Source organism: Pigmentiphaga sp. YJ18 (assembly GCF_038066655.1).
In the GTDB taxonomy this organism is placed as follows: domain Bacteria; phylum Pseudomonadota; class Gammaproteobacteria; order Burkholderiales; family Burkholderiaceae_B; genus Pigmentiphaga.
This window is the reverse complement of record NZ_JBBUKU010000003.1, coordinates 54309-110437: the sequence shown is the minus strand read 5'-3', so window position 1 is coordinate 110437 and position 56129 is coordinate 54309. Positions and strand designations below refer to the sequence as shown.

Annotated in this window: 52 protein-coding genes and 1 pseudogene (2 of these 53 cut by a window edge); 33 read left to right on the top strand and 20 right to left on the bottom strand. The window is 67.8% G+C overall.

The genetic code is table 11. The features are described 5' to 3' along the window. The 3 genes in view from htpG to WKR98_RS20320 are tightly spaced (each overlapping or abutting the next) and all read left to right on the top strand, a layout consistent with a single transcriptional unit that may run on beyond the window. Window positions 1-1683, top strand: partial view of a molecular chaperone HtpG gene (gene htpG / locus WKR98_RS20330; protein WP_341434536.1) — the 3' portion only. 222 nt of this gene lie to the left of the window's left edge; only the last 1683 of its 1905 coding nucleotides appear in the window; the start codon falls outside the window, past its left edge; its stop codon occupies window positions 1681-1683. After that, a complete protein-coding gene (locus tag WKR98_RS20325) occupies window positions 1680-2495 on the top strand; it encodes a spermidine synthase (RefSeq protein ID WP_341434535.1) in 816 nt (271 codons plus the stop codon). The genes htpG and WKR98_RS20325 overlap by 4 nt, the downstream gene beginning before the upstream one ends. Then, window positions 2492-3001: a DNA-deoxyinosine glycosylase gene (locus WKR98_RS20320; RefSeq protein WP_341434534.1), complete on the top strand. Its 510-nt coding sequence runs from the start codon at window positions 2492-2494 to the stop codon at window positions 2999-3001. The genes WKR98_RS20325 and WKR98_RS20320 overlap by 4 nt, the downstream gene beginning before the upstream one ends. Window positions 3002-3041: 40 nt before the next feature. On the opposite strand, the pseudogene WKR98_RS20315 reads toward WKR98_RS20320, so the two are convergent. Continuing rightward, window positions 3042-3929, bottom strand: a pseudogene (locus WKR98_RS20315) (LysR family transcriptional regulator); the annotation flags it as partial. A 162-nt stretch (window positions 3930-4091) separates the two neighbouring features. Between WKR98_RS20315 and WKR98_RS20310 the strand changes: the two are divergent. From WKR98_RS20310 to WKR98_RS20285, 6 genes are read left to right on the top strand one after another with little or no spacing between them, the layout of a single operon-like run. Continuing rightward, window positions 4092-5201 (top strand): M24 family metallopeptidase, encoded by a 1110-nt coding sequence (locus WKR98_RS20310; RefSeq protein WP_341434533.1) that lies wholly within the window; start codon window positions 4092-4094, stop codon window positions 5199-5201. Window positions 5202-5227: 26 nt separating this feature from the next. Next, entirely contained in the window at window positions 5228-6301 is a 1074-nt protein-coding gene (locus WKR98_RS20305; RefSeq protein WP_124690601.1) for an aminopeptidase P family N-terminal domain-containing protein, read from the top strand. 60 nt (window positions 6302-6361) lie between these two features. Beyond that, window positions 6362-7330 carry a Bug family tripartite tricarboxylate transporter substrate binding protein gene (locus WKR98_RS20300; protein WP_124690600.1) on the top strand — a complete coding sequence of 323 codons (969 nt, stop codon included), beginning with the start codon at window positions 6362-6364 and terminating at the stop codon, window positions 7328-7330. Window positions 7331-7356: 26 nt separating this feature from the next. Next, window positions 7357-8406, top strand: a complete 1050-nt coding sequence (locus WKR98_RS20295) for a TauD/TfdA family dioxygenase (protein WP_161567886.1) — start codon at window positions 7357-7359, stop codon at window positions 8404-8406. 12 nt (window positions 8407-8418) lie between these two features. Further along, complete coding sequence (locus WKR98_RS20290) at window positions 8419-9783, top strand: CapA family protein (RefSeq protein ID WP_341434532.1); 1365 nt, start codon at window positions 8419-8421, stop codon at window positions 9781-9783. Continuing rightward, complete coding sequence (locus WKR98_RS20285; RefSeq protein ID WP_341434531.1) at window positions 9780-10742, top strand: D-2-hydroxyacid dehydrogenase family protein; 963 nt, start codon at window positions 9780-9782, stop codon at window positions 10740-10742. Before WKR98_RS20290 ends, WKR98_RS20285 begins: the two co-directional genes overlap by 4 nt. Here WKR98_RS20285 and WKR98_RS20280 read toward each other — a convergent pair. From WKR98_RS20280 to WKR98_RS20260, 5 genes are read right to left on the bottom strand one after another with little or no spacing between them, the layout of a single operon-like run. Beyond that, window positions 10703-11581, bottom strand: coding sequence for a citryl-CoA lyase (locus tag WKR98_RS20280; protein ID WP_341434530.1), 879 nt, complete (start codon window positions 11579-11581; stop codon window positions 10703-10705). The genes WKR98_RS20285 and WKR98_RS20280 overlap by 40 nt on opposite strands. After that, window positions 11578-12777 (bottom strand): CaiB/BaiF CoA transferase family protein, encoded by a 1200-nt coding sequence (locus WKR98_RS20275; RefSeq protein WP_341434529.1) that lies wholly within the window; start codon window positions 12775-12777, stop codon window positions 11578-11580. The genes WKR98_RS20280 and WKR98_RS20275 overlap by 4 nt, the downstream gene beginning before the upstream one ends. A gap of 7 nt (window positions 12778-12784) precedes the next feature. Continuing rightward, window positions 12785-13765, bottom strand: coding sequence for a Bug family tripartite tricarboxylate transporter substrate binding protein (locus tag WKR98_RS20270; RefSeq protein WP_341434528.1), 981 nt, complete (start codon window positions 13763-13765; stop codon window positions 12785-12787). 39 nt (window positions 13766-13804) lie between these two features. After that, window positions 13805-14497, bottom strand: coding sequence for an RraA family protein (locus tag WKR98_RS20265; RefSeq protein ID WP_341434527.1), 693 nt, complete (start codon window positions 14495-14497; stop codon window positions 13805-13807). Further along, on the bottom strand, window positions 14484-15485 hold the full coding sequence (locus tag WKR98_RS20260; protein WP_341434526.1) for a hydroxyacid dehydrogenase: 1002 nt from the start codon (window positions 15483-15485) through the stop codon (window positions 14484-14486). The genes WKR98_RS20265 and WKR98_RS20260 overlap by 14 nt, the downstream gene beginning before the upstream one ends. 108 nt (window positions 15486-15593) lie before the next feature. Between WKR98_RS20260 and WKR98_RS20255 the strand changes: the two genes are divergently transcribed. Continuing rightward, entirely contained in the window at window positions 15594-16484 is an 891-nt protein-coding gene (locus WKR98_RS20255) for a LysR family transcriptional regulator (protein ID WP_341434525.1), read from the top strand. 62 nt (window positions 16485-16546) lie between these two features. After that, window positions 16547-17164, top strand: a complete 618-nt coding sequence (locus WKR98_RS20250) for a GNAT family N-acetyltransferase (RefSeq protein WP_202865646.1) — start codon at window positions 16547-16549, stop codon at window positions 17162-17164. Window positions 17165-17171: 7 nt separating this feature from the next. On the opposite strand, the gene WKR98_RS20245 is transcribed toward WKR98_RS20250, so the two are convergent. The 6 genes from WKR98_RS20245 to hda all read right to left on the bottom strand — a co-directional run bounded on the left by WKR98_RS20245 (window position 17172) and on the right by hda (window position 23475). Beyond that, window positions 17172-17789 (bottom strand): LON peptidase substrate-binding domain-containing protein, encoded by a 618-nt coding sequence (locus WKR98_RS20245; protein WP_124690589.1) that lies wholly within the window; start codon window positions 17787-17789, stop codon window positions 17172-17174. Window positions 17790-17857: 68 nt separating this feature from the next. Then, a complete protein-coding gene (locus WKR98_RS20240) occupies window positions 17858-20008 on the bottom strand; it encodes a copper-transporting P-type ATPase (protein ID WP_124690588.1) in 2151 nt (716 codons plus the stop codon). A 170-nt stretch (window positions 20009-20178) separates the two neighbouring features. Next, a complete protein-coding gene (gene folK, locus WKR98_RS20235) occupies window positions 20179-20667 on the bottom strand; it encodes a 2-amino-4-hydroxy-6-hydroxymethyldihydropteridine diphosphokinase (protein WP_341434524.1) in 489 nt (162 codons plus the stop codon). Continuing rightward, complete coding sequence (gene pcnB, locus WKR98_RS20230; RefSeq protein WP_124690586.1) at window positions 20664-22067, bottom strand: polynucleotide adenylyltransferase PcnB; 1404 nt, start codon at window positions 22065-22067, stop codon at window positions 20664-20666. The genes folK and pcnB overlap by 4 nt, the downstream gene beginning before the upstream one ends. Next, window positions 22064-22756 carry an HAD family hydrolase gene (locus WKR98_RS20225; RefSeq protein ID WP_124690585.1) on the bottom strand — a complete coding sequence of 231 codons (693 nt, stop codon included), beginning with the start codon at window positions 22754-22756 and terminating at the stop codon, window positions 22064-22066. The genes pcnB and WKR98_RS20225 overlap by 4 nt, the downstream gene beginning before the upstream one ends. Continuing rightward, window positions 22753-23475, bottom strand: coding sequence for a DnaA regulatory inactivator Hda (gene hda / locus WKR98_RS20220; RefSeq protein ID WP_341434523.1), 723 nt, complete (start codon window positions 23473-23475; stop codon window positions 22753-22755). Before hda ends, WKR98_RS20225 begins: the two co-directional genes overlap by 4 nt. Before the next feature lie 247 nt (window positions 23476-23722). On the opposite strand from hda, the gene purM reads away from it, so the two are divergent. Then, complete coding sequence (gene purM, locus WKR98_RS20215) at window positions 23723-24772, top strand: phosphoribosylformylglycinamidine cyclo-ligase (protein WP_124690583.1); 1050 nt, start codon at window positions 23723-23725, stop codon at window positions 24770-24772. A gap of 227 nt (window positions 24773-24999) precedes the next feature. Here the strand turns inward: purM and hisC are convergent, their stop codons facing one another. The 3 genes from hisC to mutL all read right to left on the bottom strand — a co-directional run bounded on the left by hisC (window position 25000) and on the right by mutL (window position 29076). Beyond that, window positions 25000-26064 carry a histidinol-phosphate transaminase gene (hisC, locus tag WKR98_RS20210; RefSeq protein WP_124690582.1) on the bottom strand — a complete coding sequence of 355 codons (1065 nt, stop codon included), beginning with the start codon at window positions 26062-26064 and terminating at the stop codon, window positions 25000-25002. A 113-nt stretch (window positions 26065-26177) separates the two neighbouring features. Next, window positions 26178-27152, bottom strand: coding sequence for a tRNA (adenosine(37)-N6)-dimethylallyltransferase MiaA (gene miaA, locus WKR98_RS20205; RefSeq protein ID WP_124690581.1), 975 nt, complete (start codon window positions 27150-27152; stop codon window positions 26178-26180). Between the two features lie 13 nt (window positions 27153-27165). Beyond that, window positions 27166-29076, bottom strand: a complete 1911-nt coding sequence (gene mutL / locus WKR98_RS20200; RefSeq protein WP_124690580.1) for a DNA mismatch repair endonuclease MutL — start codon at window positions 29074-29076, stop codon at window positions 27166-27168. A gap of 124 nt (window positions 29077-29200) precedes the next feature. On the opposite strand from mutL, the gene WKR98_RS20195 reads away from it, so the two are divergent. Further along, complete coding sequence (locus WKR98_RS20195) at window positions 29201-29851, top strand: VTT domain-containing protein (protein ID WP_124690579.1); 651 nt, start codon at window positions 29201-29203, stop codon at window positions 29849-29851. Window positions 29852-30065: 214 nt separating this feature from the next. Here WKR98_RS20195 and WKR98_RS20190 read toward each other — a convergent pair whose 3' ends face one another. Together WKR98_RS20190 and tsaE are read right to left on the bottom strand one after the other, a co-directional pair. Then, complete coding sequence (locus tag WKR98_RS20190; protein WP_124690578.1) at window positions 30066-31499, bottom strand: N-acetylmuramoyl-L-alanine amidase; 1434 nt, start codon at window positions 31497-31499, stop codon at window positions 30066-30068. Then, a complete protein-coding gene (gene tsaE / locus WKR98_RS20185) occupies window positions 31463-31963 on the bottom strand; it encodes a tRNA (adenosine(37)-N6)-threonylcarbamoyltransferase complex ATPase subunit type 1 TsaE (RefSeq protein ID WP_238160123.1) in 501 nt (166 codons plus the stop codon). Before tsaE ends, WKR98_RS20190 begins: the two co-directional genes overlap by 37 nt. Window positions 31964-31985: 22 nt before the next feature. Here tsaE and queG point away from each other — a divergent pair, with 22 nt between their 5' ends. Continuing rightward, window positions 31986-33101 (top strand): tRNA epoxyqueuosine(34) reductase QueG, encoded by a 1116-nt coding sequence (queG, locus tag WKR98_RS20180; RefSeq protein WP_238160121.1) that lies wholly within the window; start codon window positions 31986-31988, stop codon window positions 33099-33101. Window positions 33102-33269: 168 nt separating this feature from the next. Beyond that, the gene (locus WKR98_RS20175) at window positions 33270-34256 is read left to right on the top strand and encodes a tripartite tricarboxylate transporter substrate binding protein BugE (RefSeq protein ID WP_341434522.1); all 987 of its coding nucleotides are present in this window, start codon (window positions 33270-33272) and stop codon (window positions 34254-34256) included. Between the two features lie 324 nt (window positions 34257-34580). Here WKR98_RS20175 and WKR98_RS20170 read toward each other — a convergent pair whose 3' ends face one another. Further along, on the bottom strand, window positions 34581-35060 hold the full coding sequence (locus tag WKR98_RS20170) for a DUF2214 family protein (protein ID WP_124690575.1): 480 nt from the start codon (window positions 35058-35060) through the stop codon (window positions 34581-34583). A gap of 92 nt (window positions 35061-35152) precedes the next feature. On the opposite strand from WKR98_RS20170, the gene WKR98_RS20165 reads away from it, so the two are divergent. The 4 genes from WKR98_RS20165 to plsY all read left to right on the top strand — a co-directional run bounded on the left by WKR98_RS20165 (window position 35153) and on the right by plsY (window position 38069). After that, a complete protein-coding gene (locus tag WKR98_RS20165) occupies window positions 35153-35869 on the top strand; it encodes a TetR/AcrR family transcriptional regulator (protein ID WP_341434521.1) in 717 nt (238 codons plus the stop codon). Further along, window positions 35866-36810, top strand: a complete 945-nt coding sequence (gene xerD / locus WKR98_RS20160; protein WP_341434520.1) for a site-specific tyrosine recombinase XerD — start codon at window positions 35866-35868, stop codon at window positions 36808-36810. Before WKR98_RS20165 ends, xerD begins: the two co-directional genes overlap by 4 nt. A gap of 14 nt (window positions 36811-36824) precedes the next feature. After that, entirely contained in the window at window positions 36825-37310 is a 486-nt protein-coding gene (gene ybaK, locus WKR98_RS20155) for a Cys-tRNA(Pro) deacylase (RefSeq protein WP_124690572.1), read from the top strand. Window positions 37311-37436: 126 nt separating this feature from the next. Beyond that, window positions 37437-38069: a glycerol-3-phosphate 1-O-acyltransferase PlsY gene (gene plsY, locus WKR98_RS20150; RefSeq protein ID WP_124690571.1), complete on the top strand. Its 633-nt coding sequence runs from the start codon at window positions 37437-37439 to the stop codon at window positions 38067-38069. 195 nt (window positions 38070-38264) lie between these two features. Here plsY and tsaD read toward each other — a convergent pair whose 3' ends face one another. Beyond that, window positions 38265-39293, bottom strand: a complete 1029-nt coding sequence (tsaD, locus tag WKR98_RS20145) for a tRNA (adenosine(37)-N6)-threonylcarbamoyltransferase complex transferase subunit TsaD (protein ID WP_341434519.1) — start codon at window positions 39291-39293, stop codon at window positions 38265-38267. A gap of 147 nt (window positions 39294-39440) precedes the next feature. Between tsaD and rpsU the strand changes: the two genes are divergently transcribed. The 13 genes from rpsU to WKR98_RS20080 all read left to right on the top strand — a co-directional run bounded on the left by rpsU (window position 39441) and on the right by WKR98_RS20080 (window position 54168). After that, window positions 39441-39653, top strand: a complete 213-nt coding sequence (gene rpsU, locus WKR98_RS20140; protein WP_087782307.1) for a 30S ribosomal protein S21 — start codon at window positions 39441-39443, stop codon at window positions 39651-39653. A gap of 167 nt (window positions 39654-39820) precedes the next feature. Next, a complete protein-coding gene (locus WKR98_RS20135) occupies window positions 39821-40282 on the top strand; it encodes a GatB/YqeY domain-containing protein (protein ID WP_124690569.1) in 462 nt (153 codons plus the stop codon). 37 nt (window positions 40283-40319) lie between these two features. Beyond that, window positions 40320-42335: a DNA primase gene (gene dnaG / locus WKR98_RS20130; protein WP_124690568.1), complete on the top strand. Its 2016-nt coding sequence runs from the start codon at window positions 40320-40322 to the stop codon at window positions 42333-42335. A gap of 191 nt (window positions 42336-42526) precedes the next feature. Then, complete coding sequence (rpoD, locus tag WKR98_RS20125) at window positions 42527-44890, top strand: RNA polymerase sigma factor RpoD (RefSeq protein WP_238160118.1); 2364 nt, start codon at window positions 42527-42529, stop codon at window positions 44888-44890. 169 nt (window positions 44891-45059) lie between these two features. Next, entirely contained in the window at window positions 45060-46637 is a 1578-nt protein-coding gene (locus tag WKR98_RS20120) for an ABC transporter substrate-binding protein (RefSeq protein ID WP_161567884.1), read from the top strand. Between the two features lie 35 nt (window positions 46638-46672). Next, window positions 46673-47212: a cupin domain-containing protein gene (locus WKR98_RS20115; RefSeq protein ID WP_202865554.1), complete on the top strand. Its 540-nt coding sequence runs from the start codon at window positions 46673-46675 to the stop codon at window positions 47210-47212. 7 nt (window positions 47213-47219) lie between these two features. After that, window positions 47220-48629, top strand: coding sequence for an amidase (locus WKR98_RS20110; RefSeq protein ID WP_124690566.1), 1410 nt, complete (start codon window positions 47220-47222; stop codon window positions 48627-48629). Further along, complete coding sequence (locus WKR98_RS20105; RefSeq protein WP_124690565.1) at window positions 48623-49564, top strand: ABC transporter permease; 942 nt, start codon at window positions 48623-48625, stop codon at window positions 49562-49564. The genes WKR98_RS20110 and WKR98_RS20105 overlap by 7 nt, the downstream gene beginning before the upstream one ends. Window positions 49565-49620: 56 nt before the next feature. Beyond that, window positions 49621-50484: an ABC transporter permease gene (locus WKR98_RS20100; RefSeq protein WP_445936148.1), complete on the top strand. Its 864-nt coding sequence runs from the start codon at window positions 49621-49623 to the stop codon at window positions 50482-50484. Continuing rightward, a complete protein-coding gene (locus WKR98_RS20095) occupies window positions 50477-51496 on the top strand; it encodes an ABC transporter ATP-binding protein (protein ID WP_341434517.1) in 1020 nt (339 codons plus the stop codon). Before WKR98_RS20100 ends, WKR98_RS20095 begins: the two co-directional genes overlap by 8 nt. Then, complete coding sequence (locus tag WKR98_RS20090) at window positions 51493-52488, top strand: ABC transporter ATP-binding protein (RefSeq protein ID WP_341434516.1); 996 nt, start codon at window positions 51493-51495, stop codon at window positions 52486-52488. The genes WKR98_RS20095 and WKR98_RS20090 overlap by 4 nt, the downstream gene beginning before the upstream one ends. 41 nt (window positions 52489-52529) lie before the next feature. Continuing rightward, window positions 52530-53438, top strand: a complete 909-nt coding sequence (locus WKR98_RS20085; protein ID WP_341434515.1) for an acetamidase/formamidase family protein — start codon at window positions 52530-52532, stop codon at window positions 53436-53438. 37 nt (window positions 53439-53475) lie between these two features. Next, entirely contained in the window at window positions 53476-54168 is a 693-nt protein-coding gene (locus tag WKR98_RS20080; RefSeq protein WP_161567883.1) for a TetR/AcrR family transcriptional regulator, read from the top strand. Here the strand turns inward: WKR98_RS20080 and WKR98_RS20075 are convergent. Further along, window positions 54158-55105, bottom strand: a complete 948-nt coding sequence (locus tag WKR98_RS20075) for a LysR family transcriptional regulator (RefSeq protein WP_341434514.1) — start codon at window positions 55103-55105, stop codon at window positions 54158-54160. The two genes, WKR98_RS20080 and WKR98_RS20075, sit on opposite strands and share 11 nt — an antisense overlap. A 168-nt stretch (window positions 55106-55273) precedes the next feature. Here WKR98_RS20075 and WKR98_RS20070 point away from each other — a divergent pair, with 168 nt between their 5' ends. Further along, window positions 55274-56129, top strand: the 5' portion of a protein-coding gene (locus WKR98_RS20070) for an acyl-CoA dehydrogenase (RefSeq protein WP_124690559.1). Its footprint extends 338 nt past the window's final position; the window shows 856 of its 1194 coding nt (coding positions 1-856); it begins with the start codon at window positions 55274-55276; its stop codon lies off the right edge, out of view.

The window sequence follows — 56129 nt, the reverse complement described above, 5'->3', positions numbered from 1 at the left end:
GCCGCGCGGACCATCACGATTTCCGACAACGGCATAGGCATGACGCGGGACGAGGCCATTGCCAATCTGGGCACCATCGCCCGCTCGGGCACGCGCGAGTTCTTCCAGCAACTGACCGGCGACAAACAGAAGGACGCGCAACTGATCGGCCAGTTCGGCGTGGGCTTCTATTCGTCGTTCATCGTCGCGCAGAAAGTCACCGTCATCAGCCGCCGCGCGGGCCTGCCGGCGGACCAGGCCATACGCTGGGAATCGGCCGGCGACGGCGAATTCACGATCTCGGCGGCCGAGAAGGCCGGGCGCGGCACGGACATCATCCTAACGCTGCGCGAGGACGAGGACGATTTCCTGTCGTCGTGGAAGCTGCGCGACATCCTGCGCCGTTATTCCGACCACATCTCCGTTCCCATCCTGATGAAGAAAGAGGAATGGGACGCCGAGAAATCCGAGCAGGTCGTCCGCGACGAGGAAGAAACCGTCAACCAGGCCAGCGCCCTGTGGACGCGCAGCAAGTCCGAGATCACCGACGAGCAGTACGCCGAGTTCTACAAGCACGTGGCGCACGACTTCGAGGAGCCGCTGGCCTGGAGCCACAACCGGGTCGAGGGCCGCAGCGAATACACGCAGCTGCTGTACGTGCCCCGGCGCGCGCCGTTCGACATGTGGGACCGCAACAAGAAGCACGGGGTCAAGCTGTACGTGAAGCGCGTCTTCATCATGGACGACGCCGAGCAACTGCTGCCCGGCTACCTGCGCTTCGTGCGCGGCGTGATCGATTCGGCCGACCTGCCGCTGAACGTGTCGCGCGAAATCCTGCAGGAAAGCCGCGACGTGCGCGCCATCCGCGAAGGCAGCGCCAAGCGCGTGCTGAGCCTGCTGGAAGACCTGGCCGAGAACCGCAAGGACGACTACGCGACGTTCTGGACCGAGTTCGGCCAGGTGCTCAAGGAAGGCGTGGGCGAGGACGCGGCCAACCTGGAGCGCATCCTGAAGCTGCTGCGCTTCGCCTCCACGCAGGAAGGAACGCCCGCGCAGACGGTGTCGCTGGCCGACTACGTGGCCCGCATGAAGGAAGGCCAGGACAAGATCTACTACGTCACGGCCGAGACCTTCACCGCGGCCAGCAGCAGCCCGCACCTGGAAATCTTCCGCAAGAAGGGCATCGAGGTCCTGCTGCTGACCGATCGCGTCGATGAATGGATGCTGTCCTTCGTCAACGAGTTCGACGGCAAGCCGCTGACCTCCATCGCCAAGGGCGGCCTGGACCTGGGCGCGCTGGCCGACGAGGAAGAGAAGAAGCAGCAGGACGAGGTCTCGGAAGAACTCAAGCCGGTGGTCGAGCGGCTGAAGGCCGCGCTGGGCGAGGCGGTCAAGGACGTGCGCGTGACCTTCCGCCTGGTCGACTCCCCCGCTTGCGTGGTGGTGGACCAGCAGGACATGAGCCAGCACCTGCAACGCCTGCTCAAGGCGGCCGGGCAGGCCGCGCCCGAGTCGCGCCCCATCCTGGAGATCAACCCGGGACATCCGCTGATCGCGCGCGTGCGGCAGGCCGGCGAGGCCGACTTCGGCGCATGGGCCCGGCTGTTGCTGGACCAGGCCCTGTTGGCCGAGGGCGCGGCGCTGGAGGATCCGGCCGCGTTCGTGCGCAGCATGAACAACCTGCTGCTGAGCCAGGCCTCTTGAGCCGCGGGGCGCAACGGTCCGGGCCGGACCGGCGGCGGACCGCCGGTCCCAGCGAGCTCGACGAACCGACGTTCTCGGAAGAGCAGGGCGTTCGCTACCTGCATTTCGGCAGTCCCTGGATCCAGGGCGCGATGCGGATACGCAGCCCCTTCGCGCTGGAGCTGGAGTACACGCGCCAGATGATGGCGTGGCTGCTGTTCCTCGATCCGCCCGAGGCCGGCGGCGAGCAGGCCATCGGCACGCTGGGGCTGGGCGCGGGGTCGCTGACGCGCTTCTGTCTGAAGCATACCGACAGCCTGGTGCATGCGGTGGAATGGAATCCCAGCGTGACCGCCGCCTGCCGCGCCTATTTCCGCCTGCCCGCCGACAACGAGCGTTTCAGGGTGACCCATGACGACGCGGGCGCGTGGGTGGAGGACATCGCCAACCGCGGCAGTTGCCGCGCCTTGATGGTGGACTTGTACGACCATGCCGCGCGCGGCCCGGTACGCGATTCCGTCGAGTTCTACCGCGGCTGCCGGCGGGTGGTCAGCGCCAACGCCAGCCAGGCCGGCATCGTGACCGTCAATCTGTTCGGCGCGCACGACAGCTACGAGCACAATCACGGCAACCTGGACGAGGCGTTCGAGGGGCGCGTGGCGGTCCTGCCGGAAATCGAGGAAGGCAACCGGGTGGCGATCGCCCTGGCCGGCCCGGCTTTGCGCATCGACGCGCAGGCGCTGCTGGCCCGCGCCGACGAGGTCGAGAACCGCTACGGCCTGCCAGCGCGCAAATGGGCGCGTTCGCTGGTGCCGGAGCTGGAGCGGTTGTGAGCGCCGCGGCGCAGCCCCAGCTCAGCGGTTTTCCGCCGGTCCTGGCGCCCGACGCCAGGGTGCTGCTGCTGGGCAGTTTCCCGGGCGTGGCTTCGCTGAACATGGGGCAGTATTACGCCCATCCGCGCAACCAGTTCTGGCGCCTGCTGGGCGCCTGCCTGGAGGTCGAGGCACTGCACCTGATGCCCTACGAGGAACGCCTGCGCGTCGCCATCCGGCATCGCGTGGGCATCTGGGATGTCGTCGCCAGTTGCAGGCGCCAGGGCAGCCTGGATGCCGCCGTGACCCAGGCCGAGGTCAATCCGCTTGCCGCCTACCTGAAGGAACACGCGCCGCGGCTCGAGTGCATAGGCTTCAACGGCGGCCTGTCGTGGAAGCTGGGCCATCACCTGGCCGATTACGGCTACCGCGTGTTCCGGCTGCCTTCTTCGTCGCCGGCGGCCGCGATGTATGGCTTCGAGCAGAAGCTGGCGCAATGGCGGCCCCTGTTCGCATGTCGGTCGTGATCTCCTGCTGCAACAGGTCGTCCGTCAGGTGGCGGATCTCCTGGATCAGGGCCTTGCTGGCGGTCGACAGCATGGTGTCGCGCCGGTAGGCGACGCCTATCATGTGCGTGCTCAGCAGCTTCTTGCCCACCGCCGGCTGGAGCGGCAGTTCCACGATGTTGCCGGTGTGTTTCTCCAGGCGCGCGGAGTCGTAGCGGGCCAGGCCGATGCAATCGCTGGCCACCAGCGTCGAGCGGAAAAAATAGAAGGAATCGGTGCGGATCACGTTGTTGGCGAAGGGCGTGCCCTGCGCGCGCATCATCTGCCTGAGCGTGACTTCCAGCTGCGAGCATTCCGACAGCACCAGCCAGGGGTAGTCGGCCAGGTGGGTGCCGGTGCCGTCGAAGGTTTCCAGCACCGGATGGCTGGCGCGCACGAACAGCGCGGTGCGATCGGGAAAGAGCGGCTCGGACACCAGTTCGTCGGCGTATTCGTCGTCCTCGATGCCGACGATGACGAAATCCAGGTCGCCGCGCAGCAGCGGGCCCAGCATGCTGCTGCGATGGCCGAACCGATAGTTCACCGTGAGCCGCCGGGCGCGCTGCGTCAGGTTCAAAGTGGCCTTGGGCAGGATCTGGTTCTGCAGCAGGCCGGGCACCACGCCCACGTTGACCTCGCCCATCGATACGTCGCGCAGCGCGCGCGCTTCGCTTTCCAGCTTGCGGAACTCGGCGTCGACCAGCCTGGCGCGGGTATAGATGGTTTCGCCGAAGGACGTCAGGCTCACGCCGCGCGCGTTGCGGGTGAACAGCTCCACCCCCAGGGCTTCTTCCAGGTCCTGCAGGTCCTTGGTCAGCGACGGCTGCGAGACGTTCAGGTGCGAGGCCGCCTTGTTGATGCTGCCGAGTTCGGCGATGGCCAGGAAGCGTTTGAGCGTGCGCAGGTTCATGGCGCCAGCATATCAATATTTACGATAGCTGGTGGAGAAAATTGTATTTGTTGTCTATAGCTAGCCTACGTATTCTGTCGTCCATGACGAGAGCCCGCCGCGTGCGGGCGCCAGAACACGAAAGGCCGGGCCGCCGCCGCCCGGCCGGTGGGAGAGACAGCAATGAGCGCGCAACTCAGGGAAGAGCGGGGCATCCGCTTGCGGACTGCCATGGACCAGGCAGGCCTGGACCTGCTGGTGGTGACGGGTAATGCCTGGCGCAGCGATTATTTGCGCTACGCGCTGGACGTGACGCCCATGGAAGGCCAGGCCGTGGCCTTCGTTACCGCCAGCGACGCCTGGCTGATGGTCGAGACCCCGGCCGAGGCCGAGCGTATCGCGGCCGAGCAACCCGGCCTGAAGGTGGAGTGGCGCACCGACCTGCTGGCCCGCGCACGGCAGGCGCTGGATGCCGCCCGGCCCGAGCGCACCGGCCTCGCGCCCGCGCATTCGACCCCGGCCCTGCTGGCGCGCGGCGCCGCGGGCGCGGGCATGCAGGCGGCCACCGCCATGCTCGACGGCCTGATGGTGCGCAAGACCGCCGCCGAGGCCGACCGCGTCGAGCAGGCGGTGCGCCTGGCCGACGAAGGCTACGAGGTCTTTCGCGCGGCCGCCCGGGTGGGCAAGCGCGAATTCGAGCTGGTGGGCGAACTCGAGGCCTGGCTGCGGACCCAGGGCTGTCCGGAGAATTTCATGATCATGGGATCGGGCGGCAAGGAAGTCCGCACCATGCGTCCGCCGGGCGAGCGCCGGCTGGCCGCGGGCGACCTGGTCACGACCGAACTCACGCCCTGCCTGGACGGGTACTACGCGCAGATCTGCCGCACCCTGGTGCTGGGCACGCCCACGCGCGAACAGCTCGATTCCTACCAGGTGTACCTGGACGCGCTGGAGGCGGGCATCGCCGCGGTGAAGCCGGGCAATACCCACGGCGACGTGGCGCGCGCGCAGAACGACATCTTCCGCCGCCATGGCCTGGGCGAATACGTGACCTCCAAGTACACCCGCGTGCGCGGCCACGGCATGGGGCTCTACGTCGACGGCCCGCACGTGCTGGAAGACGTCGACCTGGTGCTGGAGCCCGACATGACCCTGGTCGTCCATCCCAACACCTACCATCCGGTGGCCGGCTACATCGTGCTGGGCGACACCGTGCGCGTGACCGCCGACGGCTGCAAGGTGCTGACCCGCACGCCGCGCGAGCTGCGCAGCGCCCCGGCCGGCCTGGCCTGATTCGATATTCACGGAAGGATTCGTTTATGCGTCGCGGACTCATGAGCTGGTCGCGGGAAGAATTGCCGGCCTCGGTGCTGGACGAGCGCGTTGCGCGCCTGCGGGCGGGGATGAAGCGGGAGGGCCTGGCGGCCGTGCTGGCCTACACCTCGTTCGCCGAACCGGCCGCCGTGCACTGGCTGACCCATTTCACGCCGTACTGGAGCGAGGCCATGCTGCTGGTGCTGCCGGACGAGGCGCCGGTCCTGCTGGCGTCGCTCACGCCGCGCGTGCACGGCTGGATACGCGAAGTCTCGCACCTGGGCGAGGTCGTATCCGCGCCCCGGCTCGCCCAGGGCGTGCTCGACATGCTGGCCGGCAAGGGCGTGCAGCCCGGCGCGCGCCTGGGCGTGGTCGGCCTGGACGCCCTGCCGGCGGCGGTGGCCCTGCCGCTGATGAAGGCCTGGGGAGCCGAAGCCATCGTCGATGCCGCGCCCATGTTCGCCGCGGTGCGCCAGCCCTGCGGCAAGGAAGAACTGGCGCTGGCCGATCGTGCGCTGGCCATCGCCCGGGGGGCCGTGGCCGAGGTGCCGGACGATGTCCGGAACACTTCCACGCTGGCGGCCGCCATCGAGGCCAGCGCACGCGCCGCCGGCGCCGAGGAAGTGCTCTATCGCGTTGCGCCCGACCTGTCGCGCGCCGGCGCATTGGGCCGGCTGGAAGGAGAGTTTCCGCTGGGCGCGGCCTATGCCCTGGAACTGTCGGTGGCCTACAAGGGCCATTGGATCCGCCTGGGCGGCAGCCATGCCCGCGGCGCGGCGCCCGCGGGCTGGGAAGCGGCCCGGGCCTGGTTCGACGACAGCCTGTCGCGCCTGGCCGGACACGGCGCCGACGGGCTGCCCGCTGCGCCGGCAGACGCGTCGCGCTGGGCGCTGGAGTCGTGCACGGGCGTGCAGCCCCTGAGCCTGGCCCGCACCCATGAACAGGAATTCGTGCCCCTGCCGCCGGGCAGCCTGGCGGTGTTTTCCGCCCATGCCGCGCTGGAGGGCGGCCACTGGTACCGGAGCGCGCCACTGACGCTGGGCGGCGGCGGACAGCGCGGACAGGTGCTGCGCGGCTGACGCGCGGGACCCCAGACGAACACGGCGCATGGACGCGCCGACACACAAGGAGACAACACTATGTCCAAGCACATCGTGCGGCGGCTGCTGGCGGCCGCATCGCTGGCCCTGCCCTGTGCCGCGATGGCGGCCGGTTATCCCGAGCGGGTGATCAAGGTGATCGTGCCGGTGCCCGCCGGCGGCGCCGCCGATACCCTGGCGCGCCTGGCCGGCGAGGGGATCCAGAAGAAGTGGGGCCAGCCGGTGGTGGTGGAGAACCGCGCCGGCGCCAACGGCAACATCGGCGGCGAGGCCGTCTACCGCGCCGAGCCCGACGGCTACACCTTCCTGGTGTCGCCGCCCACGGCGATCGCGATCAACCAGAGCTTCTACAAGAAGCTCGCCTACGACCCGAACCGTTTCGTGCCGGTGTCCATCATCGCCGCCAATCCGAACGTGCTGCTGGTCAATCCCAAGGTGCCGGCGAAGACGCTGCAGGAATTGATCGCCTATGCCAAGGCCCATCCGGGCAAGCTCAACTTCGCCTCCGGCGGCACCGGTTCCACGCCGCACCTGGCCGGCGAACTGCTGAAGATGACGGCCGGCATCGACATGGTCCACATCCCCTACAAGGGCGGTCCGCCCGCCTATGCCGATCTGATCGCCGGCCAGGTGGAAGTGATGTTCCAGGGCCTGGCCACCGCCTTGCCGCAGATCCGCGAAGGCAAGCTGCGCGTGCTGGCCATCGGCAGCGAGAAGCGCCATCCGGCCCTGCCGGACGTGCCCACGCTGAACGAGACCATGCCCGGCTTCATCTCGGTGTCGTGGACCGGCATGGTGGCGCCGCCGGGCACGCCGGCCGACATCGTCGCCAAGGTGTCGGCGGCGATACGCGAGGAACTGATGACCAACGGCGCCGGCAAGGACATCAAGGGCCTGGATGCGCGCGACCTGATCGCCAGCAGCCCGGCCGAGGCCGACCGTTTCATCAAGGAAGAAGTGGCCCGATGGGGCAAGGTGATTCATTCGACCGGCATCAGCATCGACTGACGCCGGTTCCTTCAGGAGATTTGTTCATGCGTGCAGCCATCACCGGACCGGCCACCTGGCGCGGCCCCGAAATCAAGGACAGCAAGGCCTGGGTGTACGAGTTCACTCCGGCCGAGATCGACGAGATCGACGCCGCGCTGCGCAACGTGCGCGCGCGGGGCAAGCTCATCTCGACCATGACGCGCGAGGACTTCCCGCTGCCGACGGTATCGAAGGTGATCGCCCATACCCGCGAGCAGATCGAGAACGGCCTGGGCCTGCAACTGCTGCGCGGCATCCAGGCCGAGCGCTACAGCAAGGACGACCTGCGCATCATCTACTGGGGGGTTGGCCAGCACATGGGCACGGCCGTCTCGCAAAGCGCCAAGGGCGACATCCTGGGCGACGTGCGCAACCTGGGCATCGACATCAACAGCCCGCAGGGCCGGGGCTATACCTCGAACCAGAAGCTGACCTACCACACCGATTCCTGCGACGTGGTGGCGCTGTTCGTGCTGCGCACCGCGCGCAGCGGCGGCCTGAGCATGATCGCCAGTTCGCAGGCCATCCACAACGAGATCCTGAAGCAGCGTCCCGACCTGCTCGAGGTGCTGTACCAGCCGTTCTACTGGAGCTGGCAGGGACAGGAAGAGCCCGGGCAACCGCCGTACTACCAGCAGCCCGTGTTCTCGATGCATGACGGCAAGTTCTCGTGCCGCTACGTGCGCACGCACATCCGCTCGGCCCAGCGCTTTCCCGACGTGCCGCGCCTGACGCCCATCCAGGAAGAGGCGCTGGATTTCCTCGACAGCCTGTCGGGCAGCACCGACTTCCATTTCTCGATGATGTTCCAGCCGGGCGACCTGCAATTCCTGAACAACCACATGATGCTGCATTCGCGCACCGCGTTCGAGGACTTCGAGGAACCGGAGAAAAAGCGCCACCTGCTGCGCATGTGGCTGTCGGTGCCCAACAGCCGCGCCCTGAGTCCGGCCCTGGGCACCATCTACCGCGACCAGCGCGCGGGCGCGGTGCGGGGCGGCTTCCCGTCGCGCACGGGCAAGCTGATCTACGAAACCGTCGGCAGCATCGAGTAAGGCGGAGGGCCTATGTTGTACGAAGCTGAGCGGGGCCGTATCAAGCTGGCGTTGGTTGGCGACATGATGTTGTCCAGGGCCTTGAAGCCTTACGCCGAAGACGACTATCTGGCGCTGGTCGATCTGCTGCGGGACGCCGATGCCAGCTTCGGCAACCTGGAGACCACCGTGCGCGAGTCCGGCGAAGGCGTGCCCAACTTCACGCAGGGCACGCCCATGAGCACCGCGCCGGGCTTGCTGGAAGACCTGAAGTGGATGGGCCTGGACATCGTGTCCATCGCCAACAACCATGCCACCGACTACGGCGTGTCGGGGGTGCTGGCCAGCCTGGCGCACCTGGACCGCGCCGGCATTCCGTACTCCGGCGCGGGCCGTACGCTGGCCGAGGCACGCCGGCCGGGCTACCTGGAAACGAACGCGGGCCGCGTCGGCCTGGTCTCGGCCACGTCGTTCTACCGGCCCTGGAACCGCGCGGCCGACGCGCGCTCCGACAGCGCCGGCCGCCCTGGCATCAATCCCCTGGGGTTCGCCACGTCCTATACGGTGGACGACGAATCGCTGGCGGCGCTGCGGCGCATCAGCGACGAGCTGGGCATGGCGCAGGAGCAGGTGCGGCACCGCTCGCAGTTCTACGCGCCGCACGAGGTGCCCAGCAATGACGACGACAGCGTGGCCCTGCTGGGCGCGAAGTTCCGCCGTGGCAAGGGCTTCGCCGTGTCGACCAAGGTCGACGCCAAGGATGCCGAAGCCAATCTGCGCTTCATCCGCGAGGCGCGCAAACAGGCGGACTGGGTGATTTTTTCCTTCCATTGCCACGAGTTCGGCAGTGCGGGCAAGCGCACCGCGCCCACCGACGTGGAGCTGGAAGAGTCCGCGCAGTTCGCCATCGAGTTCGCCCGCGCGGCCGTGGACGCCGGCGCCCACGTGGTGGCGGGTCATGGCCCGCACCTGACCATGGGCGTCGAGGTCTACCGGGGCGCGCCCATCTTCCACAGTCTGGGCAATTTCATTTTCCAGAACGAAACCATCAATGCCTTTCCCGCCGAGGCCTACGGCCGGTTCGGGCTGGATGCCGCCGCCACGCCTTCCGAGTTCCTGGACGCGCGCACCGGCAACGACAGCCGGGGTTTCCCTGCCACGCGCGAGTTCTGGGAAGGCTGTCTGGCCACCTGCCGGTTCGAGGCTGGCAAGCTGGCCGCGGTCAACCTGTATCCCATCGACATGGGGTTCGGGCGGCCGCGGGGCCAGCGCGGCCGCCCGGTGCTGGCCCGGGGCGAGGACGCGCATCGCATCCTGGCGCGCGTCGCCCGGCTGTCCCGCCCCTTCGGCACGCGCCTGGACATCGAGGGGGACGTCGGCGTCCTGCGCCTGCCATGAAGCGCCTGGCCATCCTGGACGACTATCTGCACCTGGCGCTGCGCTCGGCCGACTGGTCGGTGCTGGAAGGGCAGTGCCGGATCGACGTGATCGACCGCAAGCTGGCGGTGCCGGACGAGGCGGCCGAGGTGCTCGAGCCGTATCACATCCTCTGCCACCTGCGTGAACGCACGCCCATGCCGCGCGCGCTGCTGGAGCGGCTGCCCAACCTCGAGTTCATGACCGTGACGGGCAAGGCGCATCGCACGCTGGACCTGCAGGCGGCGACCGAACGGGGCGTCGTCGTGTCCCACGTGTCCTCGGCCGTCCAGGGTTCCAACGCGACGCCCGAACTGGCCTGGGGGCTGATACTGGCCACCGCCCGCCACATCGCCTACGAGGACCGCGGCGTGCGCGAGGGGGCCTGGCAGCGTACCGCCGGCATGCTGCTGGATGGCAAGACCCTGGGGCTGCTGGGGCTGGGGCGGGTGGGCCAGCGCATGGCCGCCATCGGCCAGGCCTTCGGCATGCGGGTCGTGGCCTGGAGTCCCAACCTGACCGACGAGGCGGCGGCCGCCTTCCAGGTCCGGCGCGTGGACAAGGACGAGCTGTTCGCGCAGTCGGACGTGCTCAGCATCCATGTGGTCCTGAGCGAACGGTCGCGTCATCTGGTCGGCCGGCGCGAGCTCGCGCTGATGAAGCCCGACGCGCTGCTGGTCAACACCGCCCGGGGGCCGATCGTGGACGAGGCGGCGCTGGTCCAGGCGCTGGCGCAGGGCCGGCTGGGCGGCGCGGGGCTGGACGTCTTCGAGACCGAACCGCTGCCGGCCGGCCATCCGCTGACCCGGCTGGACAACGTCGTGCTGACACCGCACCTGGGCTATGCGACGCGCGAGACGATCGCGGGCTTCTACCAGGCCAGCGTGGCGGGCGTGCAGGCCTACCTGGCGGGCGCGCCCGTCGGCGTGCGCGGATCGTGACCGGCACGGCCGGGCGGTAGTTCGCGCGGCGGGTGGCCGTCGTACACCGGCAGGAACTGCCGGGGGATGGGCCCCTTGTTGCGTCCGCCCTGCTCGTGCTGTTCCCAGGCATGGGCCAGGATGCCCACCGAACGGGACAGGCAGAACAGGCCTCGCGCGAGTTCGGCCGGAAAGCCCAGTTCGGCGTAGACGGCCGCGGTGGCCCCGTCGATGTTCATGGGAAGACGGCGCCCCTTGCGCGCCTGGAGTTCGGACTCCACCGCCCGCGCGATGGCGACGTGGCGGCCCGGGATCACCCCTTGCGCGATGGCCTCGTCCATCAGCGCCATCAGGCGTACCGCGCGCGGATCGATGGGATGGAAGCGATGGCCGAATCCCGGTACGTATTTGCCGCGGCGGGCGATGCAGTCGTCCAGTCCGGCGCGCACGGCGTTGGCCAGGTCGATGCCGGTATCGAGACGCCGCGCGATGTCGCCGTACAGCTCGACCGCCTGTTCGCCCGCGCCGCCGTGCACGTCGCCGAGCACGTTGACCGCCGAGCCCATGGCGTTGTTCAGCCCGACGCCGCAGGTCATCGCCATGCGCGAGATGGCGATGCTGGGCGCTTGCGGCCCATGGTCCACCGCCGCCATCAGCGCCGCGTCCAGCAGGGCGCCTTGGCCGGCCCCGGGCAGTTCGCCGCGCAGCATGAGCCAGATCATTTCTGCGAAACCCAGGTTGCCGATCAGGTCCTGCACCGCATAGCCGCGATAGCGGATGCTGCCGGGCCGCATGTCGATGATGCCGGTGCGCCACCATTGGCCGCAGGCCTGTCCTTCGTTGCCGGCGTGGTCGTTCATATGGCCCCCTCGGTTTTCAGCACGGCGATCTCGTCGTCCGTATAGCCCAACTGCGCCAGCAGCGCCACGGTGTCCTGTCCCAGTTCGGGCGGCGGCGTATCGACCGCCGGCGGCTGCCCGTCGATCTTGTATCCCCCGCGCACGACCGCGATGTCGCGTTCCGCGCCGGGTACCTGCGCGAAGCGGCCGATCAGGCCGCGGTCGCGTATCTGCGGGTGCGCCAGTATCTCGTCCACCTGGTAGACGGGCCCGGCGGGTATGCCCCGCTCGGCAAGCAGGGGCCACCAGTCGTCCGCGGGGCGGGCGGCCAGGGCCTGTTCCAGCTCCGCCTTGAGCTGATCGCGATGGGCGAGGCGCGCCTGCCGGTCGGCGTAGCGGCTGTCGCGCGCCAGCTCGGGCCGGCCCACGGCCTGGCACAGGGCCTCGAACTGTTCCTGCTTGTTGGCGGCGATGTTCAGCAGTCCACGACCGGTCCTGAAGGTGCCCGAGGGGCTGGCGGTGAAGTTCTCGTTGCCCAGCGGCCGGGGCCGGTGCCCGGCGTTCAGGTAGTTGGACACCACCCATCCCATGGTCGAGATGACCGATTCCAGCATGGAGACGTCGATGAAGCGTGCCTGGGTGCGGGCGCCGTCGGCCAGCTCGGCGGCGATCGCGAAGGCCGCCGTCATGCCGCCTATGGTGTCGCCGATGGGGTAGCCGACGCGATAGGGCGCGGTCCGCTCGTCGCCCGTGATGCTCATCGTGCCGGACATGCCCTGGATGATCTGGTCGTAGGCGGGCAGGCCGCTTAGCGGGCCGTCTTGCCCGAAGCCGGAGATGGCGCAATAGACCAGGCGCGGCCGGTGTCGGCGCAGGACGTCGAAGCCCAGCCCCAGGCGGTCCATGACGCCCGGGCGAAAGTTCTCCACGACGACGTCGGCGGTCGCCACCAGCCGCAGGAAAGCCTCCTTGCCCCGCCGGTGTTTCAGGTTGACGGTGACCGAGCGCTTGCCCGCGTTCTGCGCCAGGAAGGACAGGCCCATGCCGCGCCGGTTGAGTTCGGGGTCGGCCCCGAGCTGCCGGGCGAGGTCGCCGGAACCGGGCACCTCCACCTTGATGACCTCCGCGCCCATCAAGGCCAGTTGCTGGCAGCAGAACGGTCCCGCCAGCACGTTGGTCAGGTCGAGGACGCGCAGGGAGTGCAGTGGCTTGCTCATGGGTGTGTCACTTGATCTGGATGTTGGCGTCCTTGATGATCCCGGACCACTTGGCGGAATCGCTGGCGATGGTGTCGGTGAACTCCTGCACCGTTCCCCCCAGCACCACGTTGCCCTCGTCCATGATCTTGCGCTGCAGGTCCTGGCTCTTGAGTACGTCGTTCACCGCCTTGTTGACGGCATCCACCGCCGCCTGGGGCGTGCCGGCCGGCATGAGCAGGCCGGTCTTGGAGGCGGCCTCGAAGCCCGGCAGCGTATCGGCCAGCGGCGGGACGGCGGGCAACTGCGGAATGGGCTTGAGCGTGGTGATGGCCAGCATCCGCACCTTGGGGTTGTCGACCTGGGACATGGCCGCGGGCGTCGAGGCGAAGAAGATGTCCACCTGGCCGCCCAGCAGGTCGTTCATGGCGGGCGCCGCGCCCTTGTAGGGCACGTGCAGGACGTCGATGCCGGCCTCGTGGGCGAAGTAGCGGCCGGTGATGTCGCCCACCGTGCCGGTGCCCGCATTGCCCACCGAGAGCTTGCCGGGATGCTCCTTGGCGAACTTCACCAGTTCGGCCACCGACTTGTACGGCTTGTCGGCGCTGACCACCAGGACCATGGGCTGCGACGCCACCGAGACGACGGGGGCGAAGTCCTTGGCGACGTTGTAGGAAACGTTGGTGTACAGGTAGGGGTTGATGGACAGGTTGGAGGTCTGCCCCAGGGCCAGGTTGTAGCCGTTGGCGGGCGCGCGGGCCAGGGCGCCCAGGCCGACCATGCCGCCGGCGCCGGGCCGGTTCTCCACGATCACGTTCCATTTGTACTTTTCCGTCAGCGCCGCGGCGACGAAGCGGGCCATGGTGTCGGTGCCGCCGCCCGGCGGGAAGGGCACGACCAGTTTCAGGAGCTGGCTGGGATAGGCGTCGGCGGCCCGCGCGGCGGACCCCGCCGCCAGCGCGCATACGGCCATGGCGGTCGCGGCGGCGTATTGTCGATAGCGATTCATGGTTGTCTCCTCGTATTGTTTATATCGGAAAGCAGGGTGCTACACGGGCAAGCCCTTGGCTCGCAGGACGGCGTCGAAGCGCTCGGGATCCGACGTGCCATGCTCGTTGGAACGCCGGATGGCGTCTTCGCGCTGCAGGTGCGCCTGCGCGCGCGGCAACAGCGCCTCCGCCTCGCGGGCGGGAATGCAGATGACGCCGTCGGCATCGCCCATGACCAGGTCGCCGGGCAGGACCGCCAGCCCCGCGCAGGCGATGGGCACGTTGATGCGGCCCGGGCCTTCCTTGCTGGGACCGCGATGGGTATGCCCCCGCGCGAACACGGGCATGCGTCCATCGGCCCACTCGACCAGGTCGCGGATGGCGCCGTCGATGACGAAGCCCCCGATCCGGCGTGCCAGCGCGGTGGTGCGCATCAGGCCGCCGATCAAGGCCTGGGTCAGGTCGCCGCCGCCGTCGACGACGATGATGTCGCCGGGTCGGGCCATCATCAGGGCCTTGTGGATCATCAGGTTGTCGCCGGGGCGTACCTGTACGGTCAACGCGGGACCGCAGAGACCCAGGCGCAGATTGTCGTGATAGGCCTTCAGGCCCATGGCGCCCAGCGATCGCCCCATGCAGTCGCCGGCCACCGCCACCGGGACGTCGGAAAACCGGGCGATCAGCCCGGGGTCCAGGTGGCGCGGCATTTCCTCGATGCTGTAGCCGGGCGGCCAGGTCTTATTGCCGGACATGCTTGTCTCCTTGGTGGGTGTTCGACAGATCGGTGATGTTCACGACGCAGCCCTCGGGCAGGATGCCCCGGGTGAGATAGTCCAGAACGTTGCGGGCCGCGCTTTGCGCCATGGCGGCCAGCGCCGCCGGCGTCGAGGCGCCGACGTGGGGCGTCAGCACCACGTTGGGCAAGTGCCGCAGCGGGTTGTCCCGCGCCATGGGTTCGACGGCCAGGGTGTCCAGGCCCGCCGCATGCAGGCGGCCGTGGACCAGGGCATCGGCCAGGGCCGCCTCGTCCACGACTTCGCCGCGCGCCGTATTGATCAGGATCGCGCCCTCGGGCAGCCGGGCCAGTTGTTCGGCGCCGATGAAGGCGCGCGTCGCGGGGGTCAGGGGGACATGCAGGCTGAGCACGTCGGAGGCTCGCAAAAGCTCATCCAGGTCGGACAGCATCTCGACGCCGTCGTCCGGCGCCGGACGGACATGCGGGTCGTAGGCCGTCACGCGCATGCCCAGGGCCGCGCCATAGGCGGCGACCAGGCGGGCCACCTGCCCATAGCCGACCAGACCCAGGGTCCTGCCGCGCAGCTCGACGCCGGTCCGCAGCCGGGTCCAGCGTCCGGCGCGCATCTCGGCGTCCATGTGCGCGATGCCGCGCGCGGCCGCCAGCATCAGGCCCAGCGTCAATTCGGCCACCGAGCGGGCATTGGCGCCGGGCGTCACCATGACCGGGATGCCGCGGGACGAGCAGGCCGGCACGTCGATGTTGCTTACCCCCACGCCATGCTTGGACACGACCTTCAGCGTGGGGCAGGCCGCGATCGCGCCGGCCGGCAGGTCGACGGTGCGCGATATCACCGCGTCCACGGGCTCGCGGGCCAGCACCGCCTCGACCTCCTCGACGCAGCCCGCGCGGTTCATGAACAGGACGCGGCATCCCGCCTGCTCCAGGACCCGCCGTCCGGCGGGGCTCAGGGTGGTGTCGGTGACGAATACGGTATGGGACATGTGGCGCGTCTCGTTGCGGCTCAGGCTGAGCTTTCGCGCCATTACATCCGAGCGTAATATGAATATCTATTCGATAATTTTGATTGATCGATTCCTGCGAGGAATGAATTGAATATCGAGATCCGGGATCTGCGCTACTTCGAGGTCATCGCCGAACTGGGCCACCTGGGCCAGGCGTCCGAGGTCCTGCACCGCAGCCAGCCGGCGCTGACCAAGTGCGTGCAGCGCCTGGAGGAAGAGCTGGGCGCGGACCTGTTCGAGCGCAAGGGGCGGGGCCTGGTGCTGACGGCGGTGGGCAAGGAGTTCTACCTGCGGGCGCGGAAAATCCGCGAGACCAACGACCGCACCCTGAGCGACATGAAGGACTTCGTGGCGGGCTCGGCGGGCAAGGTCTGCGTGGGCTGCGGACCCATCACCGCCGACTACCTGCTGCCCAGGCTCTGCAACCTGGCGCTGCGGCACCTTCCCAAGGTGTCGCTGGAAATCATGATCGGGACCAGCTACTTCCTGAAGGAGCAGATACGCGAAGAACGCCTGGACATGATCGTGGGCGTCGTCGAGAACGACAGCGAGTTCGCCTGCCGCGGCTTCATCGACGATACCGTAGTGGTTGCCGCGCGCCAGGAGCACCCCATCTTCGAGTTGCGCGCGCCGCGCCTGCGCGATCTCGAGGGCTACCACTGGATCTTGCCCACGCCGCCCGTGTCCAGCCGGAAATGGCTGGACAGCGCCTTCGCGGCGCGCGGCCTGCCCAAGCCCACGCCCCACATCGAAACCAACTCCCTGCCGTCCATCCACGACCTGATCGGCTCGACCGACCTGCTGTGCTTCCTGTCCCGGCTGACGCTGGAGCACCCGAAGACACGGGGCATGCTGCGGGAGGTCCCTCTGAAGGAAACGACCATGACCCGGCAGCTCGGCATCACCTATCCCCACGGGCCGCTCACGCCGGCCACGCAGCGGCTCATCGACCTGCTCGACAGGCTGGCCTCGGAGTGAGCGCCGGAGCGGCTCCTGTCTACAATGCGAGGTCGAAGGTTCAGGCACAGGCGGGCATGGCGATGTCGCAGTACTCATTAATCGGCAACCTGGTCGTGCTGCGACCCCTGGCGCGCGGGGATGCCGCGGCGCTGGCGGCGGCGGCGCGGGACCAGGACGCGTGGCGCACCCCCTACACCCAGATCCCCGCCGAGCCGGCAGCGGCCGAGGCCTACATCGAGGCCGCGCTGCGCGCCCGCGGCACAGGCGAGTCCATGCCCTTCGCCACCACGCTGCGCGAGGACGGCCGGGTGGTCGGCTCGACCCGCTATTGCCGCATCGAGCCCGAGCATCGCAAGCGGGAGATCGGCTACACCTGGATAGGCGGTTCGTGGCAGCGGACCTTCGTCAACACCGAGGCCAAATACCTGATGCTGCGCCATGCCTTCGAAGGGCTGGGCTGCCAGCGCGTGCAACTGCAGACCGATGAATTGAACCAGCAGTCCCGCCGCGCCATCGAGCGGCTGGGCGCCCGGCTGGAAGGCATCCTGCGCAACGACCGCATCATGCCCGACGGGCGCAGGCGGCATTCGGCCCTGTACAGCATCATCGATCAGGAATGGCCGCAGGTGCGCGCCGGCCTCGAGGCCGCGATGCGCCAGAGGGGGCTCGAGCCGGCCATGGAAATGGTCGCGGGCTGAGGGGTTTTCATTCGACCAGCAGCTTGCGCCGTTTCAGGATGTCCTGGATCTGGCCCAGGCGGCTTTCCGGATCGTCGTCGGCCAGCAGATGCCGCTGTTGCGGCGGCAGCAGCGGCAGCATTTCCGCCCAGCGGTTCGCCACCCATGCGCATTCGTCCAGCCGGAAGGGGGGCGCGATCGGCAGGTCCGCGCGGGGGCCTTGATGCTGCTGGATGTCGGCGATCAGGCGGCCCAGCGTATTGGCCGCGGGTTGCAGGGCATCCGGGATGGGGACCACGGGATCGTCGGCCAGCGGTTCGACCTGCCCGACCCAGAGACCGTATTTGCCCTGTTCGCTCGACACCAGGCGAAAGCGGGTCGTTCCCACGCAGCGCAGTTGCAGCAGGCCTGGCATGGGCGCATCCCACTGTTCTATCTTCGCCATGGTGCCGAAATCGGCCAGGACCTCGGTGCCTTCGGGCGTGCGGACCTCGTGGCCGGCCAGCAGCGGCACGACGCCGAACGAGGCCTGGTCGGCGATGCATTGCTTGATCATGTCGAGGTAGCGGATCTCGAAGATGCGCAAGTGCAGCACGCCCTCGGGATACAGCGCCCGGCTGAGCGGAAAGAGCGGGGTCGTGTTCATGGCGGGTAGGCGGTTGGTTGCCCGAGGCTCCAGGATAGCGCTTCTACCAGGAATGCAGCGCAGGCCGCTTATTTCGTGCCACGCAGCCGCAGCGCATTGAAGATCACCGAAGCCGAGCTCAGACTCATCGCCAGTGCCGCAATCATTGGCGACAGGAGCCAGCCAGTGAACGGATACAGAACCCCGGCGGCAATCGGTACGCCAATACCGTTGTAGACGAAGGCAAACATCAGGTTCTGCCGCATATTGCGCACCGTATCGATGGAGACCTCGCGCGACGCCGCGATGCCGCGCAGGTCGCCCTTGATCAGCGTGATCTGACCGCTGTTCATTGCCACGTCAGTGCCCGTGCCCATGGCGACCCCGACGTCGGACTTTGCCAGTGCGGGAGCGTCATTGATGCCGTCTCCCGCCATGGCAACCACATGGCCTTCTTGCTGCAGCCGCGCCACCAGCGCCAGCTTGTCGGCGGGCTTGACCTCGCCATGCACTTCATCGATACCCAGCTTGGCCGCTACGGCCTTGGCGGTGGTGAGACCGTCTCCAGTCGCCATCACGATGCGCAGACCGCTGGCGTGCAGGGTTCGGATGGCGCCGGGCGTGCTGGCTTTGATGGGGTCGGTCACCGCCAGAATGCCCGCGAACCGCCCGTCGACAGCCAGGTGCATGATGCTGGCGCCTTCACCGCGCAGGCGCTCTGCGTCAGCCTGCAGGGACGAAACCGCCACGCTTTCCTGCTCCATCAAGGCCGTGTTGCCCAATGCCAGCCGCCGTCCCTCGACCGTGCCGCGCACGCCGATGCCGCTGTCCGACTCGAAATCGGCCGGTTTGGCCAGCGGCAGGCCCTTGGCTCGCGCTGCGCTGACAATCGCATCTGCCAGCGGGTGTTCGCTGCCCTGGTCCAGACTGGCCGCCAGCCTCAGAACCTCATCGGGCGTGAAGCCAGGCGCCGCAACGGCGGTGTCGAACGCGGGTCTGCCTTCCGTCAGTGTGCCGGTCTTGTCCACGATGAGGGTGTCCACCTCGCGCATCTTCTCGATGGCACCGGCATCGCGGAACAGCACTCCCTGCGTGGCGGCGCGCCCGGTGGCCACCATCACCGACATGGGGGTGGCCAGGCCCAGAGCACAGGGACAGGCGATGATCAGCACCGCCACGGCATTGATCAGCCCGAACACCCAGCTGGGCTCCGGCCCGAACAGGCCCCAGGCCAGAAAGGTAGCGATGGCGATCAGCACCACCGCCACGACGAACTTGCCCGCCACCACGTCGGCCATGCGCTGCATGGGAGCCTTGGAGCGCTGGGCCGAGGCGACCATCTGCACGATCTGCGACAGCATGGTGGCCGCGCCGATTTTCTCGGACCGCATGATCAGCGCGCCGCTGGTGTTCAGCGTGGCCCCGATCAACGGGGCACCGGCACGCTTGGTCACTGGCACTGGTTCGCCGGTCAGCATGGATTCATCGACCGCGCTGCTGCCTTCGGTAACGATGCCATCGACCGGAATTTTCTCGCCAGGGCGCACACGCAGCAGGTCGCCGACATGAACATGGTTGAGCGGCACATCCTCTTCGCTGCTGTCCGCGTTGATGCGCCGCGCAGTCTTTGGCGCCAGGCCCAGCAGGGACTTGATGGCCGCCGAGGTCTGGGAGCGTGCCTTCAACTCGATAAGTTGGCCCATCATGGTCAGGGAAATGATGACCACCGCTGCTTCGAAGTAGACGGCCACGCGGCCCATGAACATGAACGAGTCGGGGAAAGCGCCCGGCGCCACCGTGGCGACCACGCTGTAGACGAAGGCGGCGCCCGAGCCCAGGGCGATCAAGGTCCACATGTTCGGGCTGCGGTGGACGATCGATTGCCAGCCCCGCACGAAGAAGGGCCAGCCTGTCCACAGCACCACGGGCAGCGACAGCACGAATTCGACCCAGGTCTGGGTGGCCATGGCGAACCAGCCCAGACGATGGCCGAGCATGGCCAGGACGGTCACGATCAGAGTGAGGGGCAGCGTCCACCAAAAGCGGCGCTGAAAATCGATCAGCTCGCTGTTGCCTTCCTCGGCCAGCGGAATGATCGGCTCCAGCGTCATGCCGCACTTGGGACAATTGCCGGGGTGGTCCTGCCGCACCTCGGGGTGCATGGGGCAGGTGTAAATGGTGCCAGCCGACGCATCACTCCGTTCTCCAGACTGATGATGGTCATGGTGATGCGGATTCATGCTGTTCCCCTCGCGCCAGATCAAGGCTTGATGCTCCGCCTTGACACTATGGGAATGTCAAGTATTTTTGTGCGTGATCCGAGTACAGGATCGCATTGAGCACCTGCGAATATGCATGCAATCTTCATTCGTTGGCGTCAACACGACCTGGCCCAGCGCAACGACCGCTTCTAGTCCAGCGGAAACACCGCCTGGTCCGCGCAGGCGCGCAGCAGTTCGTCCACCGGCCCCTGGGGCAGCGTCATGCCCGGATCGATGTCCGACAGCGGGCGCAGCACGAAGGCGCGCTGGTGCATGCGGGGGTGGGGCAGGGTCAGCCGGGGCGTGTCCAGGCGCTGGCCGTCGACCGCCAGCAGGTCCAGGTCCAGCGTGCGGGGAGCGTTGCGATAGGGGCGTTCGCGGCCGTGGCGCCGTTCGATGTCCTGGAGCAGGTCCAGCAGCGCCAGAGGAGGCAGCGTGGTGTGCAGGCGCACGACGGCATTGACGTAGTCGGGACCGCTGGAGTCGATCGGCCCGGTGCGGTAGAAGCGGGAGAGCGCGTCCTGCCGCACCTGGGGATGGGCGGCCAGCGCGGCCAGCGCTTCGCGCAGGGTGGCGGCCGGGTCGCCCAGGTTTGCGCCCAATCCCACCCAGGCCGTCTGCCAGGCGGGTGCGTTCATCCGGCTACCGGGGTGCCGCCTTCCGGTCCGCCCTCGGCCGGGCCCCCCTGGCGCGAACGGCCGCTGCGCCGGCGGCGCTTGCGGGGAGCCGTGGCTTCCCCGGCCGCGCGTGGCTGGCGGGCCAGGTCTTCCAGCATCTCGGCGCGCGCCGCGTCGCTGGCGTCGGCCAGGTCCATCCACCATTGCGCCAGCGCGCTGTCGACCTCGCCGGCGGCGGCGCGCAATTGCAGGAAATCGCAGGCGGCACGGAAGCGAGGCTGTTCGAGCATGCGCCAGGCGCCCTTGCTCTGGCGCCGCTCGAAGCGCGGCTGCATGAACCAGATCTCGCGCATGTCGGACACGAAGCGGCGCTGGATGGCGAGCTTCTCGGTCTGGTCGTCCAGCACGGAATCCACGGCCATGCCCAGGGCGGGCATGGGCAGTTCGCCGTCGGCGCGGTACTGCTGCCAGCGGTGGTTGACCTGCTGCCACAGCAGCGCGGCGAACAGGAAGCTGGGGCTGACCGACTTGCCGCTACGCACGCGCACGTCGGTGCGTTCCAGGGCCAGCTTCACGAAGCGTTCGCCCCCGGGCTGCTCCAGCACCACGTCCAGCAGCGGCAGCAGGCCCTTGTGCAGGCCCTCGGCGCGCAGCCGGCGCAGGCAGTCCAGCGCGTGGCCGCAGGTCAGCATCTTCAGCATCTCGTCGAACAGACGCGACGCAGGCACGTTCTCGATCAGGTGGGCCATCTCGCGTATGGGCGCGAGCGTGGACGGCGCGATGGCAAAGTCCAGCTTGGCGGCGAAGCGCATGCCGCGCAGCATGCGGACCGGGTCCTCGCGGTAGCGTTTGGACGCGTCGCCGATGATGCTGACGGTTTTCTTCTTCAGGTCGGCCACGCCGTCGTGATAGTCGATGACGATCTCGGTGGCGGGGTCGTAGTACAGCGCGTTCAGCGTGAAGTCCCGCCGCGCGGCGTCTTCCTCCAGCGTGCCGAAGACGTTGTCGCGCAGGATGCGGCCGTGTTCGTCGGTGGTCTGTTCGTCCGAGCCCGAAGCGCGGAAGGTGGAGGTTTCGATGATCTCCTGGCCGAACACCACGTGCACCAGGCGGAAGCGGCGGCCGATGATACGGGCGCGGCGGAACAGCGGCTGTATCTGTTCCGGCGTGGCGTTGGTGGCCACGTCGAAGTCCTTGGGCTGGGCGCCCACGATCAGATCGCGCACGGCGCCGCCGACGATGTAGGCCTCGAAGCCGTTCTCGTGCAGCACGTCGCAGACCTTGATCGCATGGCGCGAGACCAGCCGGCGGTCGATGCCGTGCTTGGCCTGGGGCACGCGCAGCGGCGCATGCCGCTTGACGCTCAGGATGGGGCGCGCCGCGCGGGGGGTGAAGAGCTTGCTGATGAGCTTCTTGATCATGCGAACAGGTCCGTGATGCGCCAGCCTCGTTCGCGCGCCAGTTCGCGCAGCGCGGCGGATGGGTTGGCAGCGATCGGGTCGGTCACCGCTTCGAGCAGCGGGACATCGTTCATCGAGTCGCTATAGAAGAAAGACTGCCGGAAATCCGACAACTGCCAGCCGTGGCCGGCCAGCCACTGGTTGACGCGCACCACCTTGCCTTCGCGGAAGCACGGGATGCCCTGGATGCGGCCGGTGTAGCGGCCGGCGGTGTATTCCGGCTCGGTGCCCAGCAGCACGGGGATGCCGAAGGCGCGCGCGATGGGCGCGGTCACGAAGGTGTTGGTCGAGGTGGCGATGGCGCACAGGTCGCCCGCCTCCAGGTGCTCGCGCACCAGCGCGATGGCCTGGTCGGAGATGGCGGGGCGGATCACCTCGGCCATGAAGTCCTCGTGCCAGCGGGCCAGGTCGTAGGGGGTGCTGCGGGCCAGGAGGCCCAGCATGAACTCGGCCGACTCCATCGCGGTCAGCTTGCCGGCGTCGTAGCGCTGCATCAGCTCTTCGTTCCGGGCGCGGGCGGCCACGGGGTCGCCGACGTGGCCGGCGCGGGCGAGGAAATCGGCCCACCGGTAGTCGCTGTCGAGCGGCAGCAGGGTGTGGTCCAGGTCGAACAGGGCGAGGCGGGCAGGTGGCGCTTGGGTGGGGATCATGACAACGAAGAATACGACTGAATGGAGGACGGTGGGGGCTGTTCGGCCAGCATGGCGCGCAACAGCGGCAGCGTGATCGGGCGCTTGGCCGCCAGCGAATAGCGGTCCAGGGCATCGAGCAGAGCGGCCAGCTGGCGCATGTCCCGCTCGTAGTGGGTAAGAATCCAGTTCACCACCTCGGGCGCGAGCTGCAGCCCGCGGCTGGCGGCCTGGCGGATCAGGGCGTCGGTCTTCTCGGCATCGGACAGCACTTCCAGCCGGAAGACCAGGTCCCAGCCCAGGCGGGTGCGCAGGTCCTCGCGGATCTCGAGCTGGCCCGGCGCGCGTTCGCCGGCCACGATCAGCGACAGGGCGATGTCGGTGGCCGAGGTTTCGCGCCAGCGGTTGTACAGCGAGAACACGCTGGCAAGCCGGGGTTCGTCCAGGAGGTGCAGGTCGTCGACGGCGATCAACGCCGGGCGGACGTCGGACTCCTCGGGCTGGGCCGTGCGGCGGTAGGCCGACACGGGGCTGTGGCTGTCCAGGTAGAGCGCGCCGGGCCGGTCGGACAAGGCCCGCAACAGGTGGGTGCGGCCGCAGCCGGCGGGGCCCCAGAGGTAGACGGCGCGGCCGGGCGCCAGCGCGCGCAGGCTCGCCAGGGCCTCGGTATTGGGGCCCGCGACATAGTTTTCCAGGGACGGAGCCGGCGCGGCAAGAACGTCGAGTAGCAACTGCTTCATGAGGTGCGGCTAAGAGACCCGCAGCGTCGGACGATCATGGCGTTGGGGGGCGACAGGTCGGGCCGGGCAAGGCTGCGCAGGCAGAAAAGGAACGCGGGGCGCGGCGGGTGCCACCGGGCGTTGCCCCGATGTAAATCCCTGTCCGCTGCATGGGAATACCAATCATCGTAAAATTATAGCTTTCAGGCGGTCCCGGCTGGTTTTTTTGCCGCGAAAGCCCGCGCCCATCCACTTTTCGGTCCATCCCATGTCCGCACAACAACCCAGCGCTTCCTCTCTAACCTACCGCGACGCGGGCGTCGACATCGACGCCGGCGATGCCCTGGTCGAGCGCATCAAGCCCCTCGCCAAGCGCACCATGCGCGAAGGAGTGCTGGCCGGCATTGGCGGATTCGGGGCCCTGTTCGAGGTGCCCAAGAAGTACCGCGAGCCCGTGCTGGTGTCGGGTACCGACGGCGTGGGTACCAAGCTGCGCCTGGCGTTCTCGTGGAACAAGCACGATACCGTGGGCATCGACCTGGTGGCCATGAGCGTGAACGACATCCTGGTGCAGGGCGCCGAGCCGCTGTTCTTCCTGGACTACTTCGCCTGCGGCCGCCTGTCGGTGGACACCGCCGCCACGGTCGTCGGCGGCATCGCCAAGGGCTGCGAACTGGCCGGCTGCGCCCTGATCGGCGGCGAAACCGCCGAGATGCCCGGCATGTACCCCGACGGCGAATACGATCTGGCGGGTTTCGCCGTCGGCGCGGTCGAGAAATCGCAGGCCATCGACGGCAGCCGCATCCAGCCCGGGGACGCCGTGCTGGGCCTGGCTTCCAGCGGCGCGCACTCCAACGGCTATTCGCTGGTGCGCAAGATCATCGAACGCGCCGGCGCCACGCCGGACCAGGACTTCCACGGCCAGCCCCTGCGCGACGTCGTCATGGCGCCCACCCGCATCTACGTCAAGCAGGTGCTGGCGGCCATCGCCAAGCACGAGATCAAGGGCCTGGCCCACATCACCGGCGGCGGCCTGCTGGACAACGTGCCGCGCATCCTGCGCCCCGGCCTGGCCGCGCGCCTGCACCGCGATGCATGGAAGATGCCCGAACTGTTCACGTGGCTGCAACGCGAAGGCCAGGTGGCCGACGTCGAGATGCACCGCGTCTTCAACTGCGGCATCGGCATGGTGGTGGTGGTCTCGGCCGACCAGGCCGACGCTGTTGCCGCGACGCTGCGCGAACAAGGCGAAACCGTCTACCGCCTGGGCGAAATCGTCGACCAACAACCCGGCGCCGCCCAAACCGAAGTGGTGTAAGCCCACCCCCTACGCCCTTCGGGCGCCCCGACAGGTAGTCCACCCCACGCGGCCTATGGCCGCGCCCCTCAAGGGGGCGGCGCTGGCGGACCGGCAAAGCCGGATCCGCGGCGCCCTGGATCAAACCAAGCATGCGGTGCTCCGCACCGAGAACGGCAACACAGACTACGACACGGTGGATCCGGCTCCGCCGGTCCACCGCCGTCGGCCCCCTGGGGGGGCTCCCCTCAGCGCGTAGGGGGGATATCCCTCAATGCGCTTAGCAGCGCATCGCATTCGGCGTCGGTGCCGACCGTGATGCGCAGGTACTGGTCGATGCGCGGCTGCTTGAAATGCCGCACCAGGACCTTGCGTTCGCGCAGCGCCTTCAGCAGGGCCGCGCCATCGTGGCCGGGGTGGCGTGCGAAGACGAAGTTGGCGGCCGACGGCAGCACCTCGAAACCCAGTTCTTCCAGCTTGGCGGTCAAGCGCACGCGCGAGGCGATGACGGCCTGGCGGGTACGATCGAAATAAGCGGTGTCTTCCATGGCCGCGGTCGCGCCGGCCATGGCCAGGCGGTCGAGCGGATAGGAGTTGAAGCTGCTCTTGACCCGTTCCAGCCCCTCGATCAGATGCGGCTGGCCGATGGCGTAACCGACCCGCAGGCCCGCCAGCGAGCGCGCCTTGGACAGCGTCTGCACCACCAGCAGGTTGGGATGGGCCGCCACCAGCGGGACCGCCGACGTGCCGCCGAAATCGACGTAGGCTTCATCCACCACGACGACCGAATCCGGATTCGCCTTCAGCAGCGTCTCGATGTCCTCCAGGGGCAGCAGGCGGCCGGTGGGGGCGTTCGGATTGGGGAAGATGATTCCGCCGTTCGGCTGGCCGTAGTCCTGCACGCGCAGGGACAGGTCGTCGGCCAGCGGCACGGTGCGGTAGTCGATGCCGTACAGGCCGCAGTAGACCGGGTAGAAGCTGTAGGTCACATCCGGGAACAGCAACGGCAGGTCGTGCTTGAGCAGGCCGACGAAGACGTGGGCCAGCACCTCGTCCGAGCTGTTGCCGACGAAGACGTGGTCGGCCTGCACGCCATGGAAGCGCGCCACCGCCGCCTTGAACACGTTGGCGTCGGGGTCGGGATAGCGCCGCAGCGTCTCGTTGGTGGCCTGGCGTATGGCTTCCAGGGCGCGCGGCGAGGGCGGATACGGATTCTCGTTCGTGTTGAGTTTGACGAGTCCGTCTATCTGCGGTTGTTCGCCGGGGACGTAGGGCGTCAGTTGTTGAGTGACGCGGCTCCAGTACCTGTTCATGAATCTGTCGTCGAAAGCGCAAAGCGCGGCAACGGGCCGCGCACGCATCCAGCATAGCAGGGCCGGCGCCCCGGCGCACGCCGCGGCGGGCGGGGCGTGGCGCGGGCGCGCCGTCAGCGCGGATTGCCGGCCGCTTCCAGGGACGCGTCCAGCGTGGCGGCGGCCGCGTCGATCACGCGCGCCGTGCTGTCCGCCGCCAGGCAGTCCACCGCCAGCCGGTCGGGCAGGGCGCGCAGCCAGGTGATCTGGCGCTTGGCCAGTTGCCGGGTGGCGGCGACCGCCTGGCCCCGCATCTCGGCGCCGTGGATTTCCCCGGCCAGATAGCCCCAGACCTGGCGGTACCCCACGCATCGTATGGACGGCAGGTCGGGACTCAGGTCGCCGCGCGCCCGCAGGCGGCGAACCTCGTCCACCAGGCCGGCCTCGAGCATGGCGTCGAAGCGCTGTTCGATCCTGGCATGCAGGCCGGCGCGTTCCGAGGGTTCCAGGCTCAGGTTGACGTAGCGCAGGCCGGTGTCGGCCGGCGCGGCCTGGCCGGTCAGCAGGGACGACATGGGTTGGCCGGTCAGCGCATGGATCTCCAGCGCGCGCTGGATGCGTTGGCTGTCGTTGGGCGAGAGCCGCGCGGCGGTGGCCGGATCGACGCGCGCCAGTTCGGCGTGCAGGGCGGGCCAGCCGATGTCGGCGGCGCGGGCGTTCAGTTCCGCGCGCAGGACGGCGTCCGCCTGCGGCAGGTTGTCCAGGCCCTCGCGCAGCGCCTTGAAATACATCATGGTGCCGCCGGCCAGCAGCGGGATGCGGCCCCGGGCGCGGATGTCGGCGATCAGGCGCAGGGTCTCGGCGCGGAACTGGCCGGCCGAGAAATTTTCGGCCGGATCGCGGATGTCCAGCAGGTGCTGCGGCACGCGCAGGCGTTCCTCCCGGCTGGGCTTGGCCGTGCCGATGTCCATGCTGCGATAGATGGTGGCGGAATCGACGTTGACGATCTCGAGCGGCCAGCGGTCGGCCAGCGCCAGCGTGGCCGCGCTCTTGCCGGCGGCGGTGGGGCCCATCAGGCACAGGACGGGAAAGGGGCTGCGGTCGGCCATCTTCGGTGCGGACTCAGCGCCCGCGCAGGAACAGGCGGTCGAGATCGCCCACGCTGAGCTGCACCCAGGTCGGACGGCCGTGGTTGCACTGGTCGGCGCGTTCAGTCGCCTCCATCTGCCGCAGCAGGCCGTTCATCTCGTCCTGGTTGAGCCGGCGGTTGGCGCGCACCGCGCCGTGGCAGGCCATGGTCGCCAGCAGTTCGTTGCGCTGCTCGGTCAGCAGGCGCGAGGCGCCCACCTCGGCGAAGTCGCGCAGCACTTCGCGCGCCAGGGTCTCGATGTCGGCCTGGGCCAGCGGCGCGGGCACGGCGCGCACGGCGACCGAGGCGGGACCAGCCGGCCGCAGTTCGAAGCCGAGGTCGGACAGGGCTTCCTGCTGTTCCTCGACCAGCGCGACGTCGCTTTCCGAAGCCCGGAACACGACCGGCACCAGCAGGTTCTGCCGCGGCATCTCGCGCGCATCCAGGGCGTTCTTGAGCTGTTCGTACACGATGCGTTCATGGGCCGCGTGCATGTCGATCACGACCAGCCCGTGCGCGTTCTGGGCCAGCACGTAGATCCCGTGCAACTGGGCGATCGCCATGCCGAGCGGCAGGTCAGTGCCGTCCGGCAGCGGGCGGGGGCGGGCGCCGGCCAGGGCCTGGGCCATGCCGACGGCGCTGGGCGAGGGGGCGGGCGCCAGAGGTTCGTGCAGGGCCAGGATGCGCGCGCCCAGCTCGGGCCGATACGCGGACGGGGCATCCTGCAGCCGGAACGGCAACTGCGAGGACGAGGCCAGCGCGGGGGCCACGGGGCGCGTGGAACCCGGTTCGGACGAGACCGGCATGGGCAGGGCGCCCGCGCCGTCGACACGACCCTGGATGGTCGGCGCGGGCATGCCGTCGGCCTGGACCGTCTCGGACGGCACCGCCTGGGCCGCCGCGTCCACGCCGGTCGCCGCGCCCGCGGCATGGGCCAGGGTCTGGCCGATGATCTGCGTCACGAAGCGGTGTACCGCGCCGCTTTCGCGGAAGCGCACCTCGTGCTTGGCCGGATGCACGTTGACGTCCACCGCCGCCGGGTCCAGGTCCAGGAACAGCACGTAGGCCGGCTGGCGGTCGCCGTGCAGCACGTCGGCATAGGAGGCGCGCATGGCGTGGCTGACCGTGCGGTCGCGCACGAAGCGGCCGTTGACGTACAGGTACTGGCGGTCGGCACGGGCGCGCGAGGCGGTGGGGCGCGAGACGACGCCATGCAGGCGGATCGCGCCGGCGTCGGCCTGCACCGGCAGGCCGCCCTGGCCGAATTCCGCGCCCAGTACGTCATGGATGCGGCGCACCGGATCGGCGGGCAGGTGCTGCTGGTAGGCCCGGTCGTGGTGGAACAGGCGGAAGGCGATATGGCAGTGCGCGAGCGCGATGCGCTGGAAGGCCTCCACGCAATGGCCGAATTCCGTGGCTTCCGATTTGAGGAACTTGCGCCGGGCCGGCACCAGGTCGAACAGCTGGCGCACGTCCACCGTGGTGCCCGGGGGGCCGGAGGCGGGAGAGACCTGGCCGTCTTCCCATTGCCAGGCATGGTCGGCGCTGGCCGTGCGCGAAATCAAGGTGAGCCGGGCGACGGAGGCGATCGAGGCCAGGGCCTCGCCGCGGAACCCCATCGAGGCCACCGATTCGAGTTCGTTCAGCGACCGGATCTTGCTGGTGGCGTGGCGGGAGACGGCCAGCGGCAGTTCGTCCGGAGGAATGCCGCCACCGTCGTCGCTGACGGCGATCCGCCGGATGCCGCCGCCCTCGAGCCGCACGTCGACCGCGCGCGCGCCGGCGTCGATGGCGTTCTCCATCAATTCCTTGAGGACCGAGGCAGGGCGCTCGATGACTTCACCCGCCGCGATCTGGCTGATCAGGAGGTCGGGAAGCTGGGCGATGGGGCGACGTTCGGACATGGCCGGATTATAGTGGCCCCTCTTGGGGCGCAGGGATCCTGTCATGCTTTGACATGCGCGGAAACGCCTGCGTCGGCTATAGTGCCCGCTCGCCTTTTTCCTCGTCCCCTACCTCCGGCTTCCCATGCTCGAATTCCTGCAGATGTTGATCCATATCGACCAGACCCTGGGCGTGTGGGTCGCGCAATATGGCGCCTGGATCTACCTCATCCTGTTCCTGATCGTGTTCGCCGAGACCGGCCTGGTCGTCCTGCCCTTCCTGCCGGGCGATTCGCTGCTGTTCATCGCCGGCGCCTTCGCCGCCACCGGCAGCATGCATCCCATGGTGCTGATCGTGCTGCTGCTGATCGCCGCGGTCTCGGGCAATACCGTCAACTACTACGTGGGCCGCTACATCGGCCCCCGCGTGTTCTCGCAGAACATCCGCTTCCTGGACCGCGCGGCCCTGATCAAGACCCATGCCTTCTACGAGAAACACGGCGGCAAGACCCTGATCATCGCCCGCTTCCTGCCCGTGGTCCGGACCTTCGCCCCCTTCGTCGCCGGCGTCGGCTACATGACCGTCGCCCGCTTCCAGTTCTTCAACATCATCGGCGCGCTGCTATGGGTGCTCCTGCTCGTCCTGGCCGGCTACTTCTTCGGCAACCTGCCCCTGGTGCGCGAACACCTGAACACCATCGTCCTGATAGGCCTGGCCGCCGCCATCGTCCCCGTGGTCCTGGGCGGCCTGTGGAAACTGATAGGCGGCCTGAAGTCGCCCCCCCCTACGCGCTGAGGGGAAGCCCACCCCCTACGCCCTTCGGGCGCCCCCTCAAGGGGGCGGCGCTGGCGGACCGGCAAAGCCGGATCCGCCGCGCCCGGGATCAAGGCAAGCATGCGGTGCTCCGCACCAAGACAACCCCACCAGACCCAGGATGCGGTGGATCCGGCTCCGCCGGTCCACCCGCATCGCCCCCTGGGGGGCGCGCGAAGCGCGTAGGGGGGGACCCCTACGTCAGTTTGTTCTTCGACAGAGGCGGGTTCTTCGCGAAATAGCGCTGGATGCCCTGCATGATGGCGGTCGCCATGCTGCTCTGGTAGGACACGTCCGATAAGCGCTTTTCCTCTTCCGGATTGCTGATGAAGGCGGTTTCGACCAGGATGGACGGGATGTCGGGCGCCTTCAGCACGGCGAAGCCGGCCTGCTCGACCCGCGGCTTGTGCAGGCGGTTGATGTTGGACAGTTCGTCCAGCACCGCGCGGCCGAGCTTGAGTGAATCGTTGATCTGGGCCGTGGTGGACAGGTCCAGCAGCACCCGGGCGATCTGTTTGTCGTGCGAGCCGATGTTGACGCCGCCGATCAGGTCGGAGGCGTTCTCCTTGGCCGCCAGCCAGCGTGCCGCGCTGCTGCTGGCCCCGCGTTCGGACAGAGCGAACACCGACGAGCCGCGCGCGTCCGGCTTGATCCAGGCGTCGGCGTGCACCGATACGAACAGGTCGGCCTGCACCCGCCGCGCCTTCGCCACGCGCACGTGCAGCGGCACGAAGTAATCGCCGTCGCGGGTCAGCATGGCGCGCATGTTGGGCTGCTGATCGATCATGGCCTTGAGCCCGCGCGCGATCCGCAGCACGACGTCCTTTTCCCGCGTGCCGCCGCGGCCGATCGCACCGGGGTCTTCGCCGCCGTGTCCGGGGTCCAGCGCCACCGTGATCATCCGCGCCACCTGCGGCGCGGGATCGGACCGGCGGCGGATGGACGGTGCCTGGGGCGCCGCTTCCGGAATGGGCGCGCCGTTGGCCCCGGCCCCCGTGCCGGGTGCCGGGATGGCGTCGCGTTCGGACTGCAGGTTTTCCAGGATCTGCGCCATCGGGTCGTCGCCGCCCTTGTTCGCCAGCGCGACCAGGGGATCCTGGGCCGCCTTGGGGTAAAGGTCGAGCACGAGGCGGTGCTTGTATTCACCCACGGGCTTGAGGCTGAAGACCTGGGGGATGGTTTCCTGTTTCAGGTCCAGCACCAGCCGCACCACGTTGGGACGGTTCTGTCCGACGCGCACGCTGGCGATGTACGGATCGTCGGGCCGGACCTTGGACACCAGGTCGCGCAGCGCGGCGTTCATTTCCACGCCTTCGATATCCAGGACCACGCGGTCCGGATTGTCCAGCACGAAATGCTCGGTCTTGAGTTCGGCGTCCAGCTCCAGCGTGAGCCGGGTGTAGTCGGGGGCGGGCCACAGGCGCACCGCGACCAGTTCGGCGGCCCGCGTGGCCGTCGGGACCAAAGGCACCACCAGCGTGGCGGCCAGGCCGGCTACCAGCCGCCGGCGGGAGATGCCGCGGGGCGCGAGCACCCCTTGGGCCTGGGCATAGGACAGGGCCGGCGTGCCGGCCGGAAGGTCGGGGTCGGGTTCTAGCTCGTCGCGTCGGGAAAAAGTGTGTTCAGCCATGCCTGCCCTTTTGCGGTGTGGGCATCGAGCGTCACTCCGCGTCCTGCGCCTTCATAAGACAGCGCGATGTCCAGGTCCGGGACCGGGAGCGCACCGCCTGCGCGTTCCGCCCATTCGATGAGCACGAGGGCGTCATCGCGCAGGGCGTCCCGGAATCCGGCGTCGAGCCACTCGCGTGGATCGGTAAAACGATAAAAATCAAAGTGATAGCAGTATAAGTTCGAAACTTTGTAAGGTTCAACTAGCGTGAACGTCGGACTTTTGATTCGACCTGTAACGCCGACTCCGCGCAACAGTGCCCGGGCGAAGCTGGTTTTGCCGGCGCCGAGGTCGCCGTGGAGGTGGATGCGGCCCCCGTTGGCGACCAGCGGAGCCATCCGGGCGGCCAGGGCTTCGGTGGCGGATTCGTCGGGCAGATGGGCGTGGCGGGCGTTGGACATGGCGGGATGAAGGGCAGGGTTCATGGGCATGGGCTACCATGACAGTATGTCAGCGTCGCCCCCGTTTACCCCCGTTTCCACCCAGGACGGCCCCGACCTGGCCGCGCTGGCCGAAACCATACGCGGCTGGGGCCGGGAGCTGGGTTTTTCCGCAGTGGGGTTCGCCGACCTTGACCTGGACGAGGCCGGCCAGCGGCTGGCCGCCTGGGTGGCCGAGGGCATGCATGGCGAGATGGATTATATGGAGCGTCACCTGCCGCTGCGGCAGGATCCTGCTCAATTGGTCTCGGGGGCCCGCTCGGCCATCATGGTGCGCATGGACTACGCCCCGCTGGATGGACCCGCGCTGGCGGCGCGCCAGCGGCAGGCCCTGGAAGCGGGCGACCGGGCGGTCGTCGCCGCCTATGCCCTGGGCCGGGACTACCACAAGGTCCTGCGGCAGCGCCTGCAGCGGCTGGCGGACCGCATCGCCCAGCATGCCGGCCCCTTCGGCTACCGCGTCTTCACCGATTCGGCGCCGGTCATGGAAGTGGAGCTGGCGCGCAAGGCCGGGCTGGGGTGGCGCGGCAAGCATACGTTGTTGCTGTCGCGCGACGGAAGCTGGTTCTTCCTGGGCGAGATCCTGACCGACCTGCCCCTGCCGGCCGACCACCTGGAGACGCCGCACTGCGGACAATGCCGCCGCTGCATCGACGCCTGTCCGACCGGCGCCATCGTGGCGCCCTACGTGGTGGACGCCCGGCGCTGCATCTCCTACCTGACCATCGAGCTCAAGGGCAGCATTCCCGAGGCGCTGCGGCCCGCCATCGGCACGCGCGTGTACGGCTGCGACGACTGCCAGACCGCCTGTCCCTGGAACAAGTACGCGCGCGCCTGCGCCGAGGGGGATTTCGCGCCGCGCCATGGGCTGGACACGGCATCGCTGCTCGACCTGTTCGCCTGGACCGAGCGGGATTTCGACCAGCGCACCCAGGGCAGCGCGATCCGCCGCATCGGCTACGAACGGTGGCTGCGGAATCTGGCGGTGGCGCTGGGCAACGCACCGGCCTCGGACGAGGCGCGCGCCGCGCTGCGCGAGCGGGCCGATCACCCCAGCGAACTGGTCCGCGAGCACGTGCGCTGGGCTCTGGCGTGCCAGGGTCGGGGAAAACGAGAGGTTTGACACGCATGGCGTGTCAAACCTGTTTGCTATTCTTTTGACCAGGCCCGCTTGAACCATGAGATCAAGAAGGCATGGTCGGCGCACAGCATGGAGACTCGTGCGCAGACGCCTCCGCATCGTTGCGGCACGGGCCGATTCCGTGAAGGACCATCCACAAGAGGAGTACGCATGAAAGCAGCAAGAATCGCCGCTTCGCTGGCGGGGCTGGCCGTGTCCGCCACCATGCTCGCCGTGCCCGGCACGGCCGCCGCCCAGTCCTATCCCAACAAGCCGGTACGCGTCATCGTGCCGTTCGCTCCCGGCGGCTCGACGGACATCATCGCCCGGCTCGTGGGCGAGCGCATGGGCCGCGAACTCGGCCAGCCCTTCGTGATCGAGAACCGCGGCGGCGGGGGCGGGGCCATCGGCGCCAGCGAAGCCGCGCGCGCCGCGCCGGACGGCTACACGCTCAGCATCGCCACCGTCTCGACGATGGCCATCAACCCCGCGTGCAACCCCAAGCTGGGCTACGACCCGCTCAAGGACTTCCAGCCGGTCACCAACTTCGCCCACACGGCCAATGTGCTGGCCGTCAACCCCAAGGTCCCGGCCAACGACTTCAAGTCCTTCCTGGAACTGGCCAAGAAAGAACCCGGCAAGTTCTCGTTCGCCACCTCGGGCACTTGCAGCATCAACCACTTCCTGGGCGAACTCTTCCAGCTGGGTACGGGCGCCAAGATCGTCCACATTCCCTATCGCGGTTCGGGGCCGGCCATCGCCGACGTGGTCGGCGGCCAGGTGCAGATGCTGTTCGACAACCTGCCTTCGTCCATGCCCAACATCCAGGCCGGCAAGCTCAAGGCGCTGGCGGTCGCGTGGGATAAGAGGGTGGATGGCCTGCCCGACGTGCCCACGTTCAAGGAACTGGGCCTGCCGCTGATGAACGATCCGGCCTGGTACGGCCTGCTGGCTCCCGCCGGTACGCCCCCCGACATCATCAACAAGCTGCGCGACGCCGCGGTGAAGGTGCTGTCCGATCCGCAGGTGAAGGACACCCTGGCCAAGCAGGGCGCCGCCGCCGTCGGCAACACGCCCGCCGAATTCCGCACCGAGATCGAGAAGGAGCTGAACAAGGCGAAGGACGTGGTGAAGAAGCAGAACATCAAATTGGAATAGGACCTCCCTACGCGCTTCGCGCGCCCCCCAGGGGGCGGCACTGGCGGACCGGCGGAGCCGGATCCGCTGTGCCCTGGGTCTGGGACGACCGCGAATACGGGAACGGCCTTGCATCTGATGCAAGGCCGTTCTCATTTGTGCTGACAAGAGGCAAGAACGTCTGTCCTCCGCCAGCCAGGTTGTACCCCAGGATGCGGTGGATCCGGCTTTGCCGGTCCGCCCGCATCGCCCCCTTGAGGGGGCGCCCGAAGGGCGTGGGGGTGGGTTTCCCTGCCGGTCCGCCAGTGCCGCCCCCTGGGGGGCGCGCGAAGCGCGTAGGGGGGGCTAAATCCCCCGAGCCATGGCGGCGGCCAGGATGGGGAGGGCTAGCCAGCCCAGGAACTGGAGGCGGATGGCCTTGCGGACTTTGCCGATGTCGGCGGGCGATGGCTGGAAGGCGGGGTCGTTGCGGGCTTGTTGGCGCCAGCGCAGGTAGTTGATGGTGGGCAGGGCCGAGATGGCGCCCACGGCCAGGAAGACCGCGATCTTGGCCCAGAAGACGGGGTTGTCCAGGTAGAAGGCCGCGCCCTTGGGGCCCCAGGCGACGCGTGCCGCGCCGATGGCCAGGATCAGCATGGCCAGGCTGCCGTACCAGGCGTCGGTCTTGCCGAGCAGGGCCAGGGGAATGGCGGGGCGCGACGGGCCCAGGAGCGTCCATTGCATGGCCAGTGCCGCGGCCATGCCCAGGAAACAGAGGTGGTGCATCCAGGCGAGAATGAAGTCGGCGATCATGGTCTTGACGCTGTCTAGATAAAGAAACGCCACGATAGTCTTTGATGTTTACACTGTCAAGAAAAAATCCGGCCGTGCCGCCCGGCCAATTTGACGGCGTAAAGATTTCTTTGCGAAGATGGCGCATGCGAGCTGATCTTCCCCTGGGCGGCAAGCGCCCCCGTCGCACCGTTGCCCGCCAGGCGGGTTCCTATCACCACGGCGACCTGCGCCAGGCGTTGCTCGACGCGGCGCAATCCCTGCTCGACGAGCGCGGCCTCGAAGGTTTCACGCTGCGCGAATGCGCGCGCCGCGCCGGGGTCTCCCATGCGGCGCCCGCGCATCACTTCGGCGATGCCGCCGGTTTGCTGACGGCCTTCGCCGCCGAGGGGTTCCGGCAGCTGTCGGCCATGATGCGGGCCTATCGCGACAAGGCGACCGCCTCGCCGCAGGCCCAATTGCGGGCCGTGGGGCTGGCATACATCGATTTCGCCATCGGCCATCGCGCCCGGTTCCAGTTGATGTTCCGCTACGACCGCTTGTCGCCGGGCGATGCCGGATTGGAGCAGGCGGGCAGCGAGGCCGCCGGCCACTTGTCCACCACCTTGGCCGGCGCGCTGGCCGAGCGGGGGCTGGACGGGCAGGGCCAGGACTTCGAGCGGCGGCTGTTGCTGGCCTGGTCGGCGGTCCACGGTTTCGCGACCTTGCTGCTCGAAGGCCGGCTTGACGGCTGGCGTGGCCGGCAGTCTGTTCCCGCATTCGCGTCCCGGACGGGCGACGACGTGCTGGCTGTCCTGGAAGTGGCCTTGCTGGCGCCGCCCGGCGCCGGCACGCGGCGGCGCAGCCGGGGGCGCACGGCATGAACGCGGCCCGGGACGGCCGGGGCCGGTCCAGGCAGGGGGTGGCGCGCCCGGGTGACGATCCCGGCATCGCGGCCTTTCTCGAAGCCATGTGGCTGGAGGACGGATTGTCCGACAACACCCTGCGTGCCTATCGCCAGGACTTGTCGGCCTTCGACGCCTGGCTGAAAGAAAAACGCGCCTCGGCACTGGATCGCGCCCAGGCGCACGACATCGAGGCGTGGTTCGCGGCGGTCCACCACCAGAGCAAGGCCACCACGGCCAACCGGCGGCTGGCGACGCTGCGCCGCTATTTCCAATGGGCCCTGCGCCTGCACCGCGTGCAGGCCGATCCCTGCCTGACGCTGCGTGCCGCCAAGCAGCCGCCCCGCCTGCCCAAGACGCTGTCCGAGGCCCAGGTCGAGGCCCTGCTGGGCGCGCCGGACCTCGACACCGACCTGGGGCTGCGTGACCGCGCCATGCTGGAAACGCTGTACGCCACGGGCCTGCGCGTGTCCGAGCTGGTCGACCTGAAGTCCCTGGACGTCGGCTTGAACGAGGGCGTGGTGCGCGTGGTCATGGGCAAGGGCGGCAAGGACCGGCTCGTGCCGCTGGGCGCGGAGGCGGCGCACTGGATCACGCGCTATATGGAGGCGTCGCGTCCCGCGCTGCTGGGCGGCAAGATCAGCGATGCGCTGTTCGTGACCGCCCGCGCTACCGCCATGACGCGGCAGAGCTTCTGGCTGATCGTCAAGAAATACGCGCTGCGGGCCGGCATACGCGCGGCCCTGTCGCCGCATGTGCTGCGGCACGCCTTCGCCACGCACCTGCTCAATCATGGCGCCGACCTGAGAGTGGTGCAGATGCTGCTGGGGCATGCCGACATCTCCACCACGCAGATCTATACGCATATCGCGCGCGAGCGCCTTAAACTGCTGCACGCGCGGCATCACCCGCGAGGCTGAGGCCGCCCTTCATCATGAGCAAAGCCCGACACGTTTCAGAAACTCCCGCCACGCAATTCCTGCGCAAGCACGGCGTCGCCTTCACCGAACATGCCTACGACTACGTCGAACACGGGGGTACGTCGGAATCGGCGCGCCAACTGGGCGAGGACGAGCACGCCGTGGTCAAGACCCTGGTCATGGAAGACGAGGCCGCCCGGCCGCTGATCATCCTGATGCATGGGGACAAGGAAGTGTCGACCAAGAACCTGGCGCGGCAGATCGGCGTCAAGAAGGTGGCGCCCTGCAAGCCCGAGGTGGCGCAGCGGCATTCGGGCTACCAGGTGGGCGGCACCTCGCCCTTCGGAACCCGCAAGGCCATGCCGGTGTACGTGGAAGGCAGCGTGCTCGACCTGCCGCGCATCCTCATCAACGGCGGCCGCCGGGGGTATCTCGTGGGGATGGCCCCCGGCGAACTGGTCCGCCTGTTGAAGGCCGTTCCCGTCGCCGCGGCGCTATGACGCAAGCGTGCGCGGCGGATTTCGTGCGCTTGCAGCGGGACAGTGTCCTGCCCAACCGGTAGAATCGCCGCCTGTCATGCCATCGTCACCGTGACGTGGCCACATAGGCCCAAGGGTTCCCCATCCATGATCACCGTCGCCGCCGCCGTCATCGCCTATCTGATCGGTTCCATTTCGTTCGCCGTGGTCGTGAGCCGGGTGATGGGGCTCGACGATCCGCGCTCCTACGGCTCGGGCAATCCGGGCGCCACCAACGTGCTGCGCTCGGGCAGCAAGGCCGCCGCGATCCTGACGCTGATCGGCGACGCCTTCAAGGGCTGGGTGGCGGTGTGGCTGGCCCAGGTCTACGCGTATCGGCTCGGCTTGGGCGAAACCACGATCGCGGTGGTGGCGCTGGCGGTATTCCTGGGCCACCTGTACCCGGTGTTCTTCCGGTTCAAGGGCGGCAAGGGCGTGGCGACCGCGCTGGGCGTGCTGCTGGGCCTGCAGCCCTGGCTGGGCGTGGCCACGCTGGCGACCTGGCTGATCGTGGCGCTGTTCTTCCGTTATTCGTCGCTGGCGGCGATCGTCGCGGCCGTCTTCGCGCCCATCTACTACGTGTTCGGCCACGGCGTGGCCTGGACCGCCGATTCCCGGATCGGCACCGCCATCGGCCTGATGGCGCTGATGCTGCTCTACCGCCATCGGCAGAACATCTCCAAGCTGATGGCCGGCAAGGAAAGCAAGCTCGGAGGGAAGGGGTCCCCCCCTACGCGCTGAGGGGAAGCCCACCCCCTACGCCCTTCGGGCGCCCCCTCAAGGGGGCGGCGCTGGCGGACCGGCAAAGCCGGATCCGCGGCGCCCAGGATCAAAGCAAGTACGCGGTGCTCTGCATCGATATATCCCCACGCAGACCCAGGATGCGGTGGATCCGGCTCCGCCGGTCCACCCGCATCGCCCCCTGGGGGGCGCGCGTCAGCGCGTAGGGGGGGGCTCCAATGGCCACCGGGGTTGGACCGTGAAGCCCATGTGGCGCTCGGTGGGGTTGGCCAGGCCGGCTTGCAGGCGCAGGGCGCCGGCGAAGGCGATCATGGCGCCGTTGTCGGTGCACAGTTCCAGCGGCGGAAAGAAGGCCTGGGCGCGCAGGCGCGCGAGGTGGGTGGCCAGGCGTTCGCGCAGCAGCCGGTTGGCGCCCACGCCGCCGGCGACGACCAGGCGCTTCAGGCCGGTGGCCTCGAGGGCCTTGGCGGCCTTGGCGACCAGTACCGAAACGATGGCATCCTGCGTGGCCGCGGCCAGGTCGGCGCGGGCTTGCGCGTCGTCGGCGTCCAGCGTCTTCATGCGGGTCAGCACGGCGGTCTTCAGGCCGCTGAAGCTGAAATCCAGATCGGGGCTGTGCAGTTTGGGGCGGGGCAGGTCGAAGCGGTCGGCGCGGCCGGATTCGGCCAGCCGGGACAGTGCCGGTCCGCCGGGGTAGCCCAGGCCCAGCAGCTTCGCGGTCTTGTCGAAAGCCTCGCCGGCAGCATCGTCCAGGGTCTCGCCCAGCAATTCGTAGCGTCCCACGCCGTCCACCCGCATGAGCTGGGTGTGCCCGCCGGAGACCAGCAGCGCGACGAAGGGGAATTCGGGTCGGGGCGTCGCCAGCAGCGGCGACAGCAGGTGTCCTTCCAGGTGATGGATGGCGATGGAGGGCAGGTCGCGGGCCCAGGCGATGGCTTGCGCCACGCTGGCGCCCACCAGCAGCGCGCCGGCCAGGCCCGGCCCGGCGGTGTAGGCGACCGCGTCGACGTCGTCCAGGGTCAGGCCGGCATCGTTCAGGGCCTGCTGCGTCAGGGGCAGCACCCGCCGCACGTGGTCGCGGGAGGCCAGCTCCGGCACCACGCCGCCGTAGGCCTGGTGCATCTCGACCTGCGAATACAGCGCGTGGGAGATCAGGCCGCGTTCGGCGCTGACGACGGCGACGCCGGTTTCGTCGCAGGAGCTTTCGAAGCCGAGGACAATCATTGAAAAATGCGCGCGGACGCGATTATGATCAGAGTTAACCCTAGCGGCAGTGTAGCACCCGGGCTGCGGAAGGGTTGGCAATATGGAAAAGGATCTGCTATATTGGCAGGCTTGATCAACCCCTAGCAACCCCGAGGCAATCGTTACATGCCGACAATTCGCGTTAAAGAAAATGAGCCGTTTGAGGTCGCCCTGCGTCGTTTCAAGCGCACCATTGAAAAGACTGGCTTGCTGACCGAACTGCGCTCGCGCGAGTTTTACGAAAAGCCCACGGCCGAACGCAAGCGCAAGCATGCCGCTGCCGTCAAGCGCCACTACAAGCGCATCCGCAGCCAGCAGCTGCCCAAGCGCCTGTACTGATTGCTGCCGCGCCCTTGGCGCGACGAAGCTTTCCGGTAGTTTCGCAAAGTTGTTGTCAGAGCCGCTACGGCACCAGCCGGGCGGCTTTTGGCGTTTTTGCCGTTATCCTCTGTCCTGGCTCGCGCCTGTCGTGGCGCCCGGCTTCTCTCTTATCGCGGAATCCCTCCATGAGCGCAGATACCCTCAAAGCCCGCCTGTCCGATGAAATCAAGAGCGCGATGCGCGCCAAGGCGGCCGAGCGCCTCGGAACGTTGAGGCTGCTGTCGGCCGCGGTCAAACAAAAGGAAGTCGACGAGCGCCGCGAGCTGGCGGATGCCGACATCGTCGCCATCGTCGAGAAGCAAGTGAAGCAGCGCCGCGAGTCGATCGCCTCGTTCGAACAGGCCGGCCGGACCGAATCAGCCGAGCAGGAGCGCGCGGAAATGGCGGTCCTGCAGGAGTTCCTGCCGCAGGCCGCTCCCCAGGAAGAGATCGACGCGGTGGTCGCTGCCGCCGTGGCCGAGGTTTCGGCGCAGGGCGTCACCGGTGGCGCGGCCATGGGCAAGGTGATGGGGCTGGTCAAGCCCAAGCTGGCCGGGCGCGCGGACATGGCCGAAGTGTCCAAGCTGATCAAGGCCCGCCTGGGTTGAGCCGGCGGCCCATGCATTGTCCTTTCGCGCCGCGCGCATGATCCCAGAATCATTCATCCAGGATCTGCTGGCCCGGGTCGACATCGTCGATGTCGTGGGCCAGCACGTGCAGTTGCGCAAGGCGGGCGCCAACCTGCTGGGATTGTGCCCCTTCCACGGCGAAAAATCGCCGTCCTTCACGGTCAGTCCCACGAAGCAGTTCTATCACTGCTTCGGTTGCGGCGCTCATGGCACGGCCATCCGCTTCCTGATGGAACACACCGGCGCCGGCTTTCCCGAAGCGGTGCGGTCGCTGGCCGGCATGGTGGGCATGTCGGTTCCCGAGGAGGAACGCAGCCCCCGCCAGCGGGCCGCGCGCCAGCAGCGCGAAGCCATGGTGTCGCGCCACAGCCAGGTGCTGGAAACCGCCAATACCTGGTACCGGCAGCAGCTGCGCGGCGCGGGTGCCGCCGTGGCCTACCTGAAAGGACGCGGCGTCTCCGGCGAGATCGCTGCCCGTTTCGGACTGGGCTGGGCCGGCGGCGAGCGCCAGGGCTTGTCCGCGGTCCTGCCCGGCTACGACGATCCGCTGCTGGTCGAGGCCGGACTGGTCATCCTGAGCGAAGATGGCCGACGTTACGACCGGTTCCGCGAGCGCGTCACGTTTCCCATCCGGAATGCCCGCGGCCATCTGATCGGCTTCGGTGGCCGCATCATCGGCAAGGGCGAGCCCAAATACCTCAATTCACCTGAAACCCCCATCTTCTCGAAGGGATCCGAGCTGTATGGGCTCTGGGAGGCGCGCCAGGCCATCCGCAAGGAGGGCATGGTGGTGGTGGTCGAGGGCTACATGGACGTCGTCGCGCTGGCGCAGCTCGGTATCGAGTGCGGCGTGGCCACGCTGGGCACGGCCACCACGCCCGTGCACGTGCAGAAGCTGCTGCGTGCCAGCGATAGCGTGATTTTCAGCTTCGACGGCGACAAGGCCGGCCGCAAGGCGGCCTGGCGCGCGCTGGAGGCTTGCCTGCCGTTGTTGCGCGACGACATCTCCATCCGCTTTCTTTTCCTGCCGGACGAGCACGATCCTGACTCGTACGTGCGCGAATTCGGCGCGGAGCGCTTCCGCAAGGCCCTGCGCGAAGCGATGCCCTTGTCCCAGTTCATGCTGGGCGAACTGGCCGAGCGGCATCAGATGGACGAGGCCGAGGGCAGGGCGCGCTGTGTGCACGATGCCAAGCCGCTGCTGCAGGCCATGCCGGCCGGCGCGCTGCGCATGCAGGTGCAGCGGGAATTGGCGCAACTGACCCGCCTGACCACGGAAGAACTGGGCCAGTTGGTCCCGTTGCAGGACGTGCCCAGCGGGCCGCTGGTGCAGACTCCGGCGCAAATGCGGGGAACTTCCCCGGCGCCGGGGCGCTCAGAGTCTAATAATGGCGTGCAGGGCAGTGCCGAAGCCCCGGACTGGGTGCCCGATCACGAACCGCCTGACGACCATTTCTACGAACCTGCCCCGGATTTTCACGAGCGGCCCGCCGGGCCGGCCGTGGGCGGCGGGTTCCGGCCGGGGCGCTTCAAGAGCGGGCGTTTCCGGGACCGCGACGGTCGCTACGGCGACGAGCGGCCGCAGGGCTACACGGGCCCGCGGGCCAGGGTGACTCCGATAGCGGGGCGATTGCTTCAGCTGCTGCTGACGCATCCCGGCCTGGTCCGGCACCTGGGCGAAGATGCCGAACATTTGCTGGAGGCCAACCAGGGATACGAATCGGTCAAGGCGCTGCTGGCGCTGGTGCGCGAAACGGGCGCCCAGCACGCGGGCGCGCTGTTGCAGGCTGCCGAGGGCAGCGCGTTGTCGCAGACTCTTGTGATGGCGTCGACGGCCACCATCTATGAAGAAGAGTTGCCGGATCCCGACGCCGAATTGCATGATGCGCTGCGCATGGTGGCCCTGCATGCCGCCATTGCTGAACAGCAGCAACTGGCCGCCGCGGGTCTGCAAGACGCCCAGGACAAGGCGCGCTACCTCGCCCTGACTGAAAGAATCCTAGAGTTGAAGAAGCCGAGAGTGGTAGAATAGAGGGTTTACCGTAGGTTAGATCGGGAGAATTTTTTCCCGTTTTCTGGTATGGATTTTGCTTGGCGCGATCTTTGCCAGGGGCCGTTACCGGATGCGCGGGAAGCCGAGATCGGCGCACACGCGCCGACCCGCGGGTTGGGGGCTGGAGCAATCCAGCCACCGGATGAAATATTAGGAGTGGTTGACCGACCATGGCGAAAACGACAGGCAAGACGCTGACTGTGAACAAATCCAAAGCCGAAGGGCAAGACCAGGCCAAGGAGAAGGCTGCGTCCAAGACGGCGGCCTCCAGTGGCGTCAGGGTGACGGTCAAGTCGGCTGGCAGGGCCCGCACCAAGCTGTTGGACCCGCAAGCCGCCGCCCAGGCGGCCGATGCCGATTTCGACGCCGTGACGGCCGAGCCCGCCGAGAAGGCCAAGCCCGCCGCCAAGGCGGCCAAGAAGGCCACCAAGACGGCGGCCAAGACCGCGACCGCCGCCGACAAGAAGAACGCCGAGAAGAAGCTGGCCGAGCTGCTGGCCAAGCCGGCGGGCCGTCGGCCGGGCCGTCCGCCCAAGGACGCCAAGCAGGGCGAGTCTTCCGGTGGCGATTTCGACGACGTGGGCGATAACGACGGTGATGCCGAGCCGATCCCCGAGATCAAGATCCCCAAGGGCCGGGGCAAGCGCGGCAAGGCCGATCCCAAGGACCTGATCGCCCGCGGACCGGTGACGCCCGAGGAATACGAAGCGCGTCGCAACCGCCTGAAGCTGCTGATCAAGCTCGGCAAGGACCGCGGCTATCTGACCTATGGCGAGATCAACGACCATCTGCCCGATGACCTGGTCGACGCCGAGGCCATCGACGGCATCATCAGCACCTTCAACGACATGGGCATCTCGGTCTACGACCAGGCGCCCGATGCCGAAACCCTGCTGCTGAACGAGAACGCCCCGGTCGCTTCGTCCGACGACGATGCCGAGGAAGAGGCGGAAGCCGCCCTGTCCACGGTCGATTCCGACTTCGGCCGCACCACCGACCCCGTGCGCATGTACATGCGCGAGATGGGTTCGGTCGAGCTGCTGACCCGCGAAGGGGAAATCGAGATCGCCAAGCGCATCGAGGACGGCCTCAAGCACATGGTGATGGCGATCTCCGCGTGCCCGACCACGATCAACGAGATCCTGGAGAACGCCGACCGCGTCCGCGCGTCCGAGATCCAGATCGACGAGATCGTCGACGGCCTGATCGACCCCAACGACGGCGAGGAATACGCCGGATCGGGCGTCACCTCGTCGTCCGACGACGATGACGAAGAAGGCGACGACGCCCCCGCCGGCGGCATGAGCAGCAAGCAGGTCGAAGAACTGCGCGTGAAGTCGCTGGAGAAGTTCGACAGCGTCAAGCGCTGGTTCGACAAGATGCGCCAGGCCTACGAGCGCGAAGGCTACAAGTCGGAATCCTACATCTCGGCCCAGGAAACCATCCTGGAAGAAATGATGGGCATCCGCTTCACCGCGAAGATGGTCGAGCGCCTGGCCGACACGCTGCGCGCGCAGGTCGAGGAAGTCCGCAAGCTCGAACGCGCGATCATGCAGATCTGTGTGGACCGTGCCGGCATGCCGCGCACGCACTTCATCAAGGCCTTCCCGGGGCATGAAACCAACCTGGAATGGGTACTTGGGGAAGTCAACGCCGGCCACGGGTATTCCGAGACGCTGTCGCGCCAGATCCCGGCCATCCAGGAACTCCAGCAGAAGCTGATCGACCTGCAGGCCCGCGTGGTGCTGCCGCTGAAGGACCTGAAGGACGTCAACAAGCAGATGGCCACCGGCGAGGCCAAGGCCCGCAAGGCCAAGCGCGAGATGACCGAGGCCAACCTGCGCCTGGTGATCTCGATCGCCAAGAAGTACACGAACCGCGGCCTGCAGTTCCTGGACCTGATCCAGGAAGGCAACATCGGCCTGATGAAGGCGGTGGACAAGTTCGAATACCGGCGCGGCTACAAGTTCTCGACCTACGCCACGTGGTGGATCCGGCAGGCCATCACCCGTTCGATCGCCGATCAGGCGCGCACCATCCGTATCCCGGTGCACATGATCGAAACGATCAACAAGATGAACCGGATCAGCCGCCAGATCCTGCAGGAAACCGGCGCCGAGCCGGATCCCGCCACCCTGGCGCAGAAGATGGACATGCCGGAGGACAAGATCCGCAAGATCCTGAAGATCGCCAAGGAACCGATCTCGATGGAGACCCCCATCGGCGACGACGACGATTCGCACCTGGGCGATTTCATCGAGGACACCGCCACGCTGGCGCCCTCGGATGCGGCGCTGCACGGTTCGATGCGCAACGTCGTCAAGGAAGTGCTGGATTCGCTGACGCCGCGCGAGGCCAAGGTCCTGCGCATGCGTTTCGGTATCGAGATGAGCACCGACCAGACGCTCGAAGAGGTGGGCAAGCAGTTCGACGTGACGCGCGAGCGCATCCGCCAGATAGAAGCCAAGGCGTTGCGCAAGCTGCGCCATCCGAGCCGGGCCGACAAGCTCAAGAGCTTCCTGGAAGGCCAGTAAAAAGCCTTGTAGCAAGGTCCGCCAAGGGAAATCCCTGCCCGCGCATGAGTGCTGGCAGGGATTTTTTTTCGCACGATATCAACCAACCGGATGGTTGACTGAAGGGAAAATGTGCGTATCATGGGCGCGTATCCAACGGGTATTCCAAGCCAAAGCGGGGTGCGTTGCCATGAAACTCGAAAGACTGTTTGCGATCGTGATTTGCTTCTCGATGCTCGCTGTCGGGATGCGGGATGTGCCCGCGCAGGAGGGGCGGAAAGTACTGCGCGTCATCAGCGGCGACGTGACCGAGCTGGATCCCACCCAGGGCAGCAACAGGGTGTCGCGTGTCTATTCGCAAATGGTCTTCGATACGCTGTTCGCGCTCGATGGCAAGCTGGTCGCCAAGCCGATGATGGTGGAGAAGTACACCGTCAGCAGTGACGGCCTGACGCGCGACTACACCTTGCGCGCGAACCTGAAGTTCCACGACGGATCGCCGGTAACCGCGCGCGATGTGGTGGCCTCGGTGAAGCGCTGGGCCGACAACACGGCCATCGGCGCGCAGCTCAAGTCGCGGTTGGCGTCGCTGACCGCTGTCAACGATCGTGACTTCCGGCTGGTCCTGAAGGAGCCGTTCGGGTTCGTGGAGTTCCTGCTGGCCGGAGCGGGCTCGCCGATTCCGGGCATCATGCGGGAGAAGGACGCGGCGCGCCCCTACAACACGCCCATGCCGCTTCCCGTGGTCGGTTCGGGGCCGTTCAAGTACGTCGATACCGAGAGGGTGGAAGGCAGCCGGGTGGTGTTCGCGCGCAATGCCGCCTACCTGTCCCGCAGCGAGCCGGCCGACGGCCTGGCGGGGGCCAGGATCGTCAAGGTCGATCAGGTCCGCTGGATCATCATGCCGGACGCGACGACGGCGTCGAACGCCCTGGCGGCGGGCGAGGCCGATCTGTGGGCCGAGGCGGATCCGGACCAGATCGCGTTCTTGAAGCAGCGGGGGCTCAGGCTCAGTCCCAACGGACTTCCCTTCGTCGAGTTCGTGCGCCCCAATTTCCAGCTTCCGCCGTTCAACGACGTCAGGGCGCGGCAGGCGCTGGCGCTGTTGGTCGATCAGGATGAAATCATGCCCGCCGTGGCGGGAGACGCGGACTGGAAGCCGTGCCATTCGTTCAGCGTCTGCGGCACCGCCTTCGGCACGGAGGCGGGATCCAAGCCGTTTCTCAAGCCGAACGTGCAGCGGGCCAGGAGCCTGCTGGCCGAGGCGGGATACAAGGGGGAGACGATCGTGCTGCTGAGCCTTCCAGCCGGTCCGAACATGGCCGTCGCGCAAGTGCTGGCCCAGCGCCTGAAGGAGGCCGGCGTCAAGGTTGATCTCCAGGTGACCGATCTTCCCACGCTCTTGCAGCGCGTCCGGGCCAAGGGCCAGCCTCCGGGCAAGGGCGGCTATCACCTGTTTCCATACAACGCCACGGGCAGCATCTGGTTTCACCCGCTGACGAATGCCGCGCTCGACATGTCCTGCGGCGGACACAACTGGCCCGGTTTTCCCTGCGACGAGGCCGGCGAGCGCCTGCGCCAGCGTGTCCTGCGTGCCTTGACTCCCGCCGAGCAACAGGAAGCGTTCGAAGCCCTGCAGGAGCACATGTGGCAATTCCTGCCCTACGTGCCGGTGGGGCAGTGGGATGTCGTCAGCGCCTATCGGCCCAACATCGCCGGCCTGCTGTCCGCCTACGTCCAGCCCTACTGGAACGTCGAGAAGCGGTGAGCGTGGCCGGAAGGTTCATTCCCTAGGAGAGGTCCATGCAGAGTCGTCAGGTAAGTCCCGAGGAAATGCGAAAGAGGGTGGCCGTCTTCCGCGAACTCCAGTCCAGCACCATGCCGCTGATCGATGCGGCGAGGCCCGAGTTCCAGCGCGAACTCCTGAGCATCATCGGCCAGGGCGTGGCCGAGGACGGCGCCATCGTTCCGCCGATCACGGATGTCGAGGGCTTCCATCTGTCCATCGTCCGGGTCGAACCGGGGAAGGGCAGCGCGCTGCACAAGCACCGGACGGTGGAGGTGTTCATGCCCCTGAATGGCCGGTTCTCGGTGCAATGGGGAGACCAGGGCGAGCACGAGATCTTTCTCGACCAGTACGACGTCATCTCGCTGCCGGTCGGCGTGCTGCGCGGATTCCGCAACGAGAGCTCCGGCCAGGCCCTGCTGCTGGTCATTATCGGCGGCGATGACCCGGGCAACGTCGAGTGGACCGACGAAGTGATGGATGCGGCGCGCCGGCAGGGCTTCGGCCTGGACGAGCGGGGCAAGATCACGGCCCGTTCCTTGAGCGAGGGAGGCTGAGCCGGCCATGCGACAGGACGAACTTTGCGGGTTGTCCGCGACGCGCCTGGCGGCTCTTGTCGCCGCGCGCCAGATTTCGCCGGTCGAGATCACCGGCGCGGTGCTCGACCGCATCGATCGGGTCAATCCACGGATCAATGCGTTTGCGCTGGTCTTGCGGGAAGAGGCGCAACGCGCGGCCCGCGAGGCCGAGCGGCGGGTGATGGCGGGCGAGGCGCTCGGTCCACTGCACGGAGTGCCCGTGACGGTCAAGGACAACGTCGCGGTGGCGGGCGTGCCGCTGGGCAACGGATCCATTGCCGTGGCGCCGGCCATACCCCGGAAGGATGCCGTGGCGGTCGAGCGGGTGCGGGCCGCGGGCGCGATCCTGATCGGCAAGACGACCCTGCCCGAGTTCGCGCACAAGATGTTGACCGAGAGCCTGGCGACCGGGGTGACGCGCAATCCCTGGAACCTGGACCATACGCCGGGAGGGTCGAGCGGCGGGGCCGGAGCGGCCTTGGCCGCGGGCATGGGGCCGCTGGCGATCGCCACCGATGGCGGGGGGTCCATCCGCTGTCCGTCCGCGTGGAATGGCGTGGTCGGCATGAAGCCGACCCTGGGGCGCGTGCCGATCGAGGCGGTGCCCGACGGCTTCGGAAACTTTGCCTACATCGGCCCCATGGCACGCACCACGCAGGACGCGGCGCTGCTGCTGTCGGTGATGCAGGGACCCTCTGCCGCCGATCCATTCTCGACCCGCGGGGCGCCACCCGCGTGGTCCGGCGGGATCCGCGGCATGCGGATAGGCTGGATCGAGCACTTCGGGGAATATCGAACCGATCCGGAGGTGCTGCGGATCACGTCGGCCGCCGTGTCCCGTCTTTCGGATCGCGGGGCGAGCGTCGAAAGCTTGCGCGAGGCCTGTTTCGATGGCCTCTATCCCTTGTATGCGACGCTTGCCAGCACGCATCGCGCCGGGCGGTATGGGGCCCTTTTCGATGCCGCGCCGGACAGGATGACGCCCACGCTGCGCGCGGGTATCGCACAGGGCCGTAGCTGGTCGGCCATCGAATTCCTGGCCGCCTGTGACCGGCGCACCGCGCTTTTTCGGTCGGTGCAGGCCATCTTCGAACGTTTCGACGTATTGGCCATGCCTACGACGACCGTCGCGGCCCCCCGTCTCGACACCGTCGACCCGGAGTATCCGGGGGCGTATCCGCAATGGGCGGCGGCGCTGCATCCGTTCAATCTGACGGGCCATCCCGCGCTTTCCACGCCCGTGGGATTCACCGGGGCAGGGCTGCGGCTGCCCGTGGGGCTGCAACTCGTGGGGCCGTGGGATGCCGAGCAGCGCCTGTTCATGCTGTCCCGGGCGCTGGAGCAGGACCTGGGCCTGTCGGGATGCATCGCGAACCTGGAGGATGCGCCATGCTAGGTTTCATCGTCCGCCGGATCCTGTCGACCCTGCCCGTCATGGGTGTGGTCGCGCTGCTGGTGTTCAGCCTGATGTACCTGGCGCCGGGTGATCCGGCATTGCTGATCGCCGGCGACCATGCCAGCCAGGAGGAGCTGGACCGTATCCGCGTGTCCCTGGGGCTGGACGAGCCGTTTCCCATCCGCTTCGCCACCTGGGTCTGGCAGCTTCTGCACGGCGCGCTGGGGACGTCGATCTTCACCAATCTGCCGGTGGGCACGCTGCTGCTGGAACGGATGGAGCCGACCGTGTCCCTGATGGCCGTGACGCTGGTCATCGCCACCAGCGCGGGGGTGCCGCTGGGGATCGCCGCCGCGGCCAGGGCCGATTCCTGGATCGACCGCCTGGTCATGACAGGAGCCGTGTTCGGATTCTCCGTGCCGGTGTTCGTCCTGGGTTATGTGCTGGCCTACGTGTTCGGGCTGCAACTGGGGATCCTGCCGGTGCAGGGATACCGGGCATTCTCGGAGGGGCTGGGCCCCTGGCTGCGCAGCGTGCTGCTGCCTTCGTTCGCGCTCAGCGGCGTCTATGTCGCCATCATCGCGCGCACGACGCGCGCCGCGCTGCTGGACGTCCTGCAACAAGGCTACATCCGCACCGCGCGCGCCAAGGGGGTCGGCCGGGTTCGCATTCTCTATGTCCATGCATTGAAGAATGCCGCCCTGCCCATCGTCACCGTCATCGGCATAGGCATGGCATTGCTGGTCAGCGGCGCGGTCGTGACCGAGAGCGTATTCGCCATTCCCGGCCTGGGCCGGCTGACCGCCGATGCCATCCTGCGCCGCGACTATCCCGTCATCCAGGGTGTGGTGCTGCTGTTCTCGTTTACCTACGTGATGGTCAATCTGCTGATCGACCTCGTCTACATCCTGATCGACCCGAGGGTGCGACTGTGAATGCCCATGCAACCACGACGTTTTCCGCGGAGCTTGCTCCGCCCGCGGCCAGGCCGCTGCCGGACCTGTTTCCCGAGACGCGTTCCGCCGGGGGCGTTTTCGGATTCGTCCGCCGCCATCCGACCATGGTAATAGGCGGCCTTCTGCTCCTGCTGATGATTCTGGTCGCCGTCTTCGCTCCCTGGCTGGCGGCGCGGGATCCTGCCTCCGTCGCGCCGGCGCTGCGCAAGATGGAGCCCTCGGCCCGCTTCTGGTTCGGGACCGACATCCTGGGCCGGGACCTGTATTCGCGCGTGCTGTTCGGCGCCCGGGTGTCCCTGGTCGTCGGCTTCGCGGTGGCGCTGCTTTCCTGTCTGATCGGCCTGGCGATCGGCCTGGTATCCGGCTACGTCCGCTGGGCGGACAACATCGTGATGCGGGTGATGGACGGCATGATGTCGATTCCGCCCATCCTCCTGGCGATCGCGCTGATGGCGCTGACGCGGGCCAGCATCGGCAACGTGATCCTGGCCATTACCGTGACCGAGATTCCCCGTGTCGCGAGAGTGGTGCGCGGAATCGTGATCTCGCTGCGGGAGCAACCCTTCGTCGAGGCCGCCATCGCCTCGGGAACCCGGGCGCCGACGATCATGGTCCGGCACATCCTGCCCAACGTCATGGGGCCGCTGATCGTGCAGGCAACCTTCATCTGCGCCAGCGCCATCCTCATCGAAGCCGCGCTGTCGTTCCTGGGCGCCGGCACGCCGTCCAACATCCCGTCATGGGGGAACATCATGGCCGAAGGCCGGAGCATCTGGCAGGTCAAGCCGTACATCGTTTTCTTTCCCGCCTTGTTTCTCAGCGTGACCGTTCTGGCGATGAACATGCTGGGCGATGGCGTCAGGGATCTCCTGGATCCGAGGATGAACGAACATGTATGAGGACGCGAGCGTCGCCGCCGCCCCCTTGCTGGAGGTCGAGGACCTGCAGACGCAGTTCCTTGCCCGCGACGGCATCGGCCGCGCCGTGAACGGCATCAGCTTCCAGGTGGCCGAGGGAGAAACCGTGGCCATCGTGGGAGAAAGCGGTAGCGGCAAGTCGGTGACCGCCATGTCCATCATGCGGCTGCTGCCCGCCCGCACGACGCGCGTGGCCGGCAAGGTCCGGCTGTTGGGCAGGGACCTGATGGGGCTGACGGAGGAGGAGATGCGGACCATCCGCGGAAACGCCCTCAGCATGATCTTCCAGGATCCGATGTCCAGCCTGAATCCGGTGCTGACCGTGGGCCAGCAGATTGGCGAGGCATTGGCGCTGCACGCGGGACTGCGCGGCCGGGCGGCGCAGGACAGGGCGGTGGCGATGCTGGAGCTGGTCGGTATTCCCGAGCCGCGGCGCCGTGTCCGGCAATACCCCCACGAACTGTCGGGCGGCATGTGCCAGCGGGTCATGATCGCGATGGCCCTGGCGTGCGAGCCGAGGCTCCTGATCGCCGACGAACCGACGACCGCGCTGGACGTGACGATCCAGGCGCAGATCCTCGACCTGGTCAAGGACCTGACGCGCAGGACCGGCGCGGCCGTGGTGCTCATCACGCACGATCTCGGAGTGGTGTGGGAGGTGGCGCAGCGCGTGCTGGTGATGTATGCGGGACGGGTGGTCGAGGAAGCGCCCGTCGCGCAGGTGTTCCAGGATCCGCTGCATCCTTATACGCGCGGCCTGCTGGGCGCAGTGCCTACGCTGGACGCCCGGGCGTGCGCGGCGGGCGGCCGGCTGGCGGAGATCCCGGGAACCGTGCCCAGCATCAAGGAGCGCATCGAAGGCTGTGCGTTCGCGGGCCGGTGCGCCTTGGCCACGGATCTGTGCCGGGCGGTGGTCCCGGCCTTGCAGATCAAGTCGCCGGGGCATCGCGTGGCTTGCCATCGGGTCGAAGCGGAAGAAGGAGCCTGCTCATGAACGCGCCGCTGTTGAACGTCACGGGTCTGAAAAAATACTACGCGATCGGGTCCCGGTTTCCCGGGGCGCGTCCCCGGCAGCTACGTGCCGTGGACGATGTGTCATTCAGCATCGGGCATGGCGAGACTCTGTCGCTCGTCGGCGAGAGCGGCTGCGGCAAGTCGTCGGTCGGGCGGTCCATCCTGGGGCTGTTCCCCATCACGGACGGCCGCATTGAACTCGACGGAACGAGGATAGACCGGCTGTCGCCCGAGGCGTTTCGTCCCGTCCGCAAGACATTGCAGGTGGTGTTCCAGGATCCCTTTTCGTCGCTGAACCCCAGGATGAAGGTCCGGGATATCGTGGCCGAGCCCCTGCGCAATTTCCGGCCGGATCTTTCCAGGCCGCAGGTCGACCGCAAGGTCGGGGACATCCTGGAGCAGGTCGGCTTGCCGCGCGATGCCATCGGCCGGTGGCCGCACGAGTTCAGCGGAGGGCAGCGCCAGCGTATCGGCATCGCCCGGGCCCTGTCGGCCGAGCCGAAGCTTATCGTGTGCGACGAGGCCGTGTCGGCGCTGGATGTGTCGGTCAAGGCCCAGATCATCAACCTGCTGCAGGACCTGCAGCGGGAGCTCGGGCTGGCCCTGCTGTTCATCAGCCACGACCTCGGCATCGTCGCCCACATGACTCACCGCGTGGCGGTGATGTACCTGGGCAAGATCGTGGAGATCGGCACGCGCCAGGAGGTGTTCTTCCAGACCCGGCATCCCTATACGAAGGCCCTGCTGTCGTCGGTGCCGTCGATGAAGGCCCGCGGTGCCGGGAGCCGGCGCATCATCCTGGCCGGCGACGTTCCCAGTCCGGTCCATCCTCCGCCGGGCTGCCGCTTCCACGCCAGATGCCCGTCCGCGATGGACCGCTGCAAGGTCGAAGAACCGCCCTTGGTGTCCCATGGGGACGGGCATGCATCGGCCTGCCACTTGAACGACACGAACGGAGCGCCCGAGCGATGATCCATCATGTTCCCGCCTCGCCCGAGAATGTCCGGGTCGGCATGTTCGACGCCGGCTTCGAGCCCATCCTGACGATCGAGTCCGGCGACACGGTCAGGGTGGAGACCGTGTCCGGCAAGTCTTCGCTGTTTCCGCAACCCGGGTCGGGGATGACTGTACCCTCGGCGCTGCGTCGCATCGCCGAGGCGAACCTGCCCATGCTGGCTCCGCACATCCTGACCGGGCCGATCGGCATCGTGGGGGCGGAGCCGGGAGACATGCTGGAGGTCAGGATAGACGCGGTGGAGCTGGGCTCGGATTGGGGGTATAACTACATCCGCCCGTTGGCGGGAACGCTGCCCGAGGATTTCCCCGACCTGACGGTAGCCACGATTCCCATCGATCGTGAGACCCGACGCGCGCGCCTGGCATGGGGCATGACGCTGCCGGTTGCTCCTTTCTTCGGTGTCATGGGCGTTGCGCCGCCATCTTCATATGCCTGCATTTCTTCGAAAGAGCCGCGCGTCCATGGCGGCAACATGGACAACAAGGAACTGGTGGCCGGAAGCACGCTGTTCCTTCCCGTCCATGTCGCCGGCGCGCTTTTTTCCGTGGGCGACGGCCATGCGTTGCAGGGCGATGGCGAGGTATGCGTCACCGCGCTCGAGACCTGCCTGGACGGCGAATTCACGCTCGCCGTCCACAAGGGGGGCGGAGCGGCCGATCCCGTGCTTCGTTTTCCGCGCGCGGAAACGCCGACGCACTACATCAGCATGGGGTTCCATGAGAATCTCGACCAGGCCCTGAAGCAGGCGCTGCGCGAGATGATCGACTTCATCGGTGCCAGGACCGGTCTTGCACGCGCCAGCGCCTATCAGCTGTGTTCGCTTGCCGTCGACTTCCATGTGACGCAGGCGGTGAACGGCGAGAAAGGCGTGCATGGGATGCTCCGCCGGGAAATACTGGACTGACCGGGGCTTGCTCCATCTTTTTTCAGGAAGCGTCAAATTGACAGTTCGCAGTACCGACAAGAAAGACAAGCCGACTTTCTTCATTTCGGCGACGAGGCGGCCGAGCCGCTCCAACGGTGCCCGGGATCCGGAGCGCACGCGGCAGAACCTGCTGGACGCGGCCTACCGGGAGTTCTCCCATAGCGGATACCACGGCGCCAGCGTCGAGCAGATCTGCACCCGGGCGGGGGTCAGCAAGCAGATCCTGTCCCATCATTTCGGCTCGAAGGAAAATGCCTACCTGGCGGTGCTCGAGGCGGCCTATACGGCGTTCCGGTCCAACGACCCCAAGCTCGAGCTGAACGCCGCCGATCCGCGCGCCGCGCTGCGGGACTTCGTCCTGTTCACCTTCGACCACGTCCGCCACAACCGCGATTTCGTCAACCTGCTCAGCGGCGAGAACGTGAACAAGGGCAGGATCATTCGCAAGTCGGAGCGCTTGAAATCCATCTACGATCCGATGATCCATCGGATCGGCATGCTGCTGCAGGCGGGGGCCGAGGCAGGCCTGTTCCGGCCCGGGCTGGACGCGCGCCAGGTCTACATCAGCATCAACGCCTTGTGCTTTTTCAGCATTTCCAATTGCCACACGCTCTCGGCGGTGCTGGGTACCGATCTGTCGGACGATGCGGCACTGGACGAGCGCCGCGAGCACGTCGTCGATTTCGTGATGGCCGCCATCACCGCGTGAAGCGCTTGGGCGGCGCCGCCGCCTCGCCCTCCAGCCCATGCTGCGCCCGGTACTGGGCCGCCTGTGCGGCCAGCCACTGCGTGAACAGGTGCAGGGGTTCGTGGTCGGCCTTCCATTCGGGCAGGACCAGGTAGTAGTTCTTGTCCCGCACCGACTCGCGCTCGCAGGCAACGATCAGCCGGCCCGACTCGAGTTCCTGCTCCGCGATCAGCCGTGGCACCAGGGCGATGCCCTGGCCGTGCACGGCGGCTTCCACCAGCATCGAGAACAGCTCGTAGCGCGGGCCGCCCAGGTCGTGCGGATGGCTGACGTTCTGCGCGGCGAACCACTGCCGCCAGGCGTAGGGGCGCGTGCTTTGCTGCAGCAGCCGGTAGGCCGAGAACTGCCCGGGCATGATGCGCTTGCGCACGCCCAGCAGCTTGGGCGAGCACACGGGCACCAGTTTCTCGGGCATCAGGAAGACCGCCTCGGTGCCCGGCCAGGGGCCGTCGCCGGCGTAGATGGCGGCGTCGAAGGGGGTGCCCTCGAACAGGAAGGGCCGGCTTTGCGGGGTGATGTTCAGGACGATGTTGGGGGCCTGGCGCTCGAAGTCGGCCAGGCGCGGCAGCAGCCAGCGGGTGGCGAAGGTGGGCACGGAGGCCAGTTCCAGCACGCCGCCTTCGCCGCGCCGGGCCATCAGGTCCAGGGTGTCGCGTTCGACCTCGTCCAGGCGGCGCGCCACGGATTCGCCGTAGGTCTGGCCGGCCTGGGTCAGGGTGACGCCGCGCCGGGTGCGGCGGAACAGCTTCAGGCCCAGGAAGGACTCCAGGCCGGCGATCTGGCGGCAGACGGCGCTCTGGGTCAGCGCCAGCTCGGTCGCGGCCTTGGTGAAGCTCTGGTGGCGCGCGGCCGCCTCGAAGGCGGCCAGGGCGGCGGTACTGGGCAGTTTGCGGCGCATGTCAGGGGCCCGGGATCGGAAGGTTCTACTTTAACAAGTGCGGAAAACGCACAGATAAGTGAAAAGAACTCGTTTGGCGTGGCCGCCGAATCCGTATATCTTGCAGGAAATTCGCCGGGAGGACACGGATTCTCCTGTTTCCCCAACTACTCGCGAGACATGAATCTTATGCACAAGCCTGCACAATTCAACTGGGCCGACCCCTTGCTGCTCGACCAGCAACTGACCGACGACGAACGCATGGTGCGGGAAGCGGCGGCGGCGTACTGCCAGGACAAGCTGATGCCGCGCGTGCTGGAGTCGTTCCGCAACGAGCGCACCGATGCCGCCATCTTCCGCGAGATGGGCGAGCTGGGCCTGTTGGGACCCACCATTCCCGAGCAATACGGCGGCCCCGGCCTGAACTACGTCTGCTACGGCCTGATCGCGCGCGAGGTCGAGCGCGTGGATTCCGGCTATCGCTCGATGATGAGCGTGCAGTCCTCGCTGGTCATGGTCCCCATCCATGAATTCGGTACCGAGGCGCAAAAGCAGAAATACCTGCCCAAGCTGGCCACCGGCGAGCTGATCGGCTGCTTCGGCCTGACCGAGCCCAACCACGGCTCGGACCCCGGCTCCATGGTCACCCGCGCCACCAAGGTGGATGGCGGCTACCGCCTGAGCGGCGCCAAGATGTGGATCACCAACTCGCCCATCGCCGACGTGTTCGTGGTCTGGGCCAAGCTCAAGGACGAGGACGGCAAGGACAACATCCGCGGCTTCATCCTGGAGAAGGGCTGGAAGGGCCTGTCGGCGCCGGCCATCCACGGCAAGGTCGGCCTGCGCACGTCCATCACCGGCGAAATCGTCATGGACGAGGTGTTCGTGCCGGAAGAGAACTACATGCCCAACGTGGCCGGCCTGAAGGGGCCGTTCACCTGCCTGAACTCGGCCCGCTACGGCATCGCCTGGGGCGCGCTGGGCGCCGCCGAGTACTGCTGGCACACCGCCCGCCAGTACGTGCTGGACCGCAAGCAGTTCGGCC

Bases quoted from the DNA above. Each gene is read 5' to 3' on its own strand.
- WKR98_RS20310 (WP_341434533.1), top strand. From the start codon at position 4,092: ATGAGCGCGCAACTCAGGGAAGAGCGGGGCATCCGCTTGCGGACTGCC.
- WKR98_RS20305 (WP_124690601.1), top strand. From the start codon at position 5,228: ATGCGTCGCGGACTCATGAGCTGGTCGCGGGAAGAATTGCCGGCCTCG.
- WKR98_RS20300 (WP_124690600.1), top strand. From the start codon at position 6,362: ATGTCCAAGCACATCGTGCGGCGGCTGCTGGCGGCCGCATCGCTGGCC.
- WKR98_RS20295 (WP_161567886.1), top strand. From the start codon at position 7,357: ATGCGTGCAGCCATCACCGGACCGGCCACCTGGCGCGGCCCCGAAATC.
- WKR98_RS20290 (WP_341434532.1), top strand. From the start codon at position 8,419: ATGTTGTACGAAGCTGAGCGGGGCCGTATCAAGCTGGCGTTGGTTGGC.
- WKR98_RS20285 (WP_341434531.1), top strand. From the start codon at position 9,780: ATGAAGCGCCTGGCCATCCTGGACGACTATCTGCACCTGGCGCTGCGC.
- WKR98_RS20280 (WP_341434530.1), bottom strand. From the start codon at position 11,581: ATGAACGACCACGCCGGCAACGAAGGACAGGCCTGCGGCCAATGGTGG.
- WKR98_RS20275 (WP_341434529.1), bottom strand. From the start codon at position 12,777: ATGAGCAAGCCACTGCACTCCCTGCGCGTCCTCGACCTGACCAACGTG.
- WKR98_RS20270 (WP_341434528.1), bottom strand. From the start codon at position 13,765: ATGAATCGCTATCGACAATACGCCGCCGCGACCGCCATGGCCGTATGC.
- WKR98_RS20265 (WP_341434527.1), bottom strand. From the start codon at position 14,497: ATGTCCGGCAATAAGACCTGGCCGCCCGGCTACAGCATCGAGGAAATG.
- WKR98_RS20260 (WP_341434526.1), bottom strand. From the start codon at position 15,485: ATGTCCCATACCGTATTCGTCACCGACACCACCCTGAGCCCCGCCGGA.
- WKR98_RS20250 (WP_202865646.1), top strand. From the start codon at position 16,547: ATGTCGCAGTACTCATTAATCGGCAACCTGGTCGTGCTGCGACCCCTG.
- WKR98_RS20245 (WP_124690589.1), bottom strand. From the start codon at position 17,789: ATGAACACGACCCCGCTCTTTCCGCTCAGCCGGGCGCTGTATCCCGAG.
- WKR98_RS20240 (WP_124690588.1), bottom strand. From the start codon at position 20,008: ATGAATCCGCATCACCATGACCATCATCAGTCTGGAGAACGGAGTGAT.
- folK (WP_341434524.1), bottom strand. From the start codon at position 20,667: ATGAACGCACCCGCCTGGCAGACGGCCTGGGTGGGATTGGGCGCAAAC.
- pcnB (WP_124690586.1), bottom strand. From the start codon at position 22,067: ATGATCAAGAAGCTCATCAGCAAGCTCTTCACCCCCCGCGCGGCGCGC.
- WKR98_RS20225 (WP_124690585.1), bottom strand. From the start codon at position 22,756: ATGATCCCCACCCAAGCGCCACCTGCCCGCCTCGCCCTGTTCGACCTG.
- hda (WP_341434523.1), bottom strand. From the start codon at position 23,475: ATGAAGCAGTTGCTACTCGACGTTCTTGCCGCGCCGGCTCCGTCCCTG.
- purM (WP_124690583.1), top strand. From the start codon at position 23,723: ATGTCCGCACAACAACCCAGCGCTTCCTCTCTAACCTACCGCGACGCG.
- hisC (WP_124690582.1), bottom strand. From the start codon at position 26,064: ATGAACAGGTACTGGAGCCGCGTCACTCAACAACTGACGCCCTACGTC.
- miaA (WP_124690581.1), bottom strand. From the start codon at position 27,152: ATGGCCGACCGCAGCCCCTTTCCCGTCCTGTGCCTGATGGGCCCCACC.
- mutL (WP_124690580.1), bottom strand. From the start codon at position 29,076: ATGTCCGAACGTCGCCCCATCGCCCAGCTTCCCGACCTCCTGATCAGC.
- WKR98_RS20195 (WP_124690579.1), top strand. From the start codon at position 29,201: ATGCTCGAATTCCTGCAGATGTTGATCCATATCGACCAGACCCTGGGC.
- WKR98_RS20190 (WP_124690578.1), bottom strand. From the start codon at position 31,499: ATGGCTGAACACACTTTTTCCCGACGCGACGAGCTAGAACCCGACCCC.
- tsaE (WP_238160123.1), bottom strand. From the start codon at position 31,963: ATGAACCCTGCCCTTCATCCCGCCATGTCCAACGCCCGCCACGCCCAT.
- queG (WP_238160121.1), top strand. From the start codon at position 31,986: ATGTCAGCGTCGCCCCCGTTTACCCCCGTTTCCACCCAGGACGGCCCC.
- WKR98_RS20175 (WP_341434522.1), top strand. From the start codon at position 33,270: ATGAAAGCAGCAAGAATCGCCGCTTCGCTGGCGGGGCTGGCCGTGTCC.
- WKR98_RS20165 (WP_341434521.1), top strand. From the start codon at position 35,153: ATGCGAGCTGATCTTCCCCTGGGCGGCAAGCGCCCCCGTCGCACCGTT.
- xerD (WP_341434520.1), top strand. From the start codon at position 35,866: ATGAACGCGGCCCGGGACGGCCGGGGCCGGTCCAGGCAGGGGGTGGCG.
- ybaK (WP_124690572.1), top strand. From the start codon at position 36,825: ATGAGCAAAGCCCGACACGTTTCAGAAACTCCCGCCACGCAATTCCTG.
- plsY (WP_124690571.1), top strand. From the start codon at position 37,437: ATGATCACCGTCGCCGCCGCCGTCATCGCCTATCTGATCGGTTCCATT.
- tsaD (WP_341434519.1), bottom strand. From the start codon at position 39,293: ATGATTGTCCTCGGCTTCGAAAGCTCCTGCGACGAAACCGGCGTCGCC.
- rpsU (WP_087782307.1), top strand. From the start codon at position 39,441: ATGCCGACAATTCGCGTTAAAGAAAATGAGCCGTTTGAGGTCGCCCTG.
- WKR98_RS20135 (WP_124690569.1), top strand. From the start codon at position 39,821: ATGAGCGCAGATACCCTCAAAGCCCGCCTGTCCGATGAAATCAAGAGC.
- dnaG (WP_124690568.1), top strand. From the start codon at position 40,320: ATGATCCCAGAATCATTCATCCAGGATCTGCTGGCCCGGGTCGACATC.
- rpoD (WP_238160118.1), top strand. From the start codon at position 42,527: ATGGCGAAAACGACAGGCAAGACGCTGACTGTGAACAAATCCAAAGCC.
- WKR98_RS20120 (WP_161567884.1), top strand. From the start codon at position 45,060: ATGAAACTCGAAAGACTGTTTGCGATCGTGATTTGCTTCTCGATGCTC.
- WKR98_RS20115 (WP_202865554.1), top strand. From the start codon at position 46,673: ATGCAGAGTCGTCAGGTAAGTCCCGAGGAAATGCGAAAGAGGGTGGCC.
- WKR98_RS20110 (WP_124690566.1), top strand. From the start codon at position 47,220: ATGCGACAGGACGAACTTTGCGGGTTGTCCGCGACGCGCCTGGCGGCT.
- WKR98_RS20105 (WP_124690565.1), top strand. From the start codon at position 48,623: ATGCTAGGTTTCATCGTCCGCCGGATCCTGTCGACCCTGCCCGTCATG.
- WKR98_RS20095 (WP_341434517.1), top strand. From the start codon at position 50,477: ATGTATGAGGACGCGAGCGTCGCCGCCGCCCCCTTGCTGGAGGTCGAG.
- WKR98_RS20090 (WP_341434516.1), top strand. From the start codon at position 51,493: ATGAACGCGCCGCTGTTGAACGTCACGGGTCTGAAAAAATACTACGCG.
- WKR98_RS20085 (WP_341434515.1), top strand. From the start codon at position 52,530: ATGTTCGACGCCGGCTTCGAGCCCATCCTGACGATCGAGTCCGGCGAC.
- WKR98_RS20075 (WP_341434514.1), bottom strand. From the start codon at position 55,105: ATGCGCCGCAAACTGCCCAGTACCGCCGCCCTGGCCGCCTTCGAGGCG.